The organism is Mesorhizobium sp. B3-1-9 (genome assembly GCF_006439595.1).
GTDB lineage: Bacteria > Pseudomonadota > Alphaproteobacteria > Rhizobiales > Rhizobiaceae > Mesorhizobium.
This window is the reverse complement of sequence record NZ_VFTJ01000023.1, coordinates 1-56,593: the sequence shown is the minus strand read 5'-3', so window position 1 is coordinate 56,593 and position 56,593 is coordinate 1. Positions and strand designations below refer to the sequence as shown.

52 protein-coding genes, 1 pseudogene and 1 riboswitch (1 of these 54 cut by a window edge) are annotated in these 56,593 nt (G+C 65.3%); of the genes and pseudogenes, 29 read left to right on the top strand and 24 right to left on the bottom strand.

Going from position 1 to position 56,593, the window contains the following annotated elements; genetic code table 11:
* Positions 1-350 carry the 5' portion of an SDR family oxidoreductase gene (locus FJW07_RS27815; RefSeq protein WP_140704999.1) on the bottom strand. The gene continues 553 nt to the left of window position 1, outside the view, so only the first 350 of its 903 coding nucleotides appear in the window; the start codon lies at positions 348-350; its stop codon lies beyond the left edge, outside the window.
* Positions 351-448: 98 nt separating this feature from the next.
* On the opposite strand from FJW07_RS27815, the gene FJW07_RS27810 reads away from it, so the two are divergent.
* Both FJW07_RS27810 and FJW07_RS27805 read left to right on the top strand, forming a co-directional pair.
* Positions 449-1,285 (top strand): helix-turn-helix transcriptional regulator, encoded by an 837-nt coding sequence (locus FJW07_RS27810; protein ID WP_140657364.1) that lies wholly within the window; start codon positions 449-451, stop codon positions 1,283-1,285.
* A gap of 111 nt (positions 1,286-1,396) precedes the next feature.
* Positions 1,397-1,732 carry a hypothetical protein gene (locus FJW07_RS27805; RefSeq protein WP_181167161.1) on the top strand — a complete coding sequence of 112 codons (336 nt, stop codon included), beginning with the start codon at positions 1,397-1,399 and terminating at the stop codon, positions 1,730-1,732.
* Positions 1,733-1,951: 219 nt separating this feature from the next.
* On the opposite strand, the pseudogene FJW07_RS27800 reads toward FJW07_RS27805, so the two are convergent.
* A pseudogene (locus FJW07_RS27800) lies at positions 1,952-2,848 on the bottom strand (LysR family transcriptional regulator); the annotation flags it as partial.
* Positions 2,849-2,933: 85 nt separating this feature from the next.
* Here FJW07_RS27800 and FJW07_RS27795 point away from each other — a divergent pair.
* Together FJW07_RS27795 and FJW07_RS27790 are read left to right on the top strand one after the other, a co-directional pair.
* Positions 2,934-3,761, top strand: a complete 828-nt coding sequence (locus FJW07_RS27795; RefSeq protein ID WP_140859485.1) for a class I SAM-dependent methyltransferase — start codon at positions 2,934-2,936, stop codon at positions 3,759-3,761.
* Positions 3,762-3,856: 95 nt separating this feature from the next.
* Positions 3,857-4,360, top strand: a complete 504-nt coding sequence (locus FJW07_RS27790) for a hypothetical protein (protein WP_140859484.1) — start codon at positions 3,857-3,859, stop codon at positions 4,358-4,360.
* On the opposite strand, the gene FJW07_RS27785 is transcribed toward FJW07_RS27790, so the two are convergent.
* A complete protein-coding gene (locus FJW07_RS27785) occupies positions 4,357-4,896 on the bottom strand; it encodes an Lrp/AsnC family transcriptional regulator (protein WP_140859483.1) in 540 nt (179 codons plus the stop codon). The genes FJW07_RS27790 and FJW07_RS27785 overlap by 4 nt on opposite strands.
* 48 nt (positions 4,897-4,944) lie before the next feature.
* Between FJW07_RS27785 and FJW07_RS27780 the strand changes: the two genes are divergently transcribed.
* Together FJW07_RS27780 and FJW07_RS27775 are read left to right on the top strand one after the other, a co-directional pair.
* Positions 4,945-6,129, top strand: a complete 1,185-nt coding sequence (locus FJW07_RS27780; RefSeq protein WP_140705008.1) for an MFS transporter — start codon at positions 4,945-4,947, stop codon at positions 6,127-6,129.
* Between the two features lie 95 nt (positions 6,130-6,224).
* Positions 6,225-6,650 carry a GNAT family N-acetyltransferase gene (locus tag FJW07_RS27775; RefSeq protein ID WP_140646893.1) on the top strand — a complete coding sequence of 142 codons (426 nt, stop codon included), beginning with the start codon at positions 6,225-6,227 and terminating at the stop codon, positions 6,648-6,650.
* Here FJW07_RS27775 and FJW07_RS27770 read toward each other — a convergent pair whose 3' ends face one another.
* Positions 6,651-7,766 (bottom strand): anhydro-N-acetylmuramic acid kinase, encoded by a 1,116-nt coding sequence (locus FJW07_RS27770; protein ID WP_140646892.1) that lies wholly within the window; start codon positions 7,764-7,766, stop codon positions 6,651-6,653.
* Positions 7,767-7,955: 189 nt separating this feature from the next.
* Between FJW07_RS27770 and FJW07_RS27765 the strand changes: the two genes are divergently transcribed.
* From FJW07_RS27765 to FJW07_RS27745, 5 genes are all read left to right on the top strand, one after another.
* Complete coding sequence (locus FJW07_RS27765; protein WP_140785446.1) at positions 7,956-8,645, top strand: SDR family NAD(P)-dependent oxidoreductase; 690 nt, start codon at positions 7,956-7,958, stop codon at positions 8,643-8,645.
* 200 nt (positions 8,646-8,845) lie between these two features.
* Entirely contained in the window at positions 8,846-9,682 is an 837-nt protein-coding gene (locus FJW07_RS27760) for a transporter substrate-binding domain-containing protein (RefSeq protein WP_181182737.1), read from the top strand.
* 2 nt (positions 9,683-9,684) lie between these two features.
* Entirely contained in the window at positions 9,685-11,232 is a 1,548-nt protein-coding gene (locus FJW07_RS27755; protein ID WP_246680883.1) for a cation:dicarboxylase symporter family transporter, read from the top strand.
* A complete protein-coding gene (locus tag FJW07_RS27750; protein ID WP_246680886.1) occupies positions 11,126-11,839 on the top strand; it encodes an amino acid racemase in 714 nt (237 codons plus the stop codon). The genes FJW07_RS27755 and FJW07_RS27750 overlap by 107 nt, the downstream gene beginning before the upstream one ends.
* 253 nt (positions 11,840-12,092) lie before the next feature.
* Positions 12,093-13,112, top strand: coding sequence for an isopenicillin N synthase family oxygenase (locus FJW07_RS27745; protein WP_140859481.1), 1,020 nt, complete (start codon positions 12,093-12,095; stop codon positions 13,110-13,112).
* A 220-nt stretch (positions 13,113-13,332) separates the two neighbouring features.
* Here the strand turns inward: FJW07_RS27745 and hpaH are convergent, their stop codons facing one another.
* Genes hpaH through FJW07_RS27720 form a run of 5 tightly spaced genes read right to left on the bottom strand, consistent with a single transcriptional unit; the run spans position 13,333 to position 17,938 of the window.
* Positions 13,333-14,136 carry a 2-oxo-hept-4-ene-1,7-dioate hydratase gene (hpaH, locus tag FJW07_RS27740; protein ID WP_181182736.1) on the bottom strand — a complete coding sequence of 268 codons (804 nt, stop codon included), beginning with the start codon at positions 14,134-14,136 and terminating at the stop codon, positions 13,333-13,335.
* Positions 14,133-15,008 (bottom strand): fumarylacetoacetate hydrolase family protein, encoded by an 876-nt coding sequence (locus tag FJW07_RS27735; protein WP_140859480.1) that lies wholly within the window; start codon positions 15,006-15,008, stop codon positions 14,133-14,135. Before FJW07_RS27735 ends, hpaH begins: the two co-directional genes overlap by 4 nt.
* A 12-nt stretch (positions 15,009-15,020) precedes the next feature.
* Positions 15,021-16,001, bottom strand: coding sequence for a 3,4-dihydroxyphenylacetate 2,3-dioxygenase (gene hpaD / locus FJW07_RS27730; protein WP_140646886.1), 981 nt, complete (start codon positions 15,999-16,001; stop codon positions 15,021-15,023).
* A gap of 12 nt (positions 16,002-16,013) precedes the next feature.
* Positions 16,014-17,531 carry a 5-carboxymethyl-2-hydroxymuconate semialdehyde dehydrogenase gene (gene hpaE / locus FJW07_RS27725; protein WP_140859479.1) on the bottom strand — a complete coding sequence of 506 codons (1,518 nt, stop codon included), beginning with the start codon at positions 17,529-17,531 and terminating at the stop codon, positions 16,014-16,016.
* Positions 17,532-17,551: 20 nt separating this feature from the next.
* A complete protein-coding gene (locus FJW07_RS27720) occupies positions 17,552-17,938 on the bottom strand; it encodes a 5-carboxymethyl-2-hydroxymuconate Delta-isomerase (protein ID WP_140859478.1) in 387 nt (128 codons plus the stop codon).
* Between the two features lie 221 nt (positions 17,939-18,159).
* On the opposite strand from FJW07_RS27720, the gene hpaR reads away from it, so the two are divergent.
* Complete coding sequence (gene hpaR / locus FJW07_RS27715; protein WP_246680882.1) at positions 18,160-18,564, top strand: homoprotocatechuate degradation operon regulator HpaR; 405 nt, start codon at positions 18,160-18,162, stop codon at positions 18,562-18,564.
* A 5-nt stretch (positions 18,565-18,569) separates the two neighbouring features.
* On the opposite strand, the gene FJW07_RS27710 is transcribed toward hpaR, so the two are convergent.
* Both FJW07_RS27710 and FJW07_RS27705 read right to left on the bottom strand, forming a co-directional pair.
* Positions 18,570-19,079 (bottom strand): flavin reductase, encoded by a 510-nt coding sequence (locus tag FJW07_RS27710; RefSeq protein ID WP_140859476.1) that lies wholly within the window; start codon positions 19,077-19,079, stop codon positions 18,570-18,572.
* A gap of 23 nt (positions 19,080-19,102) precedes the next feature.
* Positions 19,103-20,647: a 4-hydroxyphenylacetate 3-hydroxylase N-terminal domain-containing protein gene (locus FJW07_RS27705; RefSeq protein WP_140859493.1), complete on the bottom strand. Its 1,545-nt coding sequence runs from the start codon at positions 20,645-20,647 to the stop codon at positions 19,103-19,105.
* A 95-nt stretch (positions 20,648-20,742) separates the two neighbouring features.
* On the opposite strand from FJW07_RS27705, the gene FJW07_RS27700 reads away from it, so the two are divergent.
* Positions 20,743-21,624 carry a helix-turn-helix domain-containing protein gene (locus FJW07_RS27700; protein WP_140859475.1) on the top strand — a complete coding sequence of 294 codons (882 nt, stop codon included), beginning with the start codon at positions 20,743-20,745 and terminating at the stop codon, positions 21,622-21,624.
* 48 nt (positions 21,625-21,672) lie between these two features.
* On the opposite strand, the gene FJW07_RS27695 is transcribed toward FJW07_RS27700, so the two are convergent.
* The 4 genes from FJW07_RS27695 to FJW07_RS27680 are packed head-to-tail and all read right to left on the bottom strand — an operon-like array spanning position 21,673 to position 25,768.
* On the bottom strand, positions 21,673-23,028 hold the full coding sequence (locus FJW07_RS27695) for an aminotransferase class III-fold pyridoxal phosphate-dependent enzyme (RefSeq protein WP_140859474.1): 1,356 nt from the start codon (positions 23,026-23,028) through the stop codon (positions 21,673-21,675).
* Positions 23,029-23,051: 23 nt separating this feature from the next.
* Entirely contained in the window at positions 23,052-23,717 is a 666-nt protein-coding gene (locus FJW07_RS27690; RefSeq protein ID WP_140859473.1) for an HAD-IA family hydrolase, read from the bottom strand.
* Positions 23,714-24,973 (bottom strand): Tm-1-like ATP-binding domain-containing protein, encoded by a 1,260-nt coding sequence (locus tag FJW07_RS27685; protein ID WP_140859472.1) that lies wholly within the window; start codon positions 24,971-24,973, stop codon positions 23,714-23,716. Before FJW07_RS27685 ends, FJW07_RS27690 begins: the two co-directional genes overlap by 4 nt.
* Before the next feature lie 30 nt (positions 24,974-25,003).
* On the bottom strand, positions 25,004-25,768 hold the full coding sequence (locus tag FJW07_RS27680; RefSeq protein ID WP_140859471.1) for an IclR family transcriptional regulator: 765 nt from the start codon (positions 25,766-25,768) through the stop codon (positions 25,004-25,006).
* 166 nt (positions 25,769-25,934) lie between these two features.
* On the opposite strand from FJW07_RS27680, the gene FJW07_RS27675 reads away from it, so the two are divergent.
* The 4 genes from FJW07_RS27675 to FJW07_RS27660 all read left to right on the top strand — a co-directional run bounded on the left by FJW07_RS27675 (position 25,935) and on the right by FJW07_RS27660 (position 31,234).
* Complete coding sequence (locus FJW07_RS27675) at positions 25,935-27,392, top strand: APC family permease (RefSeq protein WP_181182735.1); 1,458 nt, start codon at positions 25,935-25,937, stop codon at positions 27,390-27,392.
* A gap of 69 nt (positions 27,393-27,461) precedes the next feature.
* Positions 27,462-28,649, top strand: coding sequence for a cytochrome P450 (locus FJW07_RS27670; RefSeq protein ID WP_140859469.1), 1,188 nt, complete (start codon positions 27,462-27,464; stop codon positions 28,647-28,649).
* Between the two features lie 2 nt (positions 28,650-28,651).
* Positions 28,652-30,139, top strand: coding sequence for an aldehyde dehydrogenase (locus tag FJW07_RS27665; protein ID WP_140859468.1), 1,488 nt, complete (start codon positions 28,652-28,654; stop codon positions 30,137-30,139).
* A 135-nt stretch (positions 30,140-30,274) separates the two neighbouring features.
* Entirely contained in the window at positions 30,275-31,234 is a 960-nt protein-coding gene (locus FJW07_RS27660; protein WP_140859467.1) for a dihydrodipicolinate synthase family protein, read from the top strand.
* A 315-nt stretch (positions 31,235-31,549) separates the two neighbouring features.
* On the opposite strand, the gene FJW07_RS27650 is transcribed toward FJW07_RS27660, so the two are convergent.
* Complete coding sequence (locus FJW07_RS27650) at positions 31,550-34,954, bottom strand: acyl-[ACP]--phospholipid O-acyltransferase (RefSeq protein WP_140859465.1); 3,405 nt, start codon at positions 34,952-34,954, stop codon at positions 31,550-31,552.
* A gap of 428 nt (positions 34,955-35,382) precedes the next feature.
* Complete coding sequence (locus FJW07_RS27645; RefSeq protein WP_140859464.1) at positions 35,383-36,129, bottom strand: IclR family transcriptional regulator; 747 nt, start codon at positions 36,127-36,129, stop codon at positions 35,383-35,385.
* Positions 36,130-36,287: 158 nt separating this feature from the next.
* Between FJW07_RS27645 and FJW07_RS27640 the strand changes: the two genes are divergently transcribed.
* The 9 genes from FJW07_RS27640 to FJW07_RS27600 all read left to right on the top strand — a co-directional run bounded on the left by FJW07_RS27640 (position 36,288) and on the right by FJW07_RS27600 (position 46,621).
* Positions 36,288-37,682, top strand: a complete 1,395-nt coding sequence (locus FJW07_RS27640) for a transaminase (RefSeq protein WP_246680881.1) — start codon at positions 36,288-36,290, stop codon at positions 37,680-37,682.
* Between the two features lie 3 nt (positions 37,683-37,685).
* A complete protein-coding gene (locus FJW07_RS27635; protein WP_140859463.1) occupies positions 37,686-38,483 on the top strand; it encodes an SDR family oxidoreductase in 798 nt (265 codons plus the stop codon).
* Positions 38,480-39,253: an SDR family oxidoreductase gene (locus tag FJW07_RS27630; RefSeq protein ID WP_140859462.1), complete on the top strand. Its 774-nt coding sequence runs from the start codon at positions 38,480-38,482 to the stop codon at positions 39,251-39,253. Before FJW07_RS27635 ends, FJW07_RS27630 begins: the two co-directional genes overlap by 4 nt.
* 63 nt (positions 39,254-39,316) lie before the next feature.
* Positions 39,317-40,981, top strand: coding sequence for an amidohydrolase (locus tag FJW07_RS27625; protein ID WP_140859461.1), 1,665 nt, complete (start codon positions 39,317-39,319; stop codon positions 40,979-40,981).
* Entirely contained in the window at positions 40,968-42,056 is a 1,089-nt protein-coding gene (locus tag FJW07_RS27620) for a GTP-binding protein (RefSeq protein WP_140859460.1), read from the top strand. Before FJW07_RS27625 ends, FJW07_RS27620 begins: the two co-directional genes overlap by 14 nt.
* A 37-nt stretch (positions 42,057-42,093) precedes the next feature.
* Positions 42,094-43,278: an ABC transporter substrate-binding protein gene (locus FJW07_RS27615; RefSeq protein WP_140859459.1), complete on the top strand. Its 1,185-nt coding sequence runs from the start codon at positions 42,094-42,096 to the stop codon at positions 43,276-43,278.
* Positions 43,279-43,336: 58 nt separating this feature from the next.
* Entirely contained in the window at positions 43,337-44,206 is an 870-nt protein-coding gene (locus tag FJW07_RS27610; RefSeq protein WP_140859458.1) for a branched-chain amino acid ABC transporter permease, read from the top strand.
* Entirely contained in the window at positions 44,193-45,911 is a 1,719-nt protein-coding gene (locus tag FJW07_RS27605) for an ATP-binding cassette domain-containing protein (protein WP_140859457.1), read from the top strand. The genes FJW07_RS27610 and FJW07_RS27605 overlap by 14 nt, the downstream gene beginning before the upstream one ends.
* Positions 45,908-46,621, top strand: a complete 714-nt coding sequence (locus tag FJW07_RS27600) for an ABC transporter ATP-binding protein (RefSeq protein ID WP_140859456.1) — start codon at positions 45,908-45,910, stop codon at positions 46,619-46,621. The genes FJW07_RS27605 and FJW07_RS27600 overlap by 4 nt, the downstream gene beginning before the upstream one ends.
* A 6-nt stretch (positions 46,622-46,627) precedes the next feature.
* Here the strand turns inward: FJW07_RS27600 and FJW07_RS27595 are convergent, their stop codons facing one another.
* From FJW07_RS27595 to mtnK, 6 genes are all read right to left on the bottom strand, one after another.
* Positions 46,628-47,353, bottom strand: coding sequence for an MgtC/SapB family protein (locus FJW07_RS27595; protein WP_140859455.1), 726 nt, complete (start codon positions 47,351-47,353; stop codon positions 46,628-46,630).
* Positions 47,354-47,467: 114 nt separating this feature from the next.
* Positions 47,468-47,626 carry a peptide ABC transporter permease gene (locus FJW07_RS27590; protein WP_140705070.1) on the bottom strand — a complete coding sequence of 53 codons (159 nt, stop codon included), beginning with the start codon at positions 47,624-47,626 and terminating at the stop codon, positions 47,468-47,470.
* Positions 47,627-47,759: 133 nt separating this feature from the next.
* A complete protein-coding gene (fba, locus tag FJW07_RS27585) occupies positions 47,760-48,824 on the bottom strand; it encodes a class II fructose-bisphosphate aldolase (RefSeq protein ID WP_140675387.1) in 1,065 nt (354 codons plus the stop codon).
* 161 nt (positions 48,825-48,985) lie between these two features.
* Positions 48,986-49,453: a 6,7-dimethyl-8-ribityllumazine synthase gene (locus FJW07_RS27580; protein ID WP_140859454.1), complete on the bottom strand. Its 468-nt coding sequence runs from the start codon at positions 49,451-49,453 to the stop codon at positions 48,986-48,988.
* 78 nt (positions 49,454-49,531) lie between these two features.
* Positions 49,532-49,679, bottom strand: a riboswitch (FMN riboswitch).
* 237 nt (positions 49,680-49,916) lie between these two features.
* Positions 49,917-51,011 (bottom strand): S-methyl-5-thioribose-1-phosphate isomerase, encoded by a 1,095-nt coding sequence (gene mtnA, locus FJW07_RS27575; protein WP_140786256.1) that lies wholly within the window; start codon positions 51,009-51,011, stop codon positions 49,917-49,919.
* Positions 51,008-52,276, bottom strand: coding sequence for an S-methyl-5-thioribose kinase (mtnK, locus tag FJW07_RS27570; RefSeq protein WP_140859453.1), 1,269 nt, complete (start codon positions 52,274-52,276; stop codon positions 51,008-51,010). Before mtnK ends, mtnA begins: the two co-directional genes overlap by 4 nt.
* A 136-nt stretch (positions 52,277-52,412) precedes the next feature.
* Between mtnK and FJW07_RS27565 the strand changes: the two genes are divergently transcribed.
* The 3 genes from FJW07_RS27565 (at position 52,413) to FJW07_RS27555 (ending at position 56,081) form a co-directional block, all read left to right on the top strand.
* Positions 52,413-53,924: a sugar ABC transporter ATP-binding protein gene (locus FJW07_RS27565; protein ID WP_140859452.1), complete on the top strand. Its 1,512-nt coding sequence runs from the start codon at positions 52,413-52,415 to the stop codon at positions 53,922-53,924.
* Positions 53,925-53,993: 69 nt separating this feature from the next.
* The gene (locus tag FJW07_RS27560; protein ID WP_140646854.1) at positions 53,994-54,989 is read left to right on the top strand and encodes an ABC transporter permease; all 996 of its coding nucleotides are present in this window, start codon (positions 53,994-53,996) and stop codon (positions 54,987-54,989) included.
* Positions 54,990-55,028: 39 nt separating this feature from the next.
* Positions 55,029-56,081, top strand: a complete 1,053-nt coding sequence (locus tag FJW07_RS27555) for a substrate-binding domain-containing protein (RefSeq protein ID WP_140705080.1) — start codon at positions 55,029-55,031, stop codon at positions 56,079-56,081.
* A gap of 75 nt (positions 56,082-56,156) precedes the next feature.
* On the opposite strand, the gene FJW07_RS27550 is transcribed toward FJW07_RS27555, so the two are convergent.
* On the bottom strand, positions 56,157-56,396 hold the full coding sequence (locus FJW07_RS27550) for a DUF1127 domain-containing protein (protein WP_140786259.1): 240 nt from the start codon (positions 56,394-56,396) through the stop codon (positions 56,157-56,159).
* Positions 56,397-56,593 lie beyond the last annotated feature (197 nt).

Below are 56,593 nucleotides of genomic sequence, written 5' to 3'. Positions count from 1 at the left end.
TCGGCAGAACCCATGCCCACACCCGAGGTGATGATGAGCAGCCGGTCCGACCCGGCGAGCGCCCCGCCCAGCGCTTCGATCACGCGCTTGTCCTTCTCGCAATTCGCGACGAAATTCGAGAAATTGTGATCGAAGGCGGTGTGGATCACCGCATCCGACTTCGCCGCGCCGTCGCGCAGGCTGTCGAGGTCTTCGATGTCGCCGCGATGGGGCTCGGCTCCGGCAGCCGCAAGCGACCGCGCACCGGCTTCGGAGCGGGTCAGGCCGAGCACCTGATGGCCCGCGGCGAGAAGCTCAGGCACGATTCTGGAACCGATGAAGCCGGTAGCGCCGGTGAGGAATACACGCATGGGAGATCTCCGCTTGTTGTTCGGAGGCCTTATTTGCGCTATAAATCATTCTGTTAAAGTAGTGACTTTATCATGGTATAACAGCCAACAGGATCGCAATGCCAGCCGAGACGGCCAACAAGCTGGGCACCTTTCTACGGGACCGCCGCATGCGCCTCGATCCGGCCGCCTTCGGTTTTGCCACGGGGCGGCGGCGCACCCAAGGGCTGCGCCGCGAAGAAGTGGCACAGCGCGCCAATATCAGCCCGACCTGGTACACCTGGCTGGAGCAGGGACGGGGCGGCGCGCCCTCGGCGGACGTGCTCAACCGCATCGCGACCGGGCTGATGCTGACCGAGCCCGAACGCGAGCATCTGTTCATGCTGGGTCTCGGCCGGCCCCCGGAGGTCCGCTACAGAAACGTCGACAGCGTGACGCCGCGCCTGCAGCGCGTCCTTGACGCTTTGGACCCCAGCCCGGCGATCATCAAGACCGCGACATGGGACGTGGTTGCCTGGAACCGTGCAGCCGCGGCGATGCTAACCGACTATTCCAAGCTGCCGCGCGAGCAGCGCAACATCCTTCGTCTGATGTTCGGCAACTCGCGCGTGCGCGACGCGCAGGACGATTGGGAGAGTGTCGCGCGCTTCGTGGTCGGATCGTTCAGGGCGGATGCCACGAGGGCGGGCGCAGGCGCGGAAATCACCCAACTCGTCGAAGAGCTTTGCCGGATCAGTCCGGAATTCGAGGCGCTGTGGCGCGACAACGACATCGTGCCGGCCCACGGCGAGGGCGTGAAGCGCCTGCGGCATCCCGAGATCGGGCTGATCGAGCTGGAGTTCTCCGTCTTTGCGGTCGATGGCCGCCCGGAACTCGGCATGATCGTCTACAATCCCGCCACGCAGGCGGATGCAGAACGTATTCGATCACTAATCGCGGCTCGTTCCGCAGAATGATGGCCGCCATGTGCGGTATTCCGCCAAGGTGCGGCGGCGAAGCGGAAAACAGGTCACAAGGCGACTCGGTTAGGATAATATCCACCGCCCGATTCTTCGTGGAAGATGTCTATGACCTTGAATGAGCTTAGTTGGTCGCCCTCGGAAAAGAAAGTTGCCCGCGCCGCATATGACAAGGCTCTTGAGAGGGCACTGGCCAGCATCATGGCCGAATTCAAAAGACGGGCGAACGCCGCGACCACGCCCTCCGAGATGTGGGAGGTCGAGGACTATCTGAAGGAGCAACGTCGCGATTTGGATCGGACGTTCGACTATCGCTATTCGCAACTGACCGTCGTTTTCGCAACTCTCATCCGGCAAGGATACCTGGACGAGGACTTACTCTCGGGTCTGTCGGAAGAAAAACGCGAGGAGATCCGCAGAATGCTTGCGTGGCACAAAGGATAAGGGTTTAGAAGCGTTACCTTCGCCGTCGCACGCTGGATCGCTTGCGGTGGTTGGCCGAAGCTCCTCATGAAGACGCGGCGCATGCGGCCGGCATCGCCGAAGCCGCTCTGTTCGGTCGAGCGGCTTATTGCCTGGCTCAACCGCCTTCACGGGCCTTCGAAGCGTCAGCTTTGCCACCGCTGCCCGATCGCTTCGGGGGACGTCAGCGGCGCCCGGCTGCCGGATATGGTTGATGAAGGCGCGCAGCTTGGGCAGCACCTGGTGCCTTTCCGGGTAATAGAGAAAGACGCCCGGCGTGGTCACCGCGAAGCGGCTAAGCAGCGCCTGCAGGCGCCCGTCGGCGATCGGCGCTTCGGCGATCGGGCCTGGCACCTGCGCCAGCCCGACACCCTGGATCGCCGCACCGAGAAGCGAGGGGTAGTCATGCGCGATTAACGGTCCCGAGACGATCGCCTCTATCGTCTTGTTGCCGTCGACAAAGGACCAAGGCGCGACCGAGCCGTTCGAACGGCGCAGGCGCAGGCAGGCATGGTCGCGTAGATCCTCGATGCGCTCGGGCGCCGCGCCCCGGCGCAAGTAATCGGGACTGCCGACCACCACCATCGGAAAGGAGGGCGTCAGCCGGACCGCGACCATGTCGGGCGCGATCAGATCGCCCATCCGGATGCCGGCGTCGAATCCTTCGGCCGCGAGATCGGCGAGCTCGCCGCTGGCGACGATCTCCAGCTCGATCTCGGGATAGGCCTGGCAGAAGGAGGCGACCATCGGCTCCAGCAGCATCGGCACCACGGCCGGCGGTACCGAAAGGCGCAGGAGCCCCGCCGGCCGCTGGCCCATCCCGCGCGCGATCTCGCTTGCCGCGATCAGTTCCTCGAAGGCCGGCCGGGCACGCGCGAAAAAGCGCTCGCCGGCTTCCGTCAGGCCGACGCTGCGCGTCGTGCGGACGAAGAGCGCAGCGCCGATGCGCGCCTCGAGCGTTCGTATCGCCTGGCTGATCGCCGACGGGGTGACGGCGAGCTCGGCTGCCGCCTTGCGAAAATTGCGGTGCCTTGCGACGCTTAGGAATGCCTCGACACCATCGAGCGCGCCGTGCCTGACTGTGAAGTTCTGCTTCATGACCCATCGACATTATCGTGGATAGTGGTTCGCGGAAAGCGGCCGTATTTCTTGCGTGACTTTGGAAGCCTGAAGGGAAATGGCAATGACCGATGAACTCGATCGCGTGCGCGATCACTATCGCGCGACCGGCCTGACCGATCGGTTGAAGACCGCGCTGGCGGTGTTTGGACCCGAGCAACAGCGGCTGAAGCCCGAGCAACTGGCGACCCTCGATCAGTTCCACACCCGCGGGCTGGCCGCGACGGCGGAGCTCGCCGATCTTGCCGTCATCACCGCCGACATGTCGGTGCTCGACGTCGGATCTGGCATCGGCGGGCCGGCTCGCTTCCTGGAGGCGACATATGGCTGCGCGGTGACCGGTGTCGATCTCAGCGAACCCTTCGTCGAGGCCGCGCACTATCTGACAGCGCGAACCGGGCAGGCCGGCCAAGTGTCGTTCGAAGCCGGTAGCGCTTTGTCGCTTCCCTTCGAGGATGGCCGTTTCGACGCCGCGCTTTTGCAGCATGTGGCGATGAACATCGCCGACCGGCCGTTGCTCTACCGCGAGGTCAGGCGCGTTTTGAAGCCGGGCGGAAAATTCGCCACATTCGACGTCGTGCTGAATGGTGGCGATCCGCTCTATCCGGTGCCCTGGGCGAAGACGCCGGGCGAAAGCTTCCTGTTGACGGCCGAGGCGACCTGCGAAGCGATCGAAGCCGCCGGCTTCGGCACGCTCGTCCGCCGTGACGACACGGCTGCCGCCAAGGCCTGGTTCGCCGAGCTCCGTGCCTCCGGCCCGCCGCCTTGGCTCAATCTCGGGGTCGTCATGGGCCAGGGTTTCGCCGAATTCGCCACCAACCTCGGGCGCAATCTCATGGAGGGACGGCTGGGCATTCTGACGGCTGTGTTTGAGGCCGTTCCGGTCAATTGAGCAATTCCAGGAAAATCGTTCGGCGGTCAGGCTCGGCGGTTTGGCCGTAGCCTTCCGTCCGGAATTGCGAAAAACCAACACTGAAGGAGGCGAAGATGTCACCAGCGATGATCTTCAACATCCACCTCGCGCTTGGCTATGTGCCGTGGCTGCTTTGCTTCGTCGCCTATATCTGGCCAAGGCTGAGGTCGATGGAGCCGATAGAGGCGCAGCGCGCGATAGCAACGCTGCACAGCTTCCGCTTCTTCGGCCTCGTCTTCCTCATCCCGGGCGTGGTCGGTCCCGACCTTGCTCCTGACTTCGCAAGCTTCGCCGCCTATGGCGACTTCGCCACCGGCCTGCTCGCCATGCTGGCGCTGCTCGCGGTGGCGAGGCCTGCGACCTTCTGGCCGTTGGTCGTCGCCTTCAACGTCGTGGGCGTGGTGGACCTTGTCGGCGACTACTATCTCGGCACCGTGCTCGACCTTCCTGGCCATGCCGGCCAGTTGGGCGCCACCTATGCGATCCCGATCCTCTACGTGCCGCTGCTGATGATCACGCATGTCGCGGCGTTCTATCTGCTGGCGCGTTCCAGGCGCCACCAGATCGCGGCGACTTAATAAACCGGTGTCGCCATGTGCTTCGGCGCCGGCCATTCGTTCGTGATCTCGGGCTGCACCGGCCGCTCGAGATAGGTCGAGAGCACCACATAGCTGCGCGTCGAGGTGACGCCGGGCGTGTCGTAGAGGCGGGCCAGCAGGCCCTCCAGCGCGCGCGTGTCCTCAGTGCGCACCTTGAGCAGCATGCAAGTGTCGCCGGCGACCGTATGGATCTCCTCGACCTCCGGATATTTGGAGACCGCCATCAGTTCCGGCGTCTTGCCCCAGCCTCTTGTGTCGATATGCACGAAGGCCAGCAGCGGCTTCTTCACCGCCCTCGGATCGATGATCGCCGAGGTGGCGCGGATGGCCCCGCTGCGCTTCAGCCGCTTGACCCGCTCATGCGCCGCCGGCGGCGACAGGCCGACGCGCTCGCCGAGATCGGCATAGCTGATCGTCGCGTCCTCGACGAGAACGCCTAATATCTTTCGGTCGATCGGGTCGATCTCGCGGACCGGATGCTTGTTCCGCTGAATGTCATCTGTTTCTGCGTCCATATGGAAATTCTCCTTTGATGCGGAATTCAATTCGGCCATTATGGAGATATGTCGAACACCAATCAATCTGCAATTATGACCCACGCGCCTCGGGCGCCGATACCGGCCGCCGCCTATCTGCTGACGGGCTGTATCGCCGTCATCGGCTCCAACTCGCTGGTTCTGGGACCGATCGCGCCGGCGGTGGCTGCATCATTCGGCGCCAGCGTGCCAGCGGTGATGACGGCTGCCGCCGCCTTCGGCCTCGGCACGTCGGCCAGCGCGCTCTTCCTTGCCCGCTACATCGACCGGATCGGCGCGCGCCGCATGCTGCAGGGCGCATTGCTGTTGCTGGCTCTGGCGCTCGTCGCCAGTGCTTTGGCGCCGACGGTCGTGTTGCTCGTCACGGCGCAACTCGTTGCCGGCATTGCCGCCGGCATCGCCATGCCGGCGATCTATGCCAGCTCGGCCGCGATCGCGCCGCCCGGCCGCGAGAGCGGCACCATCGGCGTGGTGCTGACCGGCTGGACGCTTTCGATGGTCGCCGGTGTCTCGCTGTCGGCCGTGATCGCCGATCTCATCCATTGGCGCGCCGTCTTCGCGGCCGTGGCGCTGCTGGCGGGAGCGGCCGTTGCCGGCCTTGCGATGAGTTCGCTGCACGACGTCAGGAAAAGCGGTCCGGCGCCGTCGCCGCTCGGCGCGCTCGCCGTTCCCGGCATCCTGCCGCTGCTCATTGCTTGCGGCGCCTTCATGACCGCCTTTTACGGCGTCTACGGCTATCTCGGCGACCATCTTCATGAAGCCCTCGGCGAGCCGGTCAGCGCCAACGGCCTGGCGGCGGTCGCCTACGGTCTCGGCTTCGGCGCGGCCGCTTTGCTCGATGGCGTCATCGACCGGCTCGGTGCGCGCCGTGTCATGCCGTTCGCCTATCTGCTGGTCGCCGCCGTCTATGTCGCCATCGCCTTGGCAAGCGCCGGCTTCGGCCTGCTGCTTGCGTCAATAGGCGTATGGGGTCTCGCCAACCATTTCGGGCTGAACGTGCTGGTCATGCGCCTCACCGCGCTCGATCCGGCGCGGCGCGGCACCATCATGGGTCTGAACAGCGCGGTCACCTATCTTGCCGTCACTGTCGGCACCGCAGGCTTCGGCCCGCTCTACACGACCCTCGGCTTCGCCAACTGCGCCTTGATCGCCGCGGGACTGATGCTGGTTGCGGCGGGCGCCGCGGCGTGGCGGCCGGCTGGTCCTCGATAACAGGCCTGCCTCACTCTTCGCTTCCGGCCGGAAATCCGTTTCGCACTTTTCCTGGGATTGCTCTAAGGCTGGCTTGCGAACCGGAGTCGCAGCCGATGAAGACGAGCCTCCAGATCACCGCCGAGCCCTTGCCGCAGGACCTCGCTTTCCTGAGCGGGAGCCTCACCGCCTTCAACGATGCCGATGTCGGCGCGTCAGGCAGGAAGGCGCTGGCGGTTATCGTGCGTGACGAACATGGTGTCATCGTCGCCGGCATTTCCGGCTACACCGCCTGGGGCTGGCTCTACGTGCAGTGGCTGTGGGTCGACGAAAGATTGCGCGGCCGGCGCGCAGCCGCCGGCATGCTCGACGCCGCCGAACGGGAAGCCATCGCACGCGGTTGTCACGGTGCCTGGATCGACACCTTCAACCCGGTCGCCGAAAAGGTCTATCGGCGTCAGGGCTACCAGCCGTTCGGCACGCTGCCTGACTTCCCCACCGGCCGCAGCCGCATCTTCCTGCAGAAGAAGCTGCCGTCCTGATCAGCCAGCCAGCTTTCCGCCGCGCATCGGCGCGGGCGCGCCGGTGGTGCTTGGAAAGCTGATCGGCAGGCCGCGCAGCACGCGCACGGCTAGGAAAGCAAAGCATTCCGCCTCCACCGCGTCGCCCTTCCAGCCCAACGTCTCGGCCTGCGCGACCTCGACGCCGGCGCGGCTTTCGAGCATTGCCATCATCGTCGGATTGTGGCGGCCGCCGCCGCTGACCGCCAGCCGCTTCGGCCGGCGCGGCAACAGGTCGAGCGCCTTGCCGACGGCTGACACGGTGAAGGCCGTCAGCAATGCTGCGCCGTCCTCCGCGCCGAGCCCCTCGGCCATCGCTGCGGTGAAGTCGAAGCGGTCGAGCGATTTTGGATAGGGTTTGGTGAGATACGGATGCTGCAGCAGCCGGGCGAGCCGCTCCTCGTCGACCTTGCCGGCAGCCGCCAGCTTGCCGTCGCGGTCCATCTCGCCGAGGCCTTTCGACTTGATGAAATCGTTGACCGGCGCATTGGCCGGGCCGGTGTCGAAGGCGACGATATTGTCCTTGCCGTCCCACCAGGTGATGTTGCCGACACCGCCGAGATTGAGCACGGCGGTGTCGCCGCTGGCGTCCGCCTCTTTAAGCAACGCGGCATGATAGGCCGCGGCTAGAGGCGCGCCTTGTCCGCCAGCCGCGACATCGGCCGAGCGGAAATCATAGGCGACCTTGGTGCCGAGCAGCGAGGCCATCAGCTCGCCATCGCCGAGCTGGCGGGTGCGGCCGATACGTCCCGGCTGCGGAGCGCGATGCAGCACGGTCTGGCCGTGGAAGCCGACGACGCCGATATCGGTCATTCGCATGCCCTGGCTCTCGACCAGATCCCTGACCGCCGCCGATTGCGCGCGCGTCAGCGCCTCCTCGGCTTCGCGAAAGATCGCCGGCTCCGGTCCCTCGAAATTCCAGGCGCGCGCCTGGCGCAGCGTCTCTTCGAGCAAGGTGCGGATCGACTGCGGGTAGGGGGCCAGCGTGTAGGTGCCGGTGTCGGCGATGCGTTCGCCATCGGTCTTGATCAGCGCCACGTCGATATTGCCGTCGAGCACCGTGCCGGTCATCAGGCCGACGGCCCAGATTGGTTCCATGGTCGTTCCTCGAATCGCCCTTCATCCACGTGTCGGATGGATCAGCCCCGCAGGCAAGTCTTTCGCCGCGCCCTTCCAGGTCGCCTTTTGCGCCAAATGGCGAAAATCGAGCAGCCACGTTCTTGCCTCTTGGCGCCAAAGGCGCGAGCCTGCGGGTTCGACATCGAGGTACCTCAAGGAGGAAACGTCATGGCAGCCAATGTTGCGGTGATCGCGGGCGCCGGCTCCGGGCTAAGCGCCTCGCTGGCGCGGCTTCTAGCCAAGGAGGGATTCCGCGTCGTCCTTGCCGCGCGTAACGTCGACAAGTTAGCGGCGCTGGTCAAGGAAACCGGCGCGCAAGCCGTCGAAACCGATGTGTCGGACGCTGCTTCCGTCGAGCACCTGTTCGAGGCGGCCGACAAGGAAGGCCCGCTCGAAATTGCCGTCTTCAACGCCAGCGGCCGCACGCGCGGCCCAATCGCCGAGCTCGATCCCGAGGCGGTCAAGCAAGCCCTGCTCGTCGGCGCCTATGGCGGCTTCCTTGTCGGCCAGCAGGCAGCGCGCCGGCTTCTGGCACGTGGTTCCGGCTCGATCCTGTTCACCGGCGCCAGCGCAAGCCTGAAAGGGTTCTCCGGCTCCGCCGGTTTCGCCATGCCGAAATTCGGCCTGCGCGGGCTGGCGCAATCGATGGCACGCGAGCTCGGCCCGAAGAACATCCATGTCGCGCATTTCATCATCGACGGCCAGATCGAGCCGGCCGGACAGGCGCCCGAGTCCGACCGGCCGGATCGTCGCCTCTCGCCCGATGCGATCGCCGAGACCTATCTCGCCGTCCATCGCCAGCATCGCAGCGCGTGGAGCTTCGAGGTCGAGTTGAGGCCGTGGGTCGAGACGTTCTGACGACCCATTGCGCGAAACGTACAGTAACACACCTCGATGCTGCTCATTATTTTAGAAAGTATGCATATTTCCTGACGCCGTTTTAGCGGTCTGCAATGTAAAAAAGCGCAAAATAAAATATACCTTTACTTAACTTCGGCATGCATACTGCGCGTTGTCAGATCTGTTGTCCGGCTCTCCTGCACGAATTGAGAATGGGCATGCCGCTTACACGTCGCACGCTGTTTGCAGCCGGAGGCGGAGGGCTGCTCATTGCGCAGGCGCAAGCCGCGGCCACGCCGGCCCAGGCGCAAGACGCTCCAAAACCCATCGTCAGCGACAACAAGCTGCGCATCGCCATGCCGGCCTTCGCGTCCGATCCGTTCTTTCCGGCCGACGGCTCGGGTGACAAGGGCATCGACATGGACCTGGCGCGCGGCATAGCCGCGGAGCTTGGCGTCGAACCGGTGTTCGACCGGTCCGCCGTGACCTTCGACGCCATGGTGCAAAAGCTGACTTCCGGTGAGGCGGACCTGGCGATCGGCAAGTTGAGCCGCACCCTTCAGCGCGGTCGCTCGATCCTCTATTCCCGGCCCTACGCCATGCTGCACCAGGGGTTGCTCGCCAACCGCGTGAACCTGGCGCGCATCGCGCAAGGCGAGCCGCCGGAGCAGATCATCCGCGATTTCTCCGGCGATCTCGGCGTCATCGAAGGCTCGTCTTTCGCCACCTATGCGGCCACCACGTTCCCGCGCGCGCAGATCCGACGCTTCGCGGGCTGGAATACGGTTGTCGATGCGATCCGCAACGGCGCGATCGACTTGGCCTATCGCGACGATTTCGAGATCAAGAAGCTGATGGTCGACGATCCCTCGATGACGGTCGTCGCGCGCTCGATCACGGTGACCGACAAGGTCGACACGATCGCGGTCGGCATCAGTCCGGACAATCCACATCTCGCGGCCTTCGTCGATCTCTATCTCGACCTGGCAAGGGGCCAGCAGGTCCTCAACACCGACGAGATCATCGCGCGCTACCGCCAGGGGAGCAAAGCCTGACAATGGCCGTCTCGGATGTAGCCGCACCCATGCCCTTCGATTGGCGCCTGGCGGCGAAGCGCATCCTGCGCTCGCCAGCGACGACGATCATCATGATCCTGGCCGGAATCCTGTGCGGCCTCTATTACCCGGCCTTCGCCCACGCGATCAGCCCCGTCGCGCAGATCTACCTGAATTTCCTCAAGATGGTCGTCCTGCCCTATCTGGTCTCGTCCGTCATCTTCTCCATCACCGCGATGGTTCAGGATCCGAAATCGGTCCGCTACCTCGGCAAGGTGGGCATAGCCGTGCTGGTCGTGTCGTTCCTCGCCGTGCTGGTGAGCGGCACCTATTCGCTGATCCTCAAGCCCGGCCAGATCGAGAACCCGCAGTCGCGCATCGAGCTCGGCGAATTCATCAATTCGCAAGGCAGCGTAGCCACCGATCTCGCATTTCCGTTCCAGCCGCCGCCGCTCACCGGGGATCCGAATGGCGGGCATTCGATCTTCATGGATCTGGTGCCGAACAACGTCTTCAACGCGCTGGCCTCGGGCCAGACCATCCAGGTCCTATTGTTCTGCCTGCTTTTCGGTCTGGCGATGGGCAAGATTCCGCAGCCCTCGTCGCTCAGCCTGTCGCAGGCGCTCAACGCGGTGTACCGGGCGTGCACGGTACTGACCAACTGGTTCGTCTGGGGATTGCCCTTTGCAACCTTCATCCTGATCGCCGACCAGACCGCGTCGACCGGCACCAAGCCGCTGATGCTGATGGGCGGCTATCTGCTGGTGATGGGTCTTTCCTGCCTGACATTTCTCGCCGGCGCGTTTGCAATTATCGCCATACGCTCGCGGCGGAGCTTCTGGGCCACGATCAAGACCTGCCAACCGCTTCTGATGGTGGCCATCACCACGCGCTCCTCGGTCGCCTCGCTGCCCTGGGTCATCAACCTGTTGAGCGAGCGGCTGCGCTTCAGCCTGGTGGTCGTCGAGCTGCTCGTGCCGCTGCAGGCGGCATTGCTGCGAACGGGCCCGGCTCTGGTCTACACTTCGGGCGTCCTGTTCATCGCCCAGCTCTACGGCCATCAATTGGCGATGCCGGACCTCTTGCTTGTCGGTATCGTCTCCGCGCTTCTGGCGCTGACCACCGGCGGCATGGGCAGCCTGCTCATCCTGTCACAGATGTCCATCGTCTGCGGCTATCTGAAGCTTCCTTTCGAGGCGGCGTTCGCCCTGTTCGTCGCGGTCGACGCGGCTGTCGATACGTTCATGACGCTGTCCAGCGTCTGCACCGTCGCGGCGAGCACGGCGATGATCGCGCCCAGCCACAGGGAGACGACGCAATCTGAAGAACCCGTCGCGGGCGAGTTCGAAGCCGAGCCGCCCGATGATCGACGACAGCATCCGCCCCCAGCTTGGCATCATTGGCGGTCTCGGGCCGCTGGCATCGGCGGACTTCTATTTCAAGCTGACCCGGATGACCGAAGCGCTCGGCGACAACGAGCATGTGCCTTCCGTCATCCTCAGCGTGCCGCAACTGCCCGACAGGACCGAGGCGATCCTTGGCAACCATGACGGACCGCTGGCGCCGCTGCAGGCCGTGGTCTCGACGCTCAACGAGCTCGGCGTCGCCTGTATCGCCATGCCCTGCAACACCGCACATCATTGGTACGATCGATTGGCGGCGAACTCGCGGGCCGAGATCATCCATATCGGCGACGCGGCGGTGGCGGAAATCCGTCGCGGCCTGGATCGCGGCAGGGTCGCGAATCTCGCAACCCGGGGCACGCTGGCCTCCGGCTTCTACCAGGACAGGGTATCGGCGGCGGGTTTCGAGCTTTGCCTTCCGCGAGGCACGGAGTTCCAGGAGCGCGTCGACAGCGCCATCGGCCTCGTCAAGGCCGGCTCGATCGCGCAGGCCGCGGCCGAGACCGAACGGGCGCTTCATCTCGCGCAACTGGCTGGCGCCGATGCAGCACTTCTCGGCTGCACCGAACTGTCGGTGGTGGCGGCCAACCTCGGCGACACGAACGGATTGATCGTCATCGACAGCAACGCCGCCCTGGCGCGGGCCAGCCTGACGCGATTGGGCTTCGGCATTCAGGAAGCGCGAGGCCTGCCGACGGTGCTGCGGCCAACGGCGCATGACCGGCTGCCCTGGCGCGCCGCGCAACGCGTCTGATGCGCGCTGCCGCCCGGTAGAAATGCCTGATTTGCGTCGGCCGAAGCCCATTTGAACGCGATTTGCCGCAAAACCCGGGAATTGAGCGCCGGCTTGCGCCGTTTTCAATGAGATTGGTCGGCGCGTTTCTTCACCCGCAATGGCGCGCATGGCATCTTGCGGCAGGAGCGCTAGAGCAATTCCAAGGAAAGTGTGCAGCGGTTTTCCGTCCGGAATTGCGAAAGACAAGAGTTACCGTAGGAGGAGCCTGTCCATGCCCAGAATAATTCCGGTGCTCGATCTCGATCGCTTGGAGCAGGGACCGTCGGAGCTTCGAACTTTTCTGTTTGACTTGCGCACAGCCGCCCGCGACGTCGGCTTCTTCTATCTCAGCGGCCACGGCATCACCCAACCGGAGATCGATGCGGTGCTGGGCGCCGCCCGCCGCTTCTTCGCTCTGCCGGAGGCCGACAAGCTCGGCATCGAAATGGTGAAGTCGCCGCAGTTCCGTGGCTATACGCGCGCCGGCGGCGAACTGACCAGGGGCAAGGCCGACTGGCGCGAGCAGCTCGACATCGGCGTCGAGCGTCCGACCATTGCGCAGGGTCCGGGAGTGCCGGCCTGGACGCGGCTGCAGGGTCCGAACCAGTGGCCGGCCGCATTTCCCGATCTGAAGCCCGCGCTGCTCGCCTGGCAGGCAAAGGCGACCGACGTGGCGATCCGGCTGCTCAAGGCTTTCGCGGCGTCGCTCGATCAGCCGGAGGACGCTTTCGATCCGATCTATCGCGGCGAACCGAACCATCGCATGAAGATCGTGCGCTATCCCGGCCGCGACGCCACCGGCGACGACCAGGGCGTCGGCGCGCACAAGGATGGCGGGTTCCTGACCCTCCTGCTGCAGGACGAGAACAAGGGCCTGCAGGTCGAATATGACGGCAGCTGGGTCGATGTCGACCCGATCCCGCAGACGCTTGTCGTCAACATCGGCGAACTGCTCGAGCTCGCCTCGAACGGCTATCTCAGGGCTACCGTGCATCGCGTCGTCACGCCGCCGGCCGGCGTCGAGCGCATTTCGGTTCCGTTCTTCTTCAGCGCCCGGCTCGACGCGACGATCCCGCTTCTCGACCTGCCCGAGGAATTGGCGGCCGAAGCGCGCGGCCCGGCTAGCGACCCTGACAATCCGCTCTTCCGCAACGTCGGGATCAATGTGCTGAAAAGCCGGCTGAGGTCGCACCCCGACGTGGCGCGGCGTCACTATGCCGATCTGTTGGAAAAAGCATCGGCCACTGGCTGAAGATTTCGCGCAGTTCGAGCGAGATTTTTTCGCAATTTCGATCTTTTTTGGAATTCCGTTCGTGGAAAATACACCGTTCAGGCCCCAAATAACAACCATCGCTCGGTGTTTTCCTCCCATTGCGCCGGGCGATGTTCCCCTCTGAAGGTTATGACCTTCATACTTGGCCGGGCCGCTCTCGCGCCCGGCCTTTTTCCTTCCTGTGCTGGGAATAAGCCGATCAGGCGAAGCCTACGCGGATGGTTCCGTATGGCCCGAAATCCGAGACGATCTCGTCGCCATGCCGGCATTCGACCGGCCGGATGAAGGAGCCCGACAGCACGACCTGGCCGGCTTCGATGCGCATGCCGTATTGATGCAGCCGGTTGGCGAGCCAGACGATGCCTTTCGCCGGATGGTCGAGCACGCCGGCGCCGAGCCCCGTTTCCTCCACCTCGCCGTTGCGCGACACGATGGCGCCGATCCAGCGCAGATCCGCCTCGCGCGGCCCGGCCGAACGGCCGCCGACGACGATGCCGGCATTGGCGGCATTGTCCGAGATCGTGTCGAAGAAGGTCCTGATCTTGCCGGTCTCCTTGTTCATCCGCTCGATGCGGGTGTCGAGGATTTCAAGCGCAGGCGTGATGTGATCGGTGGCGTCGAGCACATCGTCGATCGAAATATCCGGACCGGCCAAAGGCACCTTCATGACGAAGGCGATCTCGGCCTCGATACGCGGCTGGATGAAACGATCGGCCGGCACCGTGCCGCCGTCCGCGAAGAACATGTCGTCGAACAGAATCCCGGAATCGGGAATGTCGATGCTGAGCGCCGACTGCATCGCCTTCGAGGTCAGGCCGATCTTCCAGCCCTTGATCGTCAGTCCCGATGCGGCCTTCCGCTTCACCAGCGCCGCCTGCACGCGATAGGCGTCGTCCATCGTCGCCTGAGGAAAATCGAGGCTGAGCAGCCTGATCTGCCGGCGGTCGCGCTCGGCTTCGAACAGCCGCTGTGCGGCGGCCTCGACTTGGCTTTCCGTCATCATCGGCCGGTTCCCTCGTCGGCGACGCCGTTGCGAAGCAGGCCGATGCCGTCAGCCTCAACCTCGATCACATCGCCCGGCTTCAGCCAGACCGGCGGGTCGAAGCGGGCGCCGGCGCCCGTTGGCGTGCCGGTGACGATGACATCGCCCGGCACCAGCGTGGTGAAGGTCGAGATGTAGTTGATGATCTTGGCGAACGAAAAGATCATGCGCCCGGTGCGGTCCTGCTGGCGCAGTTCGCCGTTGACGCGGGTGGTCAGCGAAATGTCGGCGATCTGAGCCCCATCGGTGAACGGCACCAGCCAGGGACCGATCGAGCCGGTCCGATCGAAATTCTTGCCTTGGGTGACGTTGAACTTGGCGTGACGCACCCAGTCGCGGATCGTGCCTTCGTTGCACAGCGAGAGCGCCGCGATATGGCCGAGCGCATCGGCTTCGGCGATGCGTCGCCCGCCCTTGCCGATGACGACGACGACCTCGCCCTCATAGTCGAGCTGTGGTGATTCCGGTGGCCGCACCAACGGCGCGCCATGGCCGACGAAGGAACGCGGGAAGCGGATGAACAGCGACGGGTTCGAAGGCGCCGCCTGCCCGTCCTTGTACTCCTCGTTGCGGTCCGGATAGTTGACGCCGACGCAGATGATCTTTTCAGGTGAGGGGATCGGGATTTCGTAGGCGATGTCCTTGACGCTGAAATCGGCTGCTAGACCCTCGGCCTCTTCGGCGAGTTTGCCGAGAGCGCCGGCCTCGATCACTTCGCGCAGCGTCGGCCATTCGGGATGACGCGCCGAGAGGTCGACGACACCCTTGTCGGTGATGGCGCCGTAGCGCGTCTTGCCGCCGGCGGTGAAGGTGGCGAAGCGTCCCGCGCTCATGCTGATGCTCCGTTAAGGCGCCACGATCGGCGAGGCCGCCAGATCGGACTTGCGCGGCTCGACACCCGCGAAAACGCTGCCTTCCTCGAACCAGCTTCGCGGCGCCGGCGCGCCCCACAGCGTCTGGCGCTGCGGGTCCTTGAGGTCCCATCTGATCGGCTCGAGATCGGGATCGACCGTCTGGTAGTCCGAGCAATAGATCTCGATGCGATGGTTGTCCGGGTCGCGGATGTAGAGGAAGAAGGCGTTGGAGATGCCGTGCCGTCCAGGCCCGCGCTCGATGTTGCCGACATAGCCGGTGGTTGCCATCAGGTCGAGCAGGTCGATGATGTTGAGCGGCGTCGGCACCCAGAAGGCGACATGATGCAAGCGCGGGCCGAGGCCGTTGGTGAAGGCGATGTCGTGCACGCCGCCCTTGCGGTGCGTCCAGGCGGCCCACAGTTTTCCGGTCTCGGCATCCTCGGTGTATTCGGTCACGCGGAAGCCGAGCTCGTTGTAGAAGGCAACCGATTCATCGACATTCGGCGAGAAGCAGTTGAAGTGGTCGATGCGCAGCGGCTTCACGCCCTTGTAAAGCGCGTATTTCTGGTGGATCGGCGGCAGCCGCTCCATCTTCGAATAGAATTCGAGCGGGATGCCGTGCGGGTCACGGGTGCGGAAGGTGCGCGACTGGTACGGCCGCTCGACCCACTCCACCGGCAAGCCCTTGGCTTTGAAGAAATGCTCGGCCTTGTCGAGGTCCTCGTCGGAGAAGACCTTGAAGCCGAGCTCGCGCGCTTCCGGCGCCGTCGCCTTGCGCAGCACGATGCAGTGATGGCCGCGCTCTTCCATGGCGCGCAGATAGATGGCACCGCTGGTCTCGTCCGTCACCTGCAGGCCGAGCGTGTCGACATAGAAGGCGCGGGATTTCGCCAGGTCGGTGACGGCGAGCTCGACATGGCTGAGCCGCACGATGTTGAAGGCAGGGTAAAGGTTGGGTTGGGGCAGGGCCATCTGTGTCTCCGGTCAGCCGCCGAGCTTCTGGATCGAATGCGGCGCCGTGGCGAACGCAATGTTCTTGGTTTCCATGTAGAAGTCGAACGACCAGTCGCCGCCGTCGCGGCCGATGCCGGAGCTCTTGACGCCGCCGAACGGCGTCGGCAGATGCCGCACATTCTCCGAATTCACCCAGATCATGCCGGCGTCGAGCGCGTCGGTGAAGCGCAGCGCGCGGGTGACGTCGGAGGTCCATAAATAGCCGGTGAGCCCATATTGCGTGTCGTTGGCCAGAGCCAGCGCATCGGCCTCGTCTTTGAACGGGATCGCCGTCAGCACCGGCCCGAAGATTTCCTCCTGGGCGATGCGCATCTTGTTGGTGGCGCCGACGAACAATGTCGGGCTGACATAGCAGCCGCCGCCAGGCCCCGCGAACTTGCCGCCGCCGGCGGCGACCACCGCGCCTTCCGATTTGCCGATCTCGATATAGGAGAGCACCTTTTCCTCATGCACCGGATGGATCAGCGGGCCGACCACCGTCTCGGGATCCAGCGGATGACCGATTTTGATGCGCTTGGCTTTCTCAGCCACCATATCGGTGAATTTATCGTGGACGGACGCCTCGACCAGCAGGCGCGAGGACGAGGTGCAGCGTTCGCCGTTCAGCGAATAGATCATGAAGACGGCGGCGTCCGCCGCGCGTTCCAGGTCGGCGTCGGCGAAGACGATGACCGGGTTCTTGCCGCCGAGCTCGAAATGCACGCGCTTCAGCGTTTCGGCGCCCTGCTTCATGATCATCGAGCCGGTGCGGCTTTCGCCCACGAAGCCGATCGCCTTGATGTCGGGGTGCTCGGTCAGCGCCCGGCCGGCATCCTCGCCGAAGCCGTTGACCAGATTCCACACGCCCCTGGGCAGGCCGGCTTCCTCCGCGATCTCGACCAGCAGCCGTGCCGTCAGCGGCGACAGCTCCGCCGGCTTGTGCACGATAGTGCAGCCGGCGGCCAGCGCCGGCGCGATCTTCCAGGTCGACAGCATGAAGGGCGTGTTCCACGGCGTGATCACGCCGACCGGGCCGATCGGCACGCGCGTCGTCAGATTGAGCTGATTCGGCGCTCTCAGCGAGCGGCCGTCACGCGCTTCCGGCGCGCGGTCGGCATAGAAGCGGAAGTTCTCGGCGCCGCGCAACGCCGCCTTGGCCATGAATTTCAGCGACTGCCCGGTGTCCATGCATTCGACGAAGGCGATCTCTTCGGCGCGCGCGACGATGGCGTCCGCTATTCTATGCAGCAGCTTCTTGCGTGCGTCGCCGGATATCGCCGCCCAGTCCTTGAAGGCAGCCTTGGCCGCTTTTGCCGCGCGGTCGATGTCGGCTGCCTTGCCGCGTGCCACGGTGGCAATCTGCTTGAGGTCGACGGGCGAAAGCGTCTCGAAGGTCGAGCCGTCCGCGGCAGGCACCGCTTCGCCGCCGATCTGGTTGAGCACGCCATCCTTCCGGAAGCGTTCCAGATAGGCCTCGGCCTTTCTCAGATTGTCGTCCAATGCCGCCATGATTTCTTTCCCGTTCTAGATCACTTGCCACGCAGGCGCGGATGGATGGCGTTCTTCTTCCAGCTCAGTTCGGCGTCGATCTCACGGATCTCCAGCGACAGCGCGAAATGCGGCGTGGCAAACAGCGATGCCAGGTGATCCGTCACGGTCGCGAAGATCGCCTCGCCGGCGCTCTTCTTTTCCGCCGCGCTGCGGCCCTTGCCGATGCGGAAATTCATGTCGATGAAGCCGTTCTCCGGCAGCCGGTCGGCAATCGCGTAGGCTTCGGCGCGGAAGGCTCGTACCCGGACAGCGCCCGGTTCGAACAGCCCGGTTTCGAGAATGGTTCGCGAGACCAGCGCGCAAAGCTCGCCCATGTCGACCTTCGCGTCGAGATTGGCCGAATATTCGATCGCCATATGGGGCAAGGTTTCCTCCACCTTGTAGTTAACATGTGAATTACATCTTGACGACCGAATGTCAAGCGTCGTTCTCTGCGCGGATGCAGCTCCCGGGTGGGATTGCCGCTCTCGGCAAAATCGCGGATATAGCTGCGATCCGGGCCCTAATCCTTGTTGCGAGTCGTACTGGTCTGGAATTTTTCGGAGACCTGATTTTGCTACCGCCCAGCACCCGCCGCTCCTTGCCCATGGCTCTGCTTCGCGCCCGCGAAGTGATCATGGCGCATTTCCGGCCGATGCTTGCACGCCACGATATCACCGAGCAGCAATGGCGCGTGCTGCGCGTGCTGGCCGAAACCGGGCCGCTGGAGGCGACTGAGCTCGCCAACCGCGCCTCGATCCTGCCGCCGAGCCTCACCCGCATCATCAAGGCGATGGAACAGCGGGAGTTCATCACCCGCAACAAGGTCAAGGATGACGGCCGCCGCGCCTTGCTCGCCATCAGCCCGGCCGGCGTGGCCTTGATCGAGGAACTGGCGCCCGAGCGGGTCGCCATCTACGACGCCATCGAGAAGCGCTACGGCGCCGAAGAGCACGAGCGCCTGCTCGACATGCTGGAGAGCCTGATCCAGTCGGAGTCGGTGGACGGCTGAGAAGCCTACCCTCCAAAACTCCCCACCGCGCTCGGCTGCATGAAGTTGCGCCCGACATAGAGCAGCGCCGCCTCGTCGCTGCCGCGGCGAATGTCGACGACGCGGCCGAACATCACGTTGTGCGTGCCGACCTTGTTCACCGCGCCGATCTCGCAATCGAAGCTGACGATGGCGTCGAGCAGCGCCGGCATGCCGGATGGCATCGTCTGCCAGCGCGCGGCTTGATAGCGCTCGGCCATGTCGCGGATCGCGCCGGCGAATTTTGCCGCCAGATGCATGTGCGATTGGGTCAGCACGTTGACGCAGAAGCGTTGGTTGGCGAGGAACATGCCGGTCTGCGCCGAACGCTCGTTCATGCAGACCAGCAGCGTCGGCGGATCGTCGGAGACGCTGCACATGGCGGTCGCGGTGAAGCCGCCGCGCCCGGCCGGACCGTCCGTGGTGACGATGTTGACCGGCGCGCAGACCCGCGCCATGGCCTCGCGGAATTCCAGCCTCGCGACTTGTGTTGTCATGGCCGCTTCCATCGCCGGCCCCGTCAGTTGGGCTGGGCGGCAATCGGCGGCAGCCAGGTGTCGCCGGTCCAGCCCTTTTCGTCATAGTCGGCCATGCATTGGTCGACCAGTTCCTCCATCTGCTTCAGCCGGCCCCCGCGCTCGGCGCCCTTCAGCACCTGCAGCCGCACCTCTTCCGGCGCACCTGCATAGTTGAGCTCGTAGAGCGCGTGGCGGCCGCCGAATTCGGTGCCGGTCGCGTCCCATAACAGCTTCATGATCTTGATGCGCTCGACATGGCCCATGTCGTCGGAGCCGCGCACATATTGCGCGAGATAGCGGTCGATCTCGGGATTGTCGAAGTCGCGCGCCGAGGACGGCAGATAGATCAGCCCCGAGGCGATCACCCGGCGCACCGTGTCGATGACGCGCGGATACGCTTCCGACATGAAGGTCCGGTAGGCGAGCGCGGCCTCGAGATTGGGCAGCACCGCGCCGTTCGCCCACGGTATCGGATTGTGCGCCATCGCATTGGAAAAGCTCCAGAACATGTGGCGCAGCGCAATCACCTCGCCGAGCGCCGCCTGGTTGCCGCGAAAGGCATCGCCGCCTGTCGCCCGCAGCGCCTTGGCGAGCAGTCCGGCGAGGAAGTCGAGCTTGACGGCGAAGCGCGTGCAGCCCTGGAAGCAATAGCCATGCATGAAGCCCGACGCCGGATGGAAGGACAGGATCTTCTGCGCATCGCGCAGCACCAGCACGTCCTCCCAGGGGATGAAGACGTTGTCGAGCACCAGGATCGCGTCGTTCTCGTCGAAGCGCGACGACAGCGGATAGTCGAAGGGATGGCCGACTGTGTTGGCCGTCTGCTCATAGGAGACACGGCAGAACATCTTTATGCCAGGCGCATTCATCGGCACGATGAACATCACCGACAGCGATGGATCTTCCGTCACTGTCGCCGAGCTCTGCGCCAGGAAATTGTAGTGGGTGAGCGCCGACGACGTCGCCACCACCTTGGCGCCGGACACCCAGATGCCGGCGTCGTTCTCCTTGGTGATGTGCACGAACACGTCCTTCACCTGCTCGGCCGGCTTGTGGCGATCGATCGGCGGGTTGACGATGGCGTGGTTCATGAACAGGACCGCCTCCTGGGCCCGCTTGTGCCAGGCGCGCGCATTGTCCTTGAACGGGCCGTACCATTCGGCATTGGCGCCGAGCGTGTTCATCAGCGCCGCCTTGTAGTCGGCGGTGCGACCCATCCAGCCATAGGTCATGCGCGCCCAATGCGCGATCGCGCTTTGCTGCGCGGCAAGATCGGCAGGGGAATGGGCGACGCGGAAATATTTGTGGGTGTAGCCGCCCGAGCCGGTATCGGTCGGCGAGGTCAGCACAGGCTGCTGGTTCGGATCGTGCAGCGCGTCGTAGAGGCGGGCCAGCGAACGCACCGAATTGCGCATTGCCGGATGGCTGGTGACATCGGCCACCCGTTCGCCATTGATGTAGACCTCGCGCCCGTCGCGCAGGCTCGCCAGATATTCGGTGCCCGTGAACGGCCGCGAATTGTCGGCCCGGAATTCTTCCGATCGCATCATGATCCTCCCTTGGATTGTTGGAGAGTAGCCGCAAGCCGCCGGATGGTTTATGGACGAAAGCGCAAAACCGATTGGACTTTTTCGAGCGTCTCATGAGCCAGACCGCCATCCCGGAATTCTTCGTCTACGGCGAGCCGGCGCGGGCGCTCGACGTCGGCTTCCTGCATGTCGAGACCGTGCAAGCCCGCGCTTCCGTGCACCGCGGCCGGGTTCTGGCGCACAAACATCCGCAAATGGCGCAGATCACCTTCTGGACGAGCGGGCAGGGCGTCTATCGGATCGAGGACAAGACCTGGAGTTTTTCGGCACCGACGGTCAGCTTCATGCCGAGCGGCGTCGTGCATGGGTTCGACATCGAGCTAGGCACCGACGCCATCGTCGTCTCGGTCGCGGACGCTGCGCTCGCGGCCATCGCCGAGCACTCGGCCCTCCAGCTTGATCAGCCGGTTTTCGTGACCGGGCGAGGTGACGCGGCGCCTTGGGAGCGGCTTACCGACACCATCAAGATGATCCAGACCGAATATGTCGAGGCCCAAGCCGGCGCGGAAAAGATCCTGCCGCCGCTGATCGCGGTGGCATTGTCGCACATCGCCCGTCTCGACGCCCAGTCGCATGCGGTGACCGTCCCGGCCGTGGTGGCTCTCGGCGGCCGGCTCAGGCGGCTGATCGACCGGCATTTTCGCGATGACTGGCCGGTCGAGCGCTATGTCGCGGAGCTCGGCACCACGCGCCATCTGCTCGACAAGGCGGCGCATCAGGTGCTGGGCTCGGGCGTGCGTCAGGCGATCGGCGAAAGACGTCTGGTCGAGGCCAAGCGCCTGCTGCTCTTCACCATCCGCACGGTCGAGGACGTCGCCTACGAAACCGGCTTCAACGATCCCGCCTATTTCTCGCGCTTCTTTCGGCAGGCGGTTGGCGTGTCGCCGGCGGCGTGGCGCAAAGCGAGATTGCAGGCAGTAGGCAGTAGGCAGTAGGCAGTAGGCCTTTCTCTACTCTATTCCCTACTGCCCAAGCCCTATTCCCTAGGCCGCGGCAGCGGCCAGCCCCGCATCCAGCCCCTCGGCAATCCTTGCCACATCGGCGGCGGTTATGATCAGCGGCGGCGACAGGATGATGTTGTTGCCGGAGACGCGCAGCATGACGCCCGCGCCATAAGCTCCGTCCGCGACGGCGGCCATCGTCTTCTTGTCGACCGGCTTCTTGGCGGCGCGGTCCGAGACCAGTTCGAGGGCCGCCATCAGGCCCTGATAGCGGACATCGCCGACCAGCTTGTGCTTCGCCTTCAGTGCCTCCAGCGCCTTGCCGAGCTCGACGCCGCGCGCGGCGGCATTCTCGTTGACGGCCAGCCGCTTCGTCTCGGCCAGAGCCGCCAGGCCGGCCGCGCAGCCGACCGGGTGGCCGGAATAGGTATAGCCGTGGCCGATCGCGCCGAAGCTCGTCTTGTCGGCCTCGAAGACGTCGGCGACCTTGGCGCCGATCAATGTCGCGCCGAGCGGGAAATAGCCTGATGTGATCGCCTTGGCGATGGTCATGAAATCCGGCTTCGTGCTGGAGAGTCGCGAGCCTGACCAGGCGCCGGTGCGGCCGAAGCCGGTCACCACCTCGTCGGCGATCAACAGGATGTCGTGGCGGTCGCAGATCGCCCGCACCATCGGCATGAAGCTGTCATGTGGGACGATGACGCCGCCGGCGCCGAGCACCGGTTCCATGATGAAGGCGGCGATCGTATCGGCGCCCTGAAAGGCGATCTCTTCCTCGATCGCCCGCGCGCAGAGTTTCGCAAGCTTCGCCGGGTCGGTCTCGTCGAACGGGTTGCGGTATGTCCACGGCGCCGGCGTGTGGAAGACGCCGGGCAGCAGCGGTTCGTAGTTGCGCCGGAAATTGGCATTGCCGTTGACCGAGGCGCCGCCGAAATGCGTGCCGTGATAGCCCTTCTTCAACGCCAGGAATTTCGTGCGGTCGCCCTGGCCGCGGATCTTCCAATATTGCCGCGCGAGCCGCAGCGCCGTCTCGACCGAGTCCGAGCCGCCCGAGGTGAAGAAGGCGCGCGCCATGCCCTCCGGCGCGAACCACTGGGTCAGCTCGTAAGCGAGCTCGATCGATGGCCCGGTCGAGGTGCCGCGAAAGCCTGAGTAATAGGGGAGCGCGTCGAGCTGTCCCGTCATCGCCTTCTTGATCGAATCGCAGCTGTAGCCGAGGTTGACGTTCCAGAGGCCGCCGACGGCGTCGAGCACCGTGCGGCCCTCGGCGTCGGTCACCGAAACGCCTTCGCCCTTCATGATGATCTTCGGCGGGCTCGCCCGCATTTCGGCCGGATGCGCCATCGGATGCCAGATCGGCTTGGCGTTGTTTTCGGTGAGGAAGTTGATGTCACGCATCGGGAGGAACTCCGGTTTTGCAATCAGGAGAGCGTCAGGCCGAAATGGCTGAGCGCCTCGGCATAGCTTTGCGCCGGTCGGGCGACGTCGAAATGAACGGTCGGCATGCCGGCGGCAATCGCACCGTCGACATTGCGCTTCTGGTCGTCGACGAAGACGCAGGCCGCAAGCGGCAGCCGCACCGCTTCGCCGACCATCGCATAGGCGCGGGCATCGGGCTTGAGGATTTTCGTATAGGTCGCATCGACGATCGTCTCGAAAAGCGAAAGCAGCGGCAGGCGCTGGCGAAAATCAGCGCCATAGAACAGGTCGAGCTCGTTCGACAGGATGGCGAGGCGGACACCGGCGGCATGCGCCGTGCGGATGGCCTGGTCGGCCTCCGGTCGCACCACTTTTTCCGGCTCCGCTCCGCGCGCCCGCTGCACGAAGGTTTGCATGTCCTGCCAGTCTTCTCCGACCAATTGGCCGACTTCGCGCGTACGCGCTTTCCAGTAGTCGCGTTCGCTGATCTCGTCGGCCTGCATCGAGCGCCACAGCGCATCGGAAAGCGGGTCGAATGGTCCGCGCCAACCGAGCGTGCCGGGCTTGAGCCCGAGCGCCTGCTCGGTCAGCGCATGCGTCTCGAACAAGGTGCGGGTGACCACGCCGCCGAAGTCCAACACCAGCGCCCGCGGCTTCACCAGGCTCATGCCACGCGCCTGCCGGTCACGCCGGGGGGAACGATGCCTTCCGCCACCCAGCGGTCGAAGATTTCCAGCGCCTTGGCGCTGAAGGCGTCGTCGTTGATATGCCCGACGATCTCATGCAGCTCGGCATTGTCCGGCACGCGCGCCCTCATCTCCTCGACGAAGGCCGACAGCGCTTCCGGCTCGTAGAGCGGCTCGCCTTGCTGGTCCCATTGCTGGATGCCGCCGGCGGGCAGGATGAAGGCGGTCGGACCGGTCGCCGCGGCGAGCTTGTCGCCGATGGCGCGCGCGATCTCCCGGCGTGTCGCGCCGTCGGAGGTGACCGAGGCAAGCAGGCGGTTATGCGCGTGGTACGGCCGTTCCGTGAAGCGCGACGGCACCGCCTGCCAGGTCGGGAAATCCACCATGTCGATGGCGCCGGGCGCGACGATCTGCGGGATGCCTTGCCGCCCGGCATTCTCCAGCCGGTCGGTGCCCGAATTCACCACCGAGCCGGTAAGCTGGTTGGCAAGCTCCTGCAGGCTGAAATCGAGCACCGCGACGAAGCCCTTCTGCGCGGCGATCGCCTCCAGCGCCCGCCCGCCCATGCCGGTGGTGTGGAAGACGATGACCTCATAGCCGCGCTTTTCCAGCTCAGGCTTCAGCGTCACCATATATTGCAGGCAGCTTTTGCCCAGCGAGCTCATGCCGACCTTCGGCCGCGACATATCGGGTTTGACGACAGCCCGCGCGGCGCCGACGATGGCGCCGCTGGCCTGCGACAGCACCGCCTTGCAGGCGCTGTTGAGCCCGTAGAGGCCGCCGGCCCACAGGATCATCATCAGGTCGGTGGCGATGCGCTCCGGCGGCACGAGATGCGAATAGGCGATCGTCGAGACGACGAATTTCGGCACGCCGAGCGGCAGCGCCAGCGCGACGTCGAGTGCAAGGTCGGTGCCCATCGAGCCGCCCAGTGCGATGAAGCCGTCGATTTCGCCCCTGTCGTGCAGCGAGCGCGCAAGCCGCGAGGCGCCAAGCGCCATCAGCGTCATCGCGGTATTCTCGTCGCCGCTGGCGATGATCGCCTCGATGGTGGTGTCCGCCGCGCGCGCCATCGCATGCTTGTCATGCTCCGGCTTGTAGGGCGGGTCGCCAAGCACGCTGACGTCCATCATCACGGCAACGCCGCCGACGGCCTCGATGCGCTCGCGCATGAACAGAAGCTCGTCGGCCTTGGTGTCGCCGGTGCCGATAACCAGGATTCGGCGTTTCTCCTCCACATCAGTCTCCCTGCAGTCTCTCGTTGGTTGTCAGGCCCGCTTTTGGCCGGCCAGCCGGCCGAACAGCCGCTCGCCGATCTCGCGACCCGCGGCGGTCACGCTGACGCCAAGCCGCTCGATGTCGGCCTTTTGGGTGCGCACTCTCGGCGCCGCCACCGCGATGGCGCCGATGGCGTAGCCGTCGGTGCCGAGAACCGGGGCGGCGACGCTCATCACGCCCTCCTCGAAACCCTGCGCGCCGATGGAATGCCCGCGCGCGCGGGTGGCGGCGACTTGTTCGGCCAAAGTGTTTGCATCGCCGATGGTGAAGGGCGTGAAAGCCGGCATCGGTCCGGCAAGGATGGCCTCGCGGATGCGCTCCTCGGTGAAAGCCAGGAATGCGATGCCGGACGCCGTCGCATGCATCGGCAGCACGTCGCCGAGTTGCACGCTGACACGATTGGCCTTGGCCGATTCGATGACCTGGACGGTGATCAGGCCGCGCTTCGAATATTCCGAGAGATGCGCCGTCTCGCCGGTCTCGGCGGCCAGCATCTCGACCACCGGCACGGCCATGCGCAGGAACGGAAACTGCGCCTCGCGCATCAGCGCCAGCCGCGTCAGGCCGGCTCCTAGCCGGTAGAGGCGCGTCGCCTCGTCCTGCTCGACCAGCCCTTGCGCAATGAGCGAAACCAGCAGCCGGCGCGTCGTCGCCTTGTCGAAGCCGGCGCCCTTGGCAAGGTCGGCAAGCGCCGCCTCGGGCGCGCCGCCGCCCAGCACCTCCAGCAGCGAAATGGCTTTGGCCACCGTGCTCATCGCGTGTCCGATCCTCCGTCAGATACTTAACGTGCGAATTAACTTGACAGCAAGTCGATTCCTTTGCAAGTCTAATATCGAAATGCCGTTGCAAATAATGAAATGCGCATTGGCCCTCTCAGAAGGCCCTCGGCATCTCAGGGACACTTGGTTTCCGCAATGCGGAATGGAGGGAAAAATGACCACACTTGAAGCCGGAGAAGTGAACCGGCTGAGGAAGAACAGCCTTGGCGTCGGCGCCATCACCTTCATGGTGATTTCGGCCGCCGCACCGCTCACGGCCGTTGCCGGCGGCACGCCGCTCGGCATGCTGATGGGTAACGGCGCCGGCTTTGCCGGCACCTATCTGATCGTGACGCTGTTGCTGCTCCTGTTCGCGGTTGGCTATGTCGCCATGTCGCGCCACATCGGCAATGCCGGCGCCTTCTACGCCTACGCCGCGCGTGGACTGGGCGGCCTCGCCGGCGGCGCCGTCGCGCTGATCGCGATCCTCTCCTACAACGCCATGCAGATCGGCGTCATGGGCCTGCTGGGCGCGGCCACCGCAGGGCTGTTCGCCGGCTGGGGCATCAATCTGCCCTGGTGGGTGTGGAGCTTCATTGCCATCGCCATCGTCGCCGTGCTCGGCTACCGGCAGGTCGACCTGTCGGCCAAGATCCTGACGGTGCTGGTGCTTGCCGAATACGTCGTCGTGCTGATCCTCGACCTCACCATCCTCAAGACCGGCGGCGACAGCGGCCTGTCGGCGGCGCCCTTCAGCTGGAGCCAGATCGCCAGCGGCGCGCCGGCCATCGCCATCCTGTTCTGCTTTGCCGCCTTCATCGGCTTCGAGGCGACCACGATCTATGCCGAGGAGGCGCGCGACCCGAAGGTCACCATTCCGCGCGCCACCTATTTCTCCGTCATCCTGATCGGCCTGTTCTATATGATCACCGCCTGGCTGATGGCGGTAGGCGCCGGCGTCGACAAGCTGTTGCCGTCGCTGCAGGCTTTGCAGGATCCGACCACCTTCCTATTCGGCCTCTCCGACCGCTACGCCGGAACGCTGCTCACCCACGCCATGAGCATCCTCTTCGTCTCCAGCCTGTTCGCCGGCGTGCTCGCCTTCCACAACGCGGTCGCCCGCTACATCTACGTCGCCGGCCGCGAAAAGCTCCTGCCGCAGTCGATCGGCGTGACGCATTCGGCGCATCAGAGCCCGCATGTCGCCTCGGTGATCCAGACCGTGCTCGCGGCCGTCGTTATCGGGCTGTTCGCGGTGCTCGGCCTCGACCCGGTGCTGGCGCTGTTCTCGTGGCTCACCAACGTCGCCACGCTCGGCGTCATCGTCATGATGGCGGTGGCCTCGCTCGCCGTCGTGATGTACTTCCGCGCCAACCCGTCCAACCAGGAGAACGGGCTGAAGACCACGATCCTGCCAGCGCTGACCTTCATCGCCTTTGCCATCATCATCTACCTGATCGTCATCAATTTCGGCAGCCTGTCGGGCGCCGGTGGCTTCCTCGGCGTATTCCTGCCGGCGCTGGTGCTGATCGCGGCCGTGGTCGGACTGTTCTTGGCAGGTGCCTTGAAGAACCGCGATCCGGTTGCCTTCGAAAGCCTCGGCAAGCCGCTCGGCGATTGATGGGCAGGTGATTGATGGACAAGGGGCGGCGTCCGCGCCGCCCCGCCTTAACGGAGCGGGAGCAGCGGCATGAGCTTTACCGATGGTATCACGGTCGAGGCGCTGGAAGCCGACCCCTATCCGATCTACGCCGAGCTCAGGCGCAACGCGCCGGTCGCTTTCGTGCCGGCGGTCAATCTCTGGTTCGTCACCCGCTGGAAGGACGTCGAGACCGTCGCCAAGTCGCCCGACATCTTCTCGGCGGCTGTCGGCACCTCGCCGGTCGAGCGCTCTTTCGGCAAGCCGACCATCCTGACCACCGACGGTGAGACGCATAAGCAACTGCGCCAGGGCGTCGATCCGAAATACCGGCCCCGCACCGTCGCCTCCTATGCCGGCGATCTCGTGCGCGCGATCGCCGAACCCTATCTCGACAGAATTGCCGCGCACGGCTCGGCAGAACTGATGGCCGACTATTTCGAGCCGGTGTCGACGCTGAGCCTGGCGCGCTCGCTCGGGCTTGCCGACGTCGACATGCCGACCTTGCGGCGCTGGTTCTATGGCCTTGCCCAGGGCGCCATCAATTTCGAGAACGATCCGAAGCGGCAGGAAACCGCCGACGCGATCAGCGCCGAGGTCGGCGCCGCCGTCCGGCCAACGCTCGAGCGGCTGATCCGCGAGCCCGACGACTCGGCGCTCTCGCATATGCTGCATGACGGCATGCCTGACGGCTCGACCCGTTCGATCGATTTCCTGATGCCGACCATCAAGGTCATCTTGCTCGGAGGCATGCAGGAGCCTGGCCACGGCGCCGGCTCCATCCTCGTCGGCCTGCTGACGAACCCTGAGCAGTTGCGGCAGGTGCTCGACGATCCTGAAACCTTCGTGCCCAGAGCAGTGGACGAGGGCTTGCGCTGGGTGGCGCCGATCGGCACGCAGACGCGTGAAACGACCCGTGCCGTGGAGATCGGCGGGGCGACGATTCCCGCCGGAGCTCCCGTTGCGGCGCTCGTCTCCTCGGCCAGCCGCGACGAAAGTCGCTTCACCGATCCCGACAGCTTCGATATCCATCGCAACGAGGGCAACCACGCCGCCTTCGGCTTCGGCCATCATTTCTGCTCGGGCCGCTTCTTCGCGCGCGAGCAGATGTGCCTGGCGCTAAGGTTGCTGCTGGAGCGTTTTCCGGATCTCAGGCTGGTGCCGGGCAAGGAGCCGGTGTTCCGCGGCTGGGAGTTCCGCGCGCCGGCGGCACTTCATGTAGAATTTGGAGCAAATTGAGAATGATCAGCCAGGACACCATCGACACGCTGCGCAAGACGGAGGTCGGCGCGCGGCGCCTGTTCATCGATGGAACTCCGGTGGACGCGCAAAGCGGCGGCAGTCTGCAGGTGATTTCGCCGATCGACGGCCGCCCCTTCGCAAGCATTGCCGACGGTGCCGCCGCCGATGTCGACCGCGCCGTCGCTTCGGCGCGCAAGGCGTTTGCCAAGGGCTCCTGGTCACGCGCGGCGCCGTCTTTTCGCAAGAAGGTGCTGACGAAATTCGCCGAATTGGTCGAAAAGCGCGCGCTGGAGCTTGCCGTGCTCGGCGTGCGCGACAATGGCACCGAGATCGGCATGGCCTACAAGGCCGAGCCGCTGTCGGCCGCCGGGACCATCCGCTACTATGCCGAAGCGATCGACAAGGTCTATGGCGAGATCGCGCCGACCGCTGACAATGTCCTTGGATTGATCCACAAGGAGCCGCTCGGCGTCGTCGGCGTCATCGTGCCGTGGAACTTCCCACTGATGATCGGCGCCTGGAAGATTGCACCGGCCCTGGCCGCCGGCAACGCCATCGTCGTCAAGCCGCCGGAGATCGCCTCGCTCACCTTGCTGCGCCTAGCGGAGCTTGCCGCCGAGGCCGGCTTGCCCGAGGGCGTCTTCAATGTCGTCACTGGCCGCGGCTCGGTCGCGGGCGAGGCGCTAGGCCTGCATATGGATGTCGACGCCATCGCCTTCACCGGCTCCGGGCCTGTCGGCCGCCGCCTGCTCGAATATTCCGCGCGCTCGAACCTCAAGCGCGTCTTCCTCGAGCTTGGCGGCAAGTCGCCCAACATCGTCTTTGCCGATGCGCCGGACCTGAAACAGGCGGCGGTCGTCTCGGCCAACGGCATCTTCCGCAATTCCGGACAGGTCTGCGTCGCCGGTTCGCGCCTGCTGGTCCAGGCCTCGGTCTACGACCGCTTCATGGACGAATTGCTCAAGGCCACCACGAAGCTGAAGGTCGGCGATCCGCTCGATCTCGGCTCCGATGTCGGCGCGGTGTCGAGCGCCGAGCAACTGACCAAGAATCTCGGCTTCGTCGCCAAGGCTTCGGAGGAGGGCGCCCGTCTCGTCACTGGCGGCGAACGCATCCTGGCGGAAACCGGCGGCAGCTATATGGCGCCGACGATCTTCGAGAACGTGACCGAGAAAATGCAGCTCGCCCGCGAGGAAGTGTTCGGGCCGGTGCTCGGCGTCACGCGCTTCGAGACCGAGGAAGAAGCGGTGCGCCTCGCCAACGCGACCGTCTATGGTCTTGCGTCGGCGGTGTGGACCTCGAACCTGTCGACCGCGCACCGCATGGTGCGCGCCATCAATGCCGGCGTCGTCCATGTCAACACCTATGGCGGCGCCGACATCACCGTGCCACTCGGCGGCTTCAAGCAGTCCGGCTTCGGTCGCGACAAGTCGCTCCACGCCATCGAGAAATACACCGACCTCAAGACGGCGTGGGTAGCGCTCTGAGCGGAGTGCCTGAGAACAAATGGCCACGATCGTACCCATGCTGAGCGCGCATGAACCTCGACTATCCACTTGGCAAGCGGTGCCGCGCCGGGCCAAACTGGTCAATCTGCATGCCTGCCTCAAGGAGACTTCGAAATGACCGCCAATGTTTTTTCCGGCTGCATGCCGGCGCTGATGACGCCTTGCACCGATGACCGCCTTCCCGACTTCGACGCGCTGGTGCGCAAGGGGCGCGAGCTGATCGCCGCCGGCATGTCGGCGGTCGTCTATTGCGGCTCCATGGGCGACTGGCCGCTCTTGACCGACGCGCAACGCATGGAAGGCGTCGAGCGCCTAGTCAAGGCGGGCGTTCCGGTGATCGTCGGCACCGGCGCGATCAACACCGCCAGCGCCGTGGCCCATGCCGCCCACGCGCAAAAGGTCGGCGCGCGGGGCCTGATGGTGATCCCGCGCGTTCTGTCGCGCGGGCCATCGGTGACGGCGCAGCGTCACCACTTCAAGGCGATCCTTGCCGCTGCCCCCGACCTGCCGGCCGTCATCTACAACAGCCCCTATTACGGCTTTGCCACGCGCGCCGATCTCTTCTTCGCGTTGCGCGCCGAGCATTCGAACCTCGTCGGCTTCAAGGAGTTCGGCGGGCCGTCGGATCTGCGCTACGCGGCGGAAAACATCACCAGCCGGGACGATGAGGTCGCGCTGATGATCGGCGTCGACACCGCCGTCTTCCACGGTTTCGTCAATTGCGGCGCGTCCGGCGCCATCACCGGCATCGGCAATGTCCTGCCCAAGGAAGTGCTGCATCTCGTCGGCCTCAGCCAGGCGGCGGCCAAGGGCGATGCCGAAGCGCGCCGGCTGGCGCAGGAACTGGACGCGGCGTTGGCCGTGCTGTCCTCTTTCGACGAGGGACCGGACCTTGTGCTCTATTTCAAACACATGATGGTGCTGAAGGGTGGCCCCGAATACAGGCTGCACTTCAACGAGACGGATGCGCTGAGCGACAGCCAGCGCGGCTATGCCGAGCAGCAGCTCAAGCTGTTCGACACCTGGTACACGCAGTGGTCGAGGCAGCCGGTGATGGCGAGATACGCGGCCTGAGCCGATCGGTCTGGGAGCGTCAATGCACCACCGTGCACCCGCTCCCGCACCCCCCGCGGCGCGACGTCATACTTGCTCTTGAACGCCCGCGAAAAATGCGGGCTGGAATTGAAGCCGCAGGCAAAGGCGATTTCGGAGATCGAGGCCGAAGTGCGGGCAGGGAGAGCAGTTGCTCCTTGCTGCGCTCCAGCCGTCGGTCCCAGACGAAGCGTTCCACCGTCATGCACTCGCCCTCGAAGGCGGGATTGAGACGCCACGGCGGAGATTGGCAATGAACAGGCCGGTGTTTCGCACCGGCCTGTCCGCATGTCCGCCTTAGGCGGCCTTGACCTTCAGCTCTTCCGCGCCGCGTACCATCCTGGTCACCCCGGCGAAGTCGAGCTTGCCGGAGCCGAGCACCGGCACCTTCGGCACGACGCGCACTTCGGCCGGCACCATCAGGTCCATGGCGCCGTTCGCCTTGGCGAAGGCGAGGAAGTCCGCGCGGGTGGCTTTCGGCGCCTCGGTGATGAGGATCAGCTTTTCGCCCTTGCGAGCGTCCGGCAGCGTGGCGACGGCCGACAGCGAGCCTTTCCAGAGTTCCCCGGCCAGCGCCTCGACCGCGGCAAGAGAGACCATCTCGCCGGCGATCTTGGCGAAGCGCTTGGCGCGGCCGCGGATTGAGATGAAGCCCGCATCGTCGACGGTGACGACGTCGCCGGTGTCGTGCCAGCCGTCCTTCAGCGGTTCGATCACGCCGGGGTTCTCGGCGCGCAGGTAGCCGGCCATGACGTTCGGGCCGCGCACGAACAGCCGGCCGCCTTCGTCGACGCCGGGCACCGGCTCGAGGCGGTACTCCATGCCGGGCATGATTTTGCCGACGCTGCCCGACTTGTTGTACATCGGCGTGTTGATGGCGATCACCGGCGCGGTTTCGGTCACGCCGTAGCCTTCCAGGATGCGCAGGCCGAACTTCTCCATATAGGTCTGGCGCGTCGCGGCCTTCACCGGCTCGGCGCCGGCGAAGCAGTAGCGCACCGAACGGAAGTCGTAGGGGTGTGCCGTGCGGGCATAGCCGGACAGGAAGGTGTCGGTGCCGAAGATGATCGTCGCGTTCGAGGCATAGATCAGCTCGGGCACGATGCGGTAGTGCAGCGGCGAGGGGTAGAAATAGACCGGTACGCCGGAGATCAGCGGCAGCACCGTGCCCGCCGTCATGCCGAAGGAGTGGAAGATCGGCAGCACGTTGAACACCTTGTCGCCCGAATGGAAGTCGATGCGCGAGGCGGCCTGGGCGGCATTGGCCAGGATGTTGCGATGGGTGAGCACCACGCCCTTCGGCGTGCCTTCCGAGCCCGAGGTGAACAGGATCGCCGCCGGATCGTCCGCTTTGCGCGCCACCCGCGGCGTCGCCTTGCGCAACAGGCCGAGCAGCTTGTCCTTGAGACCGATCGTGGCCCGCAGATCGTCGAGCCAGACGATGTCGACCGAGCGGCCGATCTCCTCGACCATCGGCCCGAGCTTTGCCTGTTCGACGAAGGCGCGGGAGGTGAGCACGGTGCGCACCTCGGCCGCCTTGCAGGCCGACAGGATGTTCGCGGCACCCGCGGTGAAGTTGATCATCGCCGGAACCTTGCCGGCCGACATGACGCCGAGAAGTGCCGCGCAGGCGCCGTTGGCGTTGGGCAGCATGATGCCCAGCGTCTGCTGTCCGGCATAGAGATGCTCGAACTTCTCGCCGAGCACGGCGGCGGCGGTGAGCAGCTTGCCGTAGCTCAGCGAACCGGTGACCGGATCCTGCACGGCGAGTTCTTTCATGCCGCGCTCGTTGGCCGTCTCGATGATCTTCTCCAGAACGGTCTTGTCGATGTCCTGGGTGCGGAAGACCAGGTCCGACATCACCTGGTAGAGCGCGGAGCCCGCTGCGGCGCGGCGCTGGCGGCCCTTCAGTTCCTGCGGCACTTCGAGCTTCACCGGCTCCAGGATGGTCACCTTGACCTTCGGGAACAGGCGGCGGCGCACATGCTGCGAGGAGAGCCGCGAGAAGTAGCTCTTCTCCAGCCCGTCGATGCGCACCGGCACCACCATCGAGCCGGTCTTGTCGGCAACCATGGCGGCGCCGTCATAGACCTTCATCAGGCCGCCGGTGACGGTGATGCGTCCCTCCGGGAAGATGACCAACGGATCGCCGCCCTGCACGATCTTGATCAGGGTGCGGGTCGACATCGGCTTCGCCGGATTGAGCGGCAGCGCGCGGGCAAGCTTCATGAACGGCTTCATCCACCAGGCCTGGGCGATCGTGTAGTCGATGGCGAAGACCGGCTCCTCGTCGGTCAGCGTCAGCGCCAGCGGGCCGTCGAGGAAGCTGACATGGTTGAGCGCCAGGATCGGCGCCTTGCCGGCCGCCTTGAGGTTCTCGATGCCCTCCACCTCCAGGCGCAGGAAGGCGCGGAAGAGGATGGAGACGAAGTCGCGGAACGGGTTGGTCGGCAGGTATTTCAGCATCAGCCAGGCGGCGACGGCGTTGGCGACGACGAGGCCGAACAGGATACCCGCGATGGAGACGCCGGCGGCCTGAATGGCCGCGACGAGGATGCCGCCGGCGGTCATGAAGCCGGCATTGACGATGCTGACCGCCGCGACGACACGGGCGCGGCGCGCCTCGGGCGACCAGGCCTGCACGGCGGCGAAGGTCGGCACCACCAGGAAGGCGGCGGCGATCGCCATGCCGGCGAGGTCGATGGCGACGCGGATGGTGTTGGGGCCGGCGAAGAAGGCCGAAAGGCTAGCGGCTGTTGGCGAAGGCTGCATGCTGCCGATGGTCCATGCGAGATGCAGGCCGAACAGCGCCATCAGCGCCGTGCCAACCGGAGCCGGCAACAGCACCATGCGCCCTTGCGACATCCAGGCGGCGATCGCCGAGCCGATAGCGATCGAGACGGCGAACACGGCGAGATAGGCTGTGACCGCGATCTCGTTGCCGCCGAGAGAATCCTTGATCAGCGTCGGCAGGATCGAAAGCACGATCGCGCCGACCAGCCAGAACCACGAGGTCATCAGGCCGGCGCGCCAGATGCGCATGTCGGTGCGCAGTTCCGCGACCTGCCGCCAGGTCGAGCGGAGGATGTTCTTGTCGATGGTGAGGTTGGGTGCGGCCGAACCGGTGGCGGGGATGTAGCGGCTGACCAGCCAGCAGCCGACGGCCAAAGCCATCATGATCGGTCCGAACACCGCGACCCCAATGCCGTCGGCGGAGACGACGCCGCCGGCGATGGTGCCGCCCAGGATCGCGGCGAAGGTCGCCGACTCGATCCAGGCGTTGGCCTTGGGCAGTTCCCTGCGCTCCAGGTGATCCGGCAGGATGCCGTATTTGATCGGCCCGAACAGCGCCGAGATGATGCCGAACATCAAGAGTGCCGTCATCAGCACCGGGATCGAGGACAGCGCGATGCCGACGACGGCGACGGCGGCCGCGGCGATCTCGGTGAATTTCAGGCGGCGCGCGATCAGCGCCTTGTCGAAGCGGTCGGCGATCTCGCCGCCCAGCGCCGAAAGCAAAAGGAACGGCGCCATGAAGACAGCGCCCGCCAGCGTCACCAGCGACGCGGCCTGATCCTTCGCCAGCGTGAAGAGAATGAGGAACACCAGCGTGTTCTTCAGGAAATTGTCGTTGAAGGCCGAGAGGAATTGCGTCCAGAAGAGAGGCGCGAAGCGCCGCGACATCATCAGATGGGTGTTCATGGCAACTTCCATTGGGCAAGTCCGGCTGGCAATCCGATTGGACTGAGCGGGCACTTGCGCGGTTTGAGCCTGGTTTATCGGGAAGCGGTTAAACTTCGTTATTGCGGTTCAATCCAATCCATTTGTTTCTTGTTCTTGGCGCCTGGAATCCGTCGTCCATGATCGGTCTCCAGGCCTTCCAGGCACTTGACTGTTTGCGGGCTTGGCTGTCGGCGAGCATCGATATGATCCTTTCGTTTCGGCGTTAAGCCGGATCGGCGCCGGTCTGTTTCAGGCTGGATACATCGCTTTGAACGTTGTTCACGGCTGCACCATAGCACATCGTGAACGGCGTTCAAGAGAAAAATGAACGATGTTCACAAGCGAAACGCGTAGGCTAAAAATGCCTCAAAGCAAAAGTCCGTGGCTTTGAGCGCCGGTGGAGCGCCTCACACCTCGCCGGTCAGCCGCGCCGAGATAAGCCTGGCTGCCCTGACCGCCGCCTCGCCTTGTCCGGCCGCTGTCGCATCGTCGATGCGCGAGACGGGCGAGGCCACGGCCAGCGTGCCGATCGGCTGGCCGTCGGCGCCGCGGATGGCCGCGCCAATGCTGTGCACGCCTTCCTCATAGCCCTGGGCGCTGCGCGAATAGCCGCGTGAAGCGGCAAGCGCGATGGCTTTCACCAGGTCGTCCGGCTGCGTCATCGTGAACGAGGTGAAGGCCTGCAGCGGCTTTTCCAGATAGGCGCCGACCGCTTCCAGGCGTGAGGCGGCGAGGAACGCGATGCCCGAGGCCGTGCCGTGCAGCGGCAGCACCTGGCCGACATCGACATTGACGCGGTTGGCCTTGGCCGACAGCTCGACATGCAGCGTAAGCAGCGCGCCGGCGCTGAACTCGGACAGATGCACCGTCTCGCCGGTTTCGAGCGACAGCTCGCGGATGACCGGCGCGGCCAGCCGCACGAAGGGAAAATGCGCGTCGCGGATGCGCGCCAGCCGCGACAGGCCGGCGCCCAGCCGGTAGCGGCGGCTGCGCGGCTCCTGCTCGATCAGCCGGTGCGCGGCAAGCGCCATCAGAAGCCGCCTGGCGGTGGCCTTATCGAGGCCGGCGCGGCGCGCAAGGTCGGAGAGGCCGATCTCCGGTTCGTGCAGCGTGAACAGCTCCAGCAGCGACACCGCCTTGCCCACCGTGCTCATCGCGCATTCTCCAAGATACTTCGCATGTGAATTAACTTGACAGGCGCCCTTCCTGCCTTAAGTGTGTCTATAACATACAAAACACTGGTTCAAATAGTGAACCGACAGGGAATGGCTACGCGCCCCGGAATTTGGCGCGCCAGGGAGAGTTCAGCGCCGTGACGGCCGCCAGCAAGACCGCTTTGCAATCAGCAACGATCGAAGACCTGCTCGACCGCGAGCAGGCGCGGTTCCTCGACACGCATCCGCGCTCGGCGGCGGCCTGGGAAGAGGGCAAGACGCATTTCCTCTATGGCGGGCCGTCGCACTGGATGCGTCGCTGGGCCGGCGGTTTCCCGGTCTATGCCGCCTCGGCCCGTGGCGCGCATATCACCGACATCGACGGCCACGACTATGTCGATTTCGCGCTTGGCGACACCGGCGGCATGTGCGGCCATGCGCCCGAAGCGGTGACGCGCGCGGCAATCCACCAATTGCAGAACGGCACGACGATGATGCTGCCCACCGAGGACAGCCTCTGGGTCGGCGCCGAGCTGGCGCGCCGCTTCGGCCTGCCTTACTGGACGCTGACAACCTCGGCCACCGACGCCAATCGCGGCGCCATCCGCATCGCGCGGATGATCACCGGGCGCCCGAAAGTTCTGGTCTTCTCCGGCTGTTATCACGGCGGCGTCGAGGAGGCGCATGTCGAGATCCGCGACGGCAAGATCGGCATGCGCAACATGATCCACCCGAACGGCGTCGATCATTCGGCCGTCTCCAGGGTGGTCGAGTTCAATGACGTCGCGGCGCTCGAAGAAGTGCTGTCGCATGGCGACGTCGCCTGCGTGCTGACCGAGCCGCTGATGACCAATTTCGGCATGATCCCGGTCGCCGAGGGTTTTCACACCGCACTGCGCGAGATCACGCGCCGCACCGGCACGGTGCTGATCATCGACGAGACGCACACTATCTCCAGCGGGCCCGGCGGCTACACCGCGCTGCACGGTCTGGAGCCGGACATGCTGGTCGCCGGCAAGGCGATCGCCGGCGGCATTCCGGCCGGCATCTTCGGCGTCTCGCGGGAGATTGCCGAGCGGCTTTGGAAGATCGTGCCGATGGTCAACCCGCGCGTGCGCCAGTCGGCGCATCTCGGCATCGGCGGCACGCTGGCCGGCAACGCGCTCACCGTCGCCACCATGCGCGCGGTGCTGGAAGAAGTGCTCACGCCGGCCAATTTCGAGCGGATGATCGCCAACGCCACGCGCCTTGCCGAAGCCGCGAGCAAAATCATCGCCGTGAACAAGTTGCCCTGGCACGTGACGCAGACCGGCGCCCGCGCCGAGATCATGTTCATGCCGAACCCGCCGCGCAGCGGCGCCGACGTTATCGCCGGCCGGCGCGGCGACCTCGAGACGCTGCTGCATGCCTTCTATATGAACGAAGGCATACTGGTGACGCCCTTCCACACCATGTTCCTGATGTGCCCGGCGACGTTGCCGGCCGATGTCGATCGCCATACGGAGGTCTTCGGCCGCTTCGTCGATCTCGTCCGTGGCTCGGGCGTCGCCTGAACGATGGCGACCCCGTTCGATCTCACGGGCAGGGTGGCGCTGGTGACCGGCGGCGGGCGCGGCATCGGTGCCGCCATCGTCACGCGCTTTGCCGAGGCCGGCGCCTCGGTGATCATTGCCAACCGAACGCTCGATGTCGCCGAGGCGCTTGCCGCGGAGCTCTCCGCGCGCGGCCTGTCCGCACGCGCCGTTGCGCTTCCCGGGCTCGACCGCGCCGCGCTTCACACACTTGTCGGCAATGTCGCGCGCGAGGCCGCCCGGCTCGACATCGTCGTCCACAATGCCGGCGGCTGCCCCTGGGCCTCGGTCGAGGAGCTCGATGAGGACAAGCTCGAAGAGGCGCTGGCTATCAACCTGAAAGCCTGTTTCTGGCTGGCGCAGGCGGCGGCGCCCGCAATGCGCGCCAACCGTTTCGGCCGCATCCTGGTCACCTCGTCGGTTTCGGCGCGCGTTGCCATGGCCGGCGGCGCGCACTATTCGGCCGCCAAGGCCGGCGTCAACGCCTTCATCCGTGGCGCCGCCTTCGAATTCGCGCGCGACGGCATCACCGTCAACGGCGTCGCGCCGGGGTTTATCGCCAAGCCCGGCCGCGGCACGATGAGCAAGCCGGAGGTGGCGGACCGCCTAGGCCAATTCATTCCAATGGGCCGTCTCGGCGAGGCGGACGACATCGCCTACGCGATGCTCTACCTCGCTTCGAGCCAAGCGAAATACACCACGGGCCAGACCATCGTCGTCGACGGCGGCTCGACCCTGCCGGAGACCGGCTACGCCGTGGAGCGGCACTGGGGGCTGGCATGAGCCGCCGCCTCGAAGGCCGCACGGCCCTGGTTACCGGCGCCGCCACCGGCATGGGTCGCGCCACCGCCGAGCTGTTCGGGCGAGAGGGCGCCAGGGTCGTCGCCTTCGGGCATGGTGGCGAGGTGCTGGAGGAGGCGGCCGAGGCCAGCAGCGGCACCGCCGTGCGCGGCGACATCACCGATGCCAACGATATCGCTCAGGCCATCGATGCCTGCGACGGGCGTCTCGACATCGTCGTCAACGCCGCCGGAGTTATGATCCTCGACGAGCCTGAGACGCTGAGCGACGAGACCTGGACCAAGAGCTTCGCCGTCAACGTCACCGGCTCGATGATGGTCTGCCGCGCCGCGCTGCCGCTACTCAAGGCGCGCGGCGGCGCGATCGTCAACATCGCCTCGGTCGGAGCCTTCAACGCCAGCGGCCAGAACGCCGCCTATTCGGCGAGCAAGGCGGCGCTCGTCTCCTACACCCGCTCGCTCGCGTTCGCGCACGGCGTCGACGGCATCCGCGCCAACGCGGTAGCGCCCGGCTGGGTGCGCACGCCGATGAGCGTCTACGAGATGAAGGTGGCAGCAAGCGCCAACGGCTCGACTCTCGAAAAAGAATTCAAGGCGCTGACCAACCGCATCGCGCTGCGCCGCGTCGCCGAGCCTGAAGAGATCGCCTCCTGCTGCCTGTTCCTTGCGTCGGACGAAGCGTCCTTCGTCACCGGTGCGGTGCTGGTGGCGGATGGCGGCGGCCGCGCCCCGACACAGAACAGGGCGGTGTGACGTGAATTGAAACTTGCTCGCTCGCCAGCATGAGGGTGCGGTTAGCGGAGAGGAGGAGACAGAATGCCCGACAGAAGCGCCGACCTGGTTTTCACCAATGGCCGCATCTACACGCTCGACCGCAAGCGGCCCTGGGCCTCGGCCGTCGCCGTCAAGGGCGGCCGCATCGTCGCGGTCGGCGAGGGCGCTGACGTCGCCGCGCTGACAGGCGCTGCCACTCGTGTCGTCGACCTCAAGGGCGCGATGATGATGCCTGGCATCGTCGACGTGCATGCGCATCTGATGATGGGCGGCCAAGCCGAGCTTTTCGAGCTGCGCTTCCCGCCGACCGCAAGCTTCGAGACGCTGATCACGCGCGTCGGCGAGGCGGCGGCCAAGGCGCCGGAAGGCTCCTGGATCATCGGCGGACAATGGGGGAGCGATCTGTTGCCGAAACTCAACCGGCTGGAGGCGCTGGCGGCGCTCGACCGGGTGAGCCAAGGCCGGCCGGTGATGCTGCGCGACGATACCTATCACAACCGCTGGATCAATTCGCAGGCGCTTGGCTTGGCTGGCCTTTCCGCGTCGTCGCCCGATCCGGAGAAGGGGTCCATCGGCCGCGATCCGGCGACCGGCGCGCTGACCGGCATGATGATCGAATCCGCCGCCGGCATCGTCGAGCGAACCATCGCGCAATCCGGCCACTACACCGAGGAAATGGACCGCGCCGCGATGGCGCGCTCGATCGCGACGCTCAACTCCTACGGCGTCACCGCATTCCTCGACGCCGCCGCCATGCAGCCGATCCTCGCGGCGCTGAAAGGCCTCGACGATCGCGGCGAGCTGACCGCCTGGTCGGTGTCGGCCATGCCGGCCGTCGAGCCCTCCTTCATGTTCGGCATTGCCGGCGACGAGCTGATCGCGCTGCGTGAGCAATATCGCGGCGTTCACGCGAAGCCGGATTTCGTCAAGATCTTCCTCGACGGTGTGCCGGGTGCGCGCACCGCCGCTTTTCACGAGCCCTACACCAAGGACCCGGTGCTGGGCTGCTGCTTCCGCGGCTCGACCATCGTCACCGTGCCGGAGCTGATCCGCTGGATCGGCAAATGCGAGAAACTCGGGCTCGGGGTAAAGATCCACTGCGCCGGCGATGCCGCGGTCAGCCAGGCATTGGACGCGATCGACGTCGCACGCTCCTTCAATGGGCCGACCAAGCTGAAGCATCACATCGCACATGCGAGCTACATCGCGCCGGACGATATCGCCCGCTTCGCCGAGCTTGGCGTCGTCGCCGACCTTTCGCCTTTCCTGTGGTATCCGACGAGCTTCCTCGAAGGCCATAAGCAGACCATGGGCGAGGCGCGGGCACTGCGCTTCTGGCCGAACAAGGACCTGCTCGCCGCCGGTGCGCTGCTGGCCGGCGGCTCTGACTGGCCGGTGATGCCGAACCCCGATCCGTGGGATGGCATCGAAGGCCTGGTGACGCGCCGCAACCCGAGTGGCGAATTTCCGGGCGCGTCGCTTTGGCCGGAGCAGGCGATCGATATCGCTACCGCGCTCGAAATCTTCACCATCAATTCGGCCCGCGCCATCGGTCTCGCCGAGACCGTCGGCTCGATCGAGATCGGTAAATCGGCCGATCTCATCGTGCTCGACCGCAACGTGCTGAAGACGCCGGCCGAGGACCTCGCCGACACAAAAGTGCTGACGACCTGGTTCGAGGGGAGGGTGGTCTATGAGCGCGCCTGATACTTCGAGCGACACGAGCATACCAGTGACAATCCTCACCGGCTTCCTCGGCAGCGGCAAGACGACGGTGCTCAACCGCCTGCTGCGCCAGCCCTCGCTTGCCGGCGCCGCCGTCATCGTCAACGAGTTCGGCGCCGTCGGGCTCGACCATCTGTTGATCGAGGCCAGCGAGGAGCAGTTCACGCTGCTCGACAATGGCTGCATCTGCTGCACCGTGCGCGGCGATCTCGTCGCCACGCTGAAGGAGCTCGACCGCAGGAGCCGGAACGGCGAAACGCCACCGCTCAGCCAAGTGATCATTGAGACCACAGGTCTTGCCGACCCGGCGTCGATCCTGCACACGCTGATGGCCGAAGCTGAGCTCACGGCTCGCTTTCGCATCGGTGGTGTCGTCACCACCGTCGATGCGGTGAATGGCGCGGCGACGCTTCACCGTCATCCGGAAGCCGCCAAGCAAGTCGCCGTCGCCGACCGGCTGCTGATCACCAAGACCGATCTCGTCTCGAACGAGGCACTCGGCGGGTTGCAGCACCAGCTGGAGCATTTGGCCCCGACCGTCGAGCAAACCGTTGCCCGCAACGGCGAAGTCGAACTCGATCTGCTGAAGAGCCTGCCCACCGATGTTGCGGCGGATGTGAACCGCATCGCCGCGCGGCTCGAAGCGGCTGATCACCACGACCATGAGTGCGGAGCTGATTGCCACCATGGTCACGATCATCATCGCGACACACACCACGGCATCCGGTCCTTCAGCTTCATCATCGACAAGCCAGTCGAGTGGGCCGCTTTCGCCCGCTGGCTGGACTATGTCGCGGCGCTGAAGGGCGAGGACCTGCTGCGCTTTAAGGGCATCGTGCGCACCACGGACGAGCCGGAGCAGCCACTGGTGCTCCACGGCGTGCAGCATGTCTTTCATCCGCCGGCGCGGCTCGACCGCTGGCCGTCGGCGGACCGCCGCACCCGGCTGATGTTCATCGTCCGCGACATCGAGCGCGAGACCATCGCCCGCACGCTGGTGAAATTCGCCGCCATCGACGCCGCCAGCATTGCCGCGCCGGCGCTGGCTGCCGCCTGAAACGAATAACGCATGACAAAAATGGGAGACTGAAAACATGGATTGGAAATCGAGACTGCTCGCAGCGGCATTTGCCGGCATCGGCCTTGCCGCCATGGCCGGCACTGCGTCCGCCGCCGGCCCAACCTGCAAGGATGGCGCCATCAAGGTCGGCGCCGTGTCGACTGTCACCGGCCCGGCCGATTTCTCCGAAGTGCCGAAGGCGACCCAGGCCGCCTTCGATGCGGTCAATGCCGCCGGCGGTATCAATGGCTGCAAGATCGACTACACCATCGCCGACGACAAGGCAGACCCGGCGGTCGCCGCGCAAGCCGCGCGCGACCTGATCGACAACAAGGAGGCGGTAGCGCTGGTCGGTTCGGCCAGCCTGCTCGACTGCGCGGTCAACTCCGCCACCTACAGCCGCAAGAAGATCCTTTCGGTGCAGGGTCTCGGCGTCGACGCCGCCTGCTTCTCCTCGCCCAATGTCGCGCCCGTCAATGTCGGCCCTTACACGCTGTCGACGGCGATGGCCTACTACGCCACCAACGAATTGAAGACGAAGAAGCTTTGCGCCTTCTTCATCATCATCGGTGGCACCCAGGAGGCTTACAAGAAGGCGATCGTGAACTGGGAAAAGATCAGCGGCCAGAAGATCCACCTGATCGATCTGACGCTGCCCTTCCAGGGCGATCTGACGCCTTATGTCATCAAGGCGCGCGACGCCGGCTGCGACGCTGTGCTGACCAACCAGGTCGAGCCGCAGGTGGTGCAGCTGATCAAGACCGTCGATGCCCAGAAGATCACCGGCATCAACTGGCTCTTCCTGGCGCCCGGCTATACCGAGCAGGTCGCCAAGGCGCTGGCCGACACCAAGCAGCCGATCTATGTCGGCACCGAGTGGGAGCCCTACACCGAGAAGAACTCGGCCGCCAACGCGCAATGGATTGCCGACATGCAGAAGGCGAACCGGCCGCTCACCGCCTTCTCGCAGGGCGGCTATCTCGCCGCGGAGCTGTTCCTCAAGGTGGTCGCTTCGATCGACGGCGAGGTCACGCGCGAAAGCGTTGCCAAGGCGCTGCACGACATGCAGCCGCTCACCAACCCGCTCGCCGGCTCGCCTTACGTCTTCGGCACCGCCAAGACGCATTCGCCGATGCAGGCCACCAAGGTGATGAAGCTCGAGGCCGGCGCCTGGAAGGTCGAGACGCCGGACTGGCTCGTGCTGCCGCAGGCCAAGTGATGGTCGCTTGAACCGGACGGCGCGGCTGGCCGCGCCGTCCTCCGGATCGGGATACGAGATGAACGCATTGCTCACATCCGCCGTGGCGGGACTGACGGCCGGGGGCACCTATGCCCTGCTCGGCGTCTGCGCCGTCTTCACCTACCGGCTCGTCGCCGTGGTGAATTTCACCGGGGCCGCCATCGGCACCGCGGGCACCTTCGTGCTGATCGCGCTGTTCGAGGCCGGGTTCCCCATCTGGCCCTCGGTGCTGGCGGGGATTGCGGCGGGCACGGCGACCGGCGTCGCAGTCGGCTACATCATGACGCGGTGGTTCGGCGAAGCGAGCGCTTCGACCAAGGCGGCGGTGACGGTGGCGCTGCTCGTCGGGCTGATCGCCGTCGGGCTGCGTCTCACCGGCGGCCAGCATCCGCACAACATGCCCGAGCTGTTCCCAGGCTCGGCCTTCCGTCTCGCCGGCGTGGAGGTGACCATCGCCTCGGTGCTCACCATCGGGCTCGCGGTGCTGTTCACCATCCTTTCTGACCTCTTCCTCAACCGGACAAAGGTCGGCCTCAATCTGCGCGCGCTGGCCGACCGGCCGATGGCGGCCGAATTGCTCGGCGTGCGGGTGCAGTTCCTGTCGCTGCTGGTATGGGGCATGACGGGCGCCTTCACCACTTTCGCGCTGATGATCATCGCGCCGCAGCGCTCGCCGAACTTCATGACCCTTAGCCTGCTTGTCGTGCCGGCGCTCGCCGCGGCGCTCATCGGCGTCTTCCGCAGCTTCTGGTGGACGCTGGCCGGCGGCATTGCGCTCGGCATCGTCGAAGGGCTGGCAAGCTCCATCGACAGCATCAGCCAGTATCGCAGCGCCATTCCCTTCCTGGTGGTGCTTGCCGTTCTTCTCTGGTCGCAGCGGGAGGCCCGTTGGGATGAAGCGCGCTAGTTTTCGGGCCTCATTGACCCTCATCGTCGTGGCGCTTATCGCCGGCGGCGTCGCCTATGCCGGCCTCCTGCCGTCTTATTGGGTGTTCCTTGCAACCTCGGTCCTGATCACCGGCGTCGCGCTGCAGAGCCTCGGCCTCGTCGCCGGCCGCACCGGCATGATCGCGCTCTGTCAGATGTCCTTCGCCGGCGTCGGCGCCTGGACGGTCGGCTATCTCAACCTCGCCGAAGCGCCAGGCGGCCTCGCCACATGGATCCTTGTCGGCGGCCTTGCGGCCGTGCCGTTCGGCGTTGCCATCGGCCTGCCGGCGCTGCGGCTGCGCGGCATCAACCTCGCCATCGTCACGCTCTCCTTCGCCACCGCCTTCGACACCATCCTGGCCACCATGACCTATCCCGGCCAGACCGACTTCCTGCAGGTGCCACGGCCGGAACTGTTCGACAGCGACGAGGGCTATTTCGTCTTCGTGCTGCTGTTCTATGTGGCGATCGCGGTTTCGCTCGAATTCATCAGCCGCTCGCGGCTCGGCGCCTCCTGGCTGGCCGTGCGCCATTCGGAGCGCGCCGCCGCCGCGCATGGCGTCCGCATCGCCACCGCCAAGCTCACGGCTTTCGCGCTCAGCGCCTTCGTCGCCGGCATTTCCGGCGGTCTGCTTGCTGGCTATCTCGGCACGCTGGTCGCCGAGAATTTCAGCATGATGCAGTCGCTCTCGCTCTACGCGGTGTCGGTGATGGCCGGCGCGCATTTCGCCGAGGGTGCGATCATCGGCGGCCTGCTCGTCGTCATGTTCCCCGAAATCCTGCGCCGGCTGGACTGGCCGCAGGACATCGGCAATGTGCTGTTTGCCATCGGCGCAACCCAGGCGCTGTCGACCGGCGAGACGATGAGCGAGACCTTCCGGCGCCAGTTCCGCAAGCGGCTTTCGGCGCGCGCGCCGAAAGCCGCTGCCGCGTCTGCCTCCGACCTGCCGGCAGCAGTCGAGCGTGCCGCCGGCCCGGCCCTTATCATCGAGGCTTTGACGGTCCGCTACGGCAGCGTGGTCGCGCTGAACAATGTCAGCCTGAGCGTTGCCGCCGGCACCGTGGCCGGACTGATCGGCCCGAACGGCGCCGGCAAGTCGACCTTCATCGATGCGGTCGCCGGCTTCCTGTCGTCCTATCAGGGGAGCGTGCGGCTGGGCGGCAAGCCACTCGAAGGCGTGCCGGCGCATCTGCGTGCCCGCGGGGGCGTGCGCCGCACCTGGCAGACCAACCGCATCGCGCCGGAACTCACCGTCGGCGGCTATCTGGCCTTGGCGGCCAAGGGCCTGTCGGTGAACGAGACCAAAGCTGTGCTCGACTGGCTCGACTGCCCGCATCCCGACACGCTGGTCGCATCGGTCGATGCCGGCACCAGGCGCCTGCTCGACGTCGCGGGCGTCGTCGCTGCCCGCCCGGCCGTCGTGCTGCTCGACGAGCCGGCTGCCGGCCAGTCGCATGAGGAGACGCTGCGGCTCGGCCGGCGCATCGCCGAGATCCCGAAACTGTTCGGCTCGGCGGTGCTTCTGGTCGAGCACGATATGGACCTGGTGCGGGCGGTCTGCTCGGAGGTCACTGTGCTCGATTTCGGCCAGGTCATCGCCTCCGGCCCGCCGGCCAAGGTGCTCGGCGAGCGGGCGGTGAAGAAAGCCTATCTCGGCATCGAGGAAGAGAGCGTGGCGGCATGAGCAGGCTCGTCGTTTCCAACCTGTCGATCAACCGCGCCGAGTTGCCCGTCGTCACGTCTGTCGACCTCGTCGCCGAGAGCGGCGCGATCAGCGTCGTGCTCGGGGCCAACGGCGCCGGCAAGACGACGCTGCTCGAGGGACTGTCCGGCATCATCCCGGTCGCCGGAGGGGCCATCGCCATCGACGGCCGCGAGCTGCAGAAGACGCGTCCAGGCGCCCGCTCGCGTGAAGGGCTTGCCCATGTCGAGCAGGGCCGCACCGTCTTCCGCCAGCTGACGACCGAAGAGAATTTGCGCGTCAGCCTGCAGCCTGGCGCCGACATCGCGGAAGCCTATGCGCTGTTTCCCGAGCTGGTGCAGCGCCGTTCGGTGAAGGCAAGCCTGCTTTCGGGCGGCGAACAGCAGATGCTGGTGACCGCGCGCGCGCTCCTCACCCGGCCGAAGGTGCTGCTCATCGACGAGATGTCCGCCGGTCTCGCCCCGGTCATCGTCACGCGGCTGATGACGGCCGTGCGCAAGCTCGCCGATGACGGCCTGGCCGTCGTCCTCGTCGAGCAGTTCGCGGTGCTTGCGCTGTCGATCGGCAACCGCGCCTATGTCATGCGCCGCGGCCGCGTCGTCTGTGACGGCGATTGCGCGAAGTTGCGCCAATCGCCCGACGAACTGCACCGGCTTTATCTCGGAGGGGCGGAGATGGCTGCCACATCCTGATCCTGCTCAGGACGAATTCTCGCCGATCACGTCGAAGCGCTCGACCGTGCAATGTTCACCGACTACGGCCAGCACTTCGGTCGAAGGCCTTTCCGCGTCGGGCTGCTTCCATTGCACCTTGAAAGAAAATACGAAGCGTTGGTGGTCGACGTCATGTTCCATGCCCACGAAGCGGGCATCGTAGCCAAGCGGCCGCACAATGTCCGGGAGATCGGGCGGCGAGCTTTTCGGCCATGAGACCGACAGGATCGCCTTGTGGTTGCGCGCGATCTTGAGGTCGACCCATTTCAGCGCCTGCAGCGTCACCAGCGTCAGTACCGTCGCGATCGCGCCGAGGCCGTACTGGCCGCCGCCGAAGGCAAGGCCGATCATGGTCATGATCCACATCGTCGCGGCTGTGGTGACGCCGGTGACCAGATCGCCGCGCCGCAGGATGGCGCCACCGCCGATGAAGCCGACACCGGTGAGCACGCCCAGCGCAAAGCGCATGACGTCCATGCGCACGAAGGAATCCGGCCCCTTGCCGGAAACATCGAGCAGCATGTTGGCCTGGATCATGGCCACGCAGGCCGCCAAGCCGACCAGAATGGTTGTCCTCAGCCCGGCGGAATGCCCGCGCGCCTCGCGATTCAAGCCTATGAGAAAGCCTGCCAGCAACGTGACCAAGAGCCGCCCGACGAGGTCCGGCCAGGTCGGATGAAGCGGCATGTCGCAGCAAAGCGTCTCGAACATGGTTTCGACACGGCGGTGAACGGTCGCCGCGCCTCAATTTCGTCTGCGACGTTCAACCGGCGGAGCCGGTGATGGTTCCTTGGCGCAAGCCCGGCTTTTCGCGGGCGCCAACCCTCAATGCGCGGCGAGACTGACCACCAGCGCCAGCACCACGATACCGACCAGCCCTGCGATGAAGATGATGCGTTGCGTGCGCGTATGCAGGATGATCTCGCCCTGCCGGGCATTCTGGCCGGAGAAAACCGGCCCTTCGTCGTCGCGATCCTTGCTCATGACGTGCTCCTTCCCTTCGATGGGTGCGGAAGGTCTCTGAGCAGGAACCACTTTGTTGGCTTGAAGTTCCGCCCCGCTTCGGTGGGGTACATGCCCGCGACCGGGATCGAACCGGTCGCGGGGATTGATCGGCTCAGCCGAATTTCGGATCCAGGCTGCCCGACTTGTAGCGCTTGGCCATGTCCGCCAGCGGGATCGGCTTGATCTTCGGCGCGTTGCCGGCGGTGCCGAACTGCTCGAAGCGCTCCTTGCAGAGCTTCTTCATGGCCGCCATGGCCGGCGTCAGATATTTGCGCGGATCGAACTCCGACGGATTCTCGGTCAGCACCTTGCGGATGGCGCCGGTCAGCGCCATGCGGTTGTCGGTGTCGATGTTGATCTTGCGCACGCCATGCTTGATGCCGCGCTGGATCTCTTCCACCGGCACGCCCCAGGTCGGCTTCATCTGGCCGCCATATTTGTTGATGATCTCCTGCAGATCCTCCGGCACCGAGGACGAGCCATGCATGACCAGATGCATGTTGGGCAGGCGGCGGTGGATCTCCTCGATCACGTTCATCGCCAGCACCGCGCCGTCCGGCTTGCGCGAGAATTTATAGGCGCCGTGGCTGGTGCCCATGGCCACCGCCAGCGCGTCGACATGTGTGTCGCGCACGAATTGCTCGGCCTGCACCGGATCGGTCAGCAACTGGTCATGGCTGATCGCGCCTTCGACGCCGTGGCCGTCTTCCTGCTCGCCGCCGCCGCTCTCCAGCGAGCCGAGCACGCCGATCTCGCCTTCCACCGACACGCCGCCCCAATGCGCCATGTCGACGACGCGGCGCGTGATGCCGGAATTGTAGGCGTAGTCGGCCGGCGACTTGCCATCCTCCTTCAGCGAGCCGTCCATCATCACCGAGGTGAAGCCGTACTGGATCGCGGTGACGCAGGTGGCTTCGTTGTTGCCGTGGTCGAGATGCATGCAGACCGGGATGTCGGGATGGATCTCGACCAGCGCGTCGATCAGCTTGGCCAACACCACGTCATTGGCATAGGCGCGCGCGCCGCGGCTGGCCTGCAGGATCACCGGCGACTTGGTCTCCTCGGCCGCCTCCATGATGGCGAGGCCCTGTTCCATATTGTTCATGTTGAAGGCAGGCACGCCATAGCCATGTTCGGCGGCATGGTCGAGCAATTGTCTCAGTGTGATGCGAGCCAACGAATAGTCTCCCGTATCTGGTTCGAGCCCGTGTTTGAAAAGGCCGCCCGACGCCCGGGCGACCCCGTTGCTTCTGGCCGGATTTCGGGGCTACCGCAACCTTTTGAAGCCTTTTCGGCCGCAATTCTTGTTGCAGGGCTGAAATCCGGCCCTGGCCGGGCCTAGGCGGCGATCCGCGCACGCGCGGCGAGGATTTCGACGCAGGCCCTGGCCGCTTCCTTGCCCTTCACGGTGAAATGCTCGTGGAAGAAGCGGTGATGCTCGGCGCTGTCATGGTAGTTGTGGGGCGTCAGCACCGCCGACAGCACCGGCACGCCGGTCGCAAGCTGCACATTCATCATGCCGTCGATGACCGCGCTTGCCACGAAATCGTGGCGATAGATGCCGCCATTGACGACGAAGGCGGTGCCGAGGATCGCGGCATAGTGCCCCGTCTCGGCAAGCGTCTTGGCGTGCAGCGGGATCTCGTAGGCGCCCGGCACGTCGAAGATGTCGACGGTGAAGCCGCCAAGCGCGGCAAGCTCCGCCTCGAAAGCTTGCACGCATTGATCGACGATGTCGGCGTGCCATCGCGCGCGAATGACGGCCACAGGACGAGCAGTATGGTCTTTGAGGAAATGCTGATTCATGGGTCCATCCTTCCGTTTCGAACCAGAATCAGGACGCACGACGCAAAATGCGGCCCGCGCGAGCGGACCGTCTTCTGCGTACGTTCTCTTCCATCCGGACTGTAACCGTCGGCTCCGGAATCGCACCGGATCTGCTGACCCTTCCGATAAGGCTGGAAGGCGCTCGCGGGCTTGAGCCGAGGCTCTTACCGCCGGTGGGGACTTTCACCCCGCCCTGAGAACATTAACGCGGGTTTTATGGAAGAGGAGGGCAACAGTGTCAATTGGCGATGACATCGCGGTCGTCATTCTAGGGCGGAGCAAGGAGCGAAAGCGACGCGCGCAGACCCTGGAATCCATGCCATGACGCTAACGTGTTGCAACGGCTACAGAATTCTGCACCACTGCGCTCGATGACGCAGGTCATGGCATGGATTCTCGGGTCAAGCCCGAGAATGGCGACGTGCTGGGGGAGATCAGCTGACTACCCCCGTTCCGGAAACATCGCCTTCAACCCCTCGCGCGAGGCCTTGGCCACGCCGCGCTCGGTGATCAGACCGGTCACCAATCTTGCCGGCGTCACGTCGAAGGCGGGGTTCGCCGCCGGTGTCGCATCCGGTGAGACCCGCACCTGCGCGATCTTGCCATCCGCCGTCTTGCCCCAGACCAGGGAAACCTCGTCTCCCGACCGCTCCTCGATCGGGATTTCGGCAAGCCCGTCGGCCACCGTCCAGTCGATGGTGGGCGAGGGCAGCGCGACGTAGAAGGGCACATCATTGTCGGCGGCGGCCAAAGCCTTGAGATAGGTGCCGATCTTGTTGCAGACGTCGCCATTGGCGGTGGTGCGGTCGGTGCCGACGATCACCATGTCGATGTCGCCATGCTGCATCAGATGGCCGCCTGCATTGTCGACGATCAGCGTGTGCGACACGCCGTGCCCGGCCATCTCCCAGGCGGTGAGCTGGGCGCCCTGGTTGCGCGGCCTGGTTTCGTCGACATAGACATGCACCGGGATGCCGGCCTCGGTCGCCAGATAGATCGGCGCCGTGGCGGTGCCGTAGTCGACCGTCGCCAGCCAGCCGGCATTGCAATGGGTAAGGATGTTGACGGTCTCGCCCGGCTTCTTGCGCGCGGCGATCTGCCTGATGATGGCAAGCCCGTTCTCGCCGATGGCGCGGTTCAGCCCGACATCCTCATCGGCGATCTCCGCGGCGCGCTGGTAAGCGGCTTCCGCGCGCTCCGCGGGTGCAATCGGCTTGAGATGCCGTCGCATCTCGTCCAGCGCCCAGCGCAGGTTGATCGCCGTCGGCCGCGTCTTGTGCAACGTCTCCCATACGGCGTCGAGCGCTTCGTCCGACGGATCGTCTTTCATCTGTATGGCAACGCCATAGGCGGCGGTGACGCCGATCAGCGGCGCGCCGCGCACCCACATGTCGCGGATCGCGGTGGCGATGCCGGCAACCGTTCCGATCGTCTCGATGCGGAACTCATGCGGCAGCCAGCGCTGGTCGATGATCTCGACCGACCGCTTGTCGTCGCTCAGCCAGATGGTGCGGTAATGGCGTTCGCCGACGTTCAAATTCTCTTCTCCTGTTCGATCAGCGCGGCCAGATTGTTGACCTCGTCGATGCTGTGGATCTGGCGCCGGTTGACGGCGATATGGCGGCCGAAGCGCAAAGCCTTGGCCTCACATCTGGCGCGCAGGTCTTGATCGGCAATGGTCTCGAAATCGGCATTGTGGGCGAGGCCGAGGATGCGCCGATGCACCTCGATGCCGGCGAAGCCGAGCAGGTCGTCCCAGATGGAATGCAGCATGTGGTCGAGCGCCTGTTCCGAGCCGAGAAGGTCGCCCTGATCCTCGAACAGGCTCCTCTGGTAGAGCATGCCGGTCCGTTCGGTGCGCCAGAGCTGTGCGAACTCGGCGCGGAACACTGCCCAGGTCTTGGCCGTGACACCGAGCAGATAGGCGCGCATCGGTGCGCGGCTGCCTTTCTGCTCATGGCCGCGCTGCGAGAAGAAGGCCATCCAGAAATTGGCGAGCAACATGCCGACATCGAAGGCGATCGGGCCGTAGAAGGCGAACTCCGGATCGATCATCCGGGTCTCTGTGTCGGTCACCATGATCGAGCCGGAATGCAGGTCGCCATGCAGCAGCGTCTCGGCATTGGCGGCAAAGAGATGCTTCAGACGCTGCGCCTCGACCTTGAGGTCGCGGTCGGCGCGCAATTCGGCTACCAGGCCGTCGAGCTGCGGCGAGGTGTGCCGGTTCATCTTGGCGTCGAAATAGGGGTCGGAGAACACCAGGTTCTCGGTGATGTCGCACAGCTCGACATTGTCGGCGAACAGCGCCAGATCGGCCTTGCGGTCCTTGGTCGGCATGTGCAGGTCGGAACCGCGAAACAGCGTGCGGGCCATGAACAGGCCGATGTCGCGCGCGATGTTGGGCAGTTCGCGGCCGTCGATCAGCGCGCGCCGCAGGATGATGTGCGGCGGCGCCAGGTACTCCATGACGATCAGCGCCTGGGCCTCGTCGAAATGATAGATCGCCGGCACCGAGCCGGGCGCCCGGCGCTCCTGCCTGGTCAGCGCATGATATTCGAAGAAGGAGCGTTTCAAGGGCAGCGGCCAGCTGTCGCCGACCAGCCGCACATAGGGCAGCGCCTGTTTGACCACCGCAGCACCCTGGTCGCCCTCGACGATGAACACCAGGTTGAGATTGCCGTCGCCGACCTCGCGTACCTTCCAGTGGCTGGCGTCCTTGCCGATGCGCTCGGTCAGCGCCGTGGTTTCGCCAAGGCGTTTCGGCAGCGTTTCCACCGACAATGCTTCGAACTTCCCGGTCATGCTCTCCCTCCTGCGCGTGGTTTCCGACGATAGCGGAGCCACGGCGGCGGGGCCAAGCTAGGAAGCGCTCTGGCAAATGTCAATCGTGTTGACAATTGCCGAATGAGCCCATAGCGTCACCATCCGGGAGGAACGGATGGGCGCAGATGCCGTGTTCCATGTGGAGGGCCTGAGGAAATCCTTCGGCCAGAACGAGGCGCTTGGCGGCATCTCGCTCGACCTCTTTGCGGGCGAGGTGACCGTGCTGATGGGCGCCAACGGCGCCGGCAAATCCACCCTGGTCAAGATCGTCAGCGGCGTCTATGCGCGCGGCGCAGGCTCAATGCAGCTCGCCGGCAAGGCCTTCGATCCGCAGACCCCAGCCGAAGCGATCCGCGCCGGCGTCGTCACCGTGCACCAGAACATCAACGACGGCGTGGTCGCCGACCTCGATGTCGCCACCAACCTGACGCTCGACCGGCTGAGCGGCAAAGGCGCGTCCTTGCTCTTCAAGCCTGCCAATGTCCGGGCCGAAGCCAGGGCTGTCGCCGACCGCATGGGGCTCGCCATCGACCTCAAGGCGCGCGTCAGCGACTTGTCGTTGGCCGACCGCCAGATGGTGGCCATCGCCCGCGCCATGGCGCATCGGCCCAAGGTGCTGATCCTCGACGAGCCGACCTCGTCGCTGTCGAGCGCCGAGGCCGACCGGCTGTTTTCGCTGATCGACAGGCTGCGCGGGCAGGGCGTCGCCATCCTCTATATCTCGCACCGCATGTCCGACATAAGGCGGCTCGCCGACCGCATCGTGTCGATGCGCGACGGCGTCGTCTCCGGCGTCTTCGACAAGAAGCCGCTCGACTATGAGGGCGCGGTCAACGCCATGCTTGGCCGCAAGATCCATCTCGACCGGGTGGTGGCGAGAAGCTCGGCTCGAGCCGTCTTCACCGCCGAAGGGCTGCAACTGGCGCAAGGGTCGAGGCCGATCTCGATGACGCTCGGCGCCGGCGAGGTGGTGGCTATCACCGGCTTGGTCGGCGTCGGCAAGACGGCTTTGGCGGAGACGCTGTTCGGCGTGCGCCGGCCGCTCGCCGGCACCATGCATATGGACGGCAAGCCCTATGCGCCGGGCGCGGCGCGCGAGGCGATCGCCGCCGGCGTCTTCCTGGTCGCCAAGGACCGCGTTGCGAGCGGCATCGTCGGCGGCTTCAACATCGAGCGCAACATCAGCCTGCCGTTCCTCAAGCGCATGTCGGGTCTCGGCGTGATGAAAAAGCGCGCCGAGCGCGTCGTTGCCCGCCGCCAGATCGACGAACTTGGCATCGTCTGCCGCTCGGAGAAGGACGAGCTGTCGGCGCTTTCCGGCGGCAACCAGCAGAAGGTCATGGTGGCGCGCTGGATGTCGCGGGCCTCGCGGCTCTTCATCCTCGACGAGCCTTTCCAGGGCGTCGACATTTCGGCGCGCCGCGACATCGCGGCGAAGCTTCGAGCCAGCGCCGACGGCCGCGCGACGCTGATCTTCGTTACCGAGATCGACGAGGCGCTGGAGACCGCCGACCGCATCCTGGTGATGTCGGAACACACGATCGTCGGCGAGCACCGTAACGCCGATATCGACCTCGACCGGCTGCTGGCGGAAGTGGCCGGCGGACCGCTCCACGGCGCGGCATGAGGTCGAGGGATTTGCATGGAGTGGAGTTGGAATGAGCTTTTGTCGGACAGCCGCGCGGCGGGGCGCTGAGTGATGTTGCGCGACTACGCCATCCGCTACGGCTTCATCGTCCTGTTGGTCGGGTTGATCGCCTATTTCGCGGTCGCCGCCGATGGTTTTGCTTCGCCGCAAAGCGCCGTCTTCATCTTCCAGTCGGTGGCCATCACTGGTGTGCTGGCGCTCGGCGTCACCGCGACGCTGGTCGTCGGCGGCTTCGACCTGTCGATCGGCTCCGTCGCCACCAGCGCCATGATGGCGGCTTCCTACGCCATGGTCGTGCTGGAGCAGAACGCGATCGTCGCCGTCATCGCCTGCCTTGTCATCGGCGTCATCGTCGGCCTGATCAACGGCTGGCTGATCGTCTATATGCGCGTGCCCGACCTGCTGGCCACGCTCGGCATGATGTTCCTGCTGCTCGGCCTGCAGCGCATCCCGACGGAAGGCCGCTCGATCGCCACCGGCATGACCATGCCCGACGGCTCGGTCGCCAACGGCAAGTTCTCGGAAGCCTTCCTGGCGCTCGGCCGCCACCGCATCGATTTCTTCATCCCGAACCTGATCCCGGTTTCGGTGGTGGTGCTGGTGGTGCTCGCGGCGCTGATCTGGTTCTTCCTCGAATACACGCGCTTCGGCCGCATGATGTATGCCGTCGGCAGCAACGAGCGGGCTGCCGAGCTCGCCGGCGCGCCTGTCAAGGCATACAAAATCTGGGCCTATGTGATTTCGGGAGTTTTTGCCTCGATAGGCGGGATTTTGCTCGCCGCCCGGCTTGGACGCGGCGACATCGCCTCGGGTAATAATCTCTTGCTCGACGCTGTCGCCGCGGCGCTCATCGGCTACGCGGTGCTCGGCGCCGCCAAGCCAAACGCCTTCGGCACGGCCGTCGGCGCGGTGTTCGTCGGCGTCTTGCTGCAAGGCCTGACGATGATGAACGCCCCCTACTACACGCAGGATTTCGTCAAGGGCGCGGTGCTTGTCGTCGCCCTTGTCTTCACCTTCGCCCTTTCCGGCAGGGGCAAGAGATAGTTTCGACCGGGGCATTGAGACAAAACGGAGGAAAACGAAGTGAGCATCACAAGAAGACTTTTGGGGAAGGCAGCACTCGGCCTTGCCGGCGCGGCTCTGCTGATGCAGGGCACGGCATTGGCGGCGGACAAGCCGGCGCCGTTCGACAAGCCCGGCGTCAAGATCGCGCTGGTGCGCTATCTGTCGACCGGTGACTTCTTCCAGGCCTATCTCTCGGGCGTCGAGGCGCAGGCCAAGGCGCTCGGCGTCGATCTGCGCGTGCTGGACAGCCGCCAGGATGCGGCGCTCCAGGCCGACATGGTCGACCAGGCGATCGCGCTCGGCGTGCAAGGCATCATCATCCAGCACGGCCTGACGGAATCGATGAAGGACGCCGCCCAGCGCGCGGTCGATGCCGGCATCAAGGTCGTCGCCTTCGACGTCAATGTCGAGAACCCGAAGATCCCGCAGATCGAGCAGTCGGACAAGGATCTTGCCAAGCTCGCGCTCGAGCAGGCGGTGAAGGACAATGGCGAGAGCTGGAAGGCCGGCTATGTCTATGTCGCCGGCATCGCGCCGCTCGACCGCCGCAACGAGACCTGGGTGGACGTGAAGAAGAAATATTCGGGCATCAGCGAGGTCGCCCAGTTCGGCACGCTCGACAACCCGATCGCCAACTCGGTCGCCAACCAGGCGCGCTCGGTGCTGCAGGCGCATCCCGACATCAAGGTGATGTTCGCGCCCTATGACGAGTTCGCCAAGGGCGTGAAGATCGCCGTCGACGAGGCCGGCCTGAACAAGGGCATCAAGATCTATTCGGCCGATATCTCGACCTCGGATATCGCCGCGATGCGCGAGCCGGACAGCGCCTGGGCGGCCACCGCCGCCACCAACCCGGCCGTCGTCGGCCAGGTCTCGGTGCGCGCGCTGGCGCAGCTTCTCGCCGGCGAGGATCCCGGCCACAACGTCATCGTGCCGCCGACGCTGATCACCCAGAAGGAGCTGATCGACAAGGACATCAAGAACATGGAAGACCTGTCGGCCAAGCTGCCGCAGTTCGCCCATGCCGATGTCGCGATGCCCGCCTGGATGCCGAATCCGAACGCCAAGTAAGGGTTCTGCCCGTTGCTGATGAAGGGAGCGGTCCAGTGGGCCGCTCTCTGTCTTTTCCAAGGGACCGTCGCGACGTCATCGCTGCCAGAAGGGCAGTTTGGCGATTTCCGCCTCGACCTCTTTCCTCGTCAGCCCGATGTCGTCGATCAGATGCGGATTGTCCGTCGCCATGCGCTTGAGCTCGAAGCGGAAATAGGCCTGCTTGCGGCGCTCGGCGAGGAGGCCGCGCAGGGCTGAGAGGCTGTAGCGCCGGCGGCCGTTGATCTCGGCTGGACGCGCCGCCAGAGATGCGCAAGGTGCGAAGGTATCGTTCATGGCAACCTCCATGCGGCAGAAAGCTTGAAGGCCCTCGACCTGATTGAGATTGCAGTGTGCCGCAGGTGGCCGGCGGCGTAATTAAGCCCTCCCAAATAGTTCTCAAAACTTCCAAATCGGCTAGGCGGTGGTGACGATTTAACTATTTGAGCCAGATGGCGATAGCGGCGAGTTTGACGAAGCCCATGAAGTTGGCG

Coding starts and splice junctions, on each gene's coding strand:
- FJW07_RS27810 (WP_140657364.1), top strand. CDS start 449: ATGCCAGCCGAGACGGCCAACAAGCTGGGCACCTTTCTACGGGACCGC.
- FJW07_RS27805 (WP_181167161.1), top strand. CDS start 1,397: ATGACCTTGAATGAGCTTAGTTGGTCGCCCTCGGAAAAGAAAGTTGCC.
- FJW07_RS27795 (WP_140859485.1), top strand. CDS start 2,934: ATGACCGATGAACTCGATCGCGTGCGCGATCACTATCGCGCGACCGGC.
- FJW07_RS27790 (WP_140859484.1), top strand. CDS start 3,857: ATGTCACCAGCGATGATCTTCAACATCCACCTCGCGCTTGGCTATGTG.
- FJW07_RS27785 (WP_140859483.1), bottom strand. CDS start 4,896: ATGGACGCAGAAACAGATGACATTCAGCGGAACAAGCATCCGGTCCGC.
- FJW07_RS27780 (WP_140705008.1), top strand. CDS start 4,945: ATGTCGAACACCAATCAATCTGCAATTATGACCCACGCGCCTCGGGCG.
- FJW07_RS27775 (WP_140646893.1), top strand. CDS start 6,225: ATGAAGACGAGCCTCCAGATCACCGCCGAGCCCTTGCCGCAGGACCTC.
- FJW07_RS27770 (WP_140646892.1), bottom strand. CDS start 7,766: ATGGAACCAATCTGGGCCGTCGGCCTGATGACCGGCACGGTGCTCGAC.
- FJW07_RS27765 (WP_140785446.1), top strand. CDS start 7,956: ATGGCAGCCAATGTTGCGGTGATCGCGGGCGCCGGCTCCGGGCTAAGC.
- FJW07_RS27760 (WP_181182737.1), top strand. CDS start 8,846: ATGCCGCTTACACGTCGCACGCTGTTTGCAGCCGGAGGCGGAGGGCTG.
- FJW07_RS27755 (WP_246680883.1), top strand. CDS start 9,685: ATGGCCGTCTCGGATGTAGCCGCACCCATGCCCTTCGATTGGCGCCTG.
- FJW07_RS27745 (WP_140859481.1), top strand. CDS start 12,093: ATGCCCAGAATAATTCCGGTGCTCGATCTCGATCGCTTGGAGCAGGGA.
- hpaH (WP_181182736.1), bottom strand. CDS start 14,136: ATGATGACGGAAAGCCAAGTCGAGGCCGCCGCACAGCGGCTGTTCGAA.
- FJW07_RS27735 (WP_140859480.1), bottom strand. CDS start 15,008: ATGAGCGCGGGACGCTTCGCCACCTTCACCGCCGGCGGCAAGACGCGC.
- hpaD (WP_140646886.1), bottom strand. CDS start 16,001: ATGGCCCTGCCCCAACCCAACCTTTACCCTGCCTTCAACATCGTGCGG.
- hpaE (WP_140859479.1), bottom strand. CDS start 17,531: ATGGCGGCATTGGACGACAATCTGAGAAAGGCCGAGGCCTATCTGGAA.
- hpaR (WP_246680882.1), top strand. CDS start 18,160: ATGGCTCTGCTTCGCGCCCGCGAAGTGATCATGGCGCATTTCCGGCCG.
- FJW07_RS27710 (WP_140859476.1), bottom strand. CDS start 19,079: ATGACAACACAAGTCGCGAGGCTGGAATTCCGCGAGGCCATGGCGCGG.
- FJW07_RS27705 (WP_140859493.1), bottom strand. CDS start 20,647: ATGCGATCGGAAGAATTCCGGGCCGACAATTCGCGGCCGTTCACGGGC.
- FJW07_RS27700 (WP_140859475.1), top strand. CDS start 20,743: ATGAGCCAGACCGCCATCCCGGAATTCTTCGTCTACGGCGAGCCGGCG.
- FJW07_RS27695 (WP_140859474.1), bottom strand. CDS start 23,028: ATGCGTGACATCAACTTCCTCACCGAAAACAACGCCAAGCCGATCTGG.
- FJW07_RS27690 (WP_140859473.1), bottom strand. CDS start 23,717: ATGAGCCTGGTGAAGCCGCGGGCGCTGGTGTTGGACTTCGGCGGCGTG.
- FJW07_RS27680 (WP_140859471.1), bottom strand. CDS start 25,768: ATGAGCACGGTGGCCAAAGCCATTTCGCTGCTGGAGGTGCTGGGCGGC.
- FJW07_RS27675 (WP_181182735.1), top strand. CDS start 25,935: ATGGAGGGAAAAATGACCACACTTGAAGCCGGAGAAGTGAACCGGCTG.
- FJW07_RS27670 (WP_140859469.1), top strand. CDS start 27,462: ATGAGCTTTACCGATGGTATCACGGTCGAGGCGCTGGAAGCCGACCCC.
- FJW07_RS27665 (WP_140859468.1), top strand. CDS start 28,652: ATGATCAGCCAGGACACCATCGACACGCTGCGCAAGACGGAGGTCGGC.
- FJW07_RS27660 (WP_140859467.1), top strand. CDS start 30,275: ATGACCGCCAATGTTTTTTCCGGCTGCATGCCGGCGCTGATGACGCCT.
- FJW07_RS27650 (WP_140859465.1), bottom strand. CDS start 34,954: ATGAACACCCATCTGATGATGTCGCGGCGCTTCGCGCCTCTCTTCTGG.
- FJW07_RS27645 (WP_140859464.1), bottom strand. CDS start 36,129: ATGAGCACGGTGGGCAAGGCGGTGTCGCTGCTGGAGCTGTTCACGCTG.
- FJW07_RS27635 (WP_140859463.1), top strand. CDS start 37,686: ATGGCGACCCCGTTCGATCTCACGGGCAGGGTGGCGCTGGTGACCGGC.
- FJW07_RS27630 (WP_140859462.1), top strand. CDS start 38,480: ATGAGCCGCCGCCTCGAAGGCCGCACGGCCCTGGTTACCGGCGCCGCC.
- FJW07_RS27625 (WP_140859461.1), top strand. CDS start 39,317: ATGCCCGACAGAAGCGCCGACCTGGTTTTCACCAATGGCCGCATCTAC.
- FJW07_RS27620 (WP_140859460.1), top strand. CDS start 40,968: ATGAGCGCGCCTGATACTTCGAGCGACACGAGCATACCAGTGACAATC.
- FJW07_RS27615 (WP_140859459.1), top strand. CDS start 42,094: ATGGATTGGAAATCGAGACTGCTCGCAGCGGCATTTGCCGGCATCGGC.
- FJW07_RS27610 (WP_140859458.1), top strand. CDS start 43,337: ATGAACGCATTGCTCACATCCGCCGTGGCGGGACTGACGGCCGGGGGC.
- FJW07_RS27605 (WP_140859457.1), top strand. CDS start 44,193: ATGAAGCGCGCTAGTTTTCGGGCCTCATTGACCCTCATCGTCGTGGCG.
- FJW07_RS27600 (WP_140859456.1), top strand. CDS start 45,908: ATGAGCAGGCTCGTCGTTTCCAACCTGTCGATCAACCGCGCCGAGTTG.
- FJW07_RS27595 (WP_140859455.1), bottom strand. CDS start 47,353: ATGTTCGAGACGCTTTGCTGCGACATGCCGCTTCATCCGACCTGGCCG.
- FJW07_RS27590 (WP_140705070.1), bottom strand. CDS start 47,626: ATGAGCAAGGATCGCGACGACGAAGGGCCGGTTTTCTCCGGCCAGAAT.
- FJW07_RS27580 (WP_140859454.1), bottom strand. CDS start 49,453: ATGAATCAGCATTTCCTCAAAGACCATACTGCTCGTCCTGTGGCCGTC.
- mtnK (WP_140859453.1), bottom strand. CDS start 52,276: ATGACCGGGAAGTTCGAAGCATTGTCGGTGGAAACGCTGCCGAAACGC.
- FJW07_RS27565 (WP_140859452.1), top strand. CDS start 52,413: ATGGGCGCAGATGCCGTGTTCCATGTGGAGGGCCTGAGGAAATCCTTC.
- FJW07_RS27550 (WP_140786259.1), bottom strand. CDS start 56,396: ATGAACGATACCTTCGCACCTTGCGCATCTCTGGCGGCGCGTCCAGCC.